The organism is Haloferax sp. Atlit-12N, assembly GCF_003383095.1.
Taxonomy (GTDB): Archaea; Halobacteriota; Halobacteria; order Halobacteriales; family Haloferacaceae; genus Haloferax.
Map to the genome: position 1 here is coordinate 1 of NZ_PSYW01000004.1, position 55,360 is coordinate 55,360.

Here is a 55,360-nt window from a genome sequence, read left to right on the forward strand (position 1 = left end):
GGCTCGTCGCCGCCTTCCGGCGACATGTTCTGCCAGAACAGGTCGTGCAGAATGTGTCCCGAGCCGTTGTGGGTGACGTTGCGGAGCGCGCCGGCGGACGAGCCGAACTCGCCTGCTTCGCGGTTCTCGGCGAGGGTCTCCTCGGCCGCGTTCCAGCCGTTGACGTAGCCCTGATGGTGGGTGTCGTGATGCCACGTCAGCACCTGCTCGGAGATGTGGGGCTCAAGCGCGTCGTACTCGTACGGGAGGGGGTCAAGTTCGTAGTCTGACATTGGTGTTTGCAATTAGACCGAGGGACCAGACACACATGTACTTTCGCTGAACGCGATTTACGTAGTGGATGTGATACTTTACGCTCGCATTGTACACCGCGATTTGCTAGCTCTCGGACGGTGTCCGCGGTTCGACGAGTGGAGCGCCTTCGAACAGGCGACTCTGGTCGTTCACCTGGTCCGAAACCTGGTAAGACGCGACCCCTGAGCCGGGAGAAACACCTGACCTCGCGGCGTTCCCATTCGTGTTTGACAGCCAACAATTTATTATAGTAGACTGCCGTCACGAACTGACGTGCCCGAAGAGTTCAACCATTCGTCATTACAGACTGACGGAGCCGGTCCACCCTCCGAACCCGAGCCTCCCGCCCTCTCGGTGTCAGATCTCCACAAGCAGTACGAGGGGAGCGACGGGCCGGTTACGGCGGTCGAGCGAGTCGACTTTGACGTCGAGCGAGGCACCGCCGTCGGATTACTCGGCCCTAACGGGGCCGGGAAGACGACCACGATTAAATCGTTGCTCGGACTCATCGTCCCCACGAACGGGACTGTTCAGGTTCACGGGACTGACGTGCACGATGAACCGGAGCGCGCGTATCGACATATCGGGGCGATGCTGGAGGGCGCTCGGAACGTCTACTGGCGGTTGACGGTGCAGGAGAACATGCGGTTTTTCGCGGCGCTCGCCGGGGAGCCGACACGGCAAACGGAGCGGCGACAACGGGAACTCCTCGAGAAGTTTGGACTCGAAGAGAAAGCCGACGCGACCGTCAGGGAACTCTCTCGGGGTCAAAAGCAGAAAGTCTCCCTCGCGTGTACGCTCGCCAGGGACGCCGACATCGTCCTGCTCGACGAGCCGACGCTCGGACTCGACGTCGAGAGTTCGCTCGAACTTCGCAAGGAGCTTCGTCGTCTCGTCACCGATCAGGGGACGACACTCCTCCTGTCGAGCCACGACATGGACGTCATCGAGGACATCTGCGACCGGGTCGTGGTGATGAACGACGGCGAAGTCGTCACCGACCAGAGCGTCTCGAACCTCCTCGGCGTGTTCGACATTCAGTCGTATCGAATCGTGGTCGACGGGACGCTCTCACAGGCGGTCCGCCGGCGTCTCTCGGCTCAGTTCGACGCGAGTTCCTTCGAGACGAGAGATGAGTCGACGCAGTTTTCGGTCCGCGTCGGCGGCGACGAGTTCTATCGACTCGTGGACGGACTGCGCGAGGCCGGGTGCGAGGTCGAATCGTTCACTTCGGTGGAACCCGACCTCGAAGAGATATTCATCCAGCTGACGAACGAAGAATCGGAAGGCTCGGTTGACCCCGGCCGACCGCAGGTGAGTGAGTACACATGAGTTCGGAACCAGCCAACCCGAACAGTCCCGGCACGGAGGCCACGGTTACTGGCTTCGGCCGTCTCCTCTGGGAGATACTCAGAAAACAGTTCACCGTGATGCTCCGGTACCGCGTGAACTTCGCCATCAACGTGGCGACGATGTACGTGTTCTTCGCCATCGTCTTCTTCGGCGGGCAAGCGGTCGTCGGTGGCGTCGGCGGGTCGACCCAATCGCTCGATTCGACGCTCAACGGAGTCATCGTCGGCTGGTTCCTCTGGACGATGGCGCAGGGCGCGTACTCCGGGCTCTCCGGGAACATCACACAGGAGTCGCAGTGGGGAACCCTCGAACAGTTGTACATGTCCCCGTTCGGATTCGGGCGCGTCATGCTCCTGAAGGCGACCTCGAACGTGATTCAGAGCATGGCCATCGGTGGGGTCATCCTCGTCCTCATGCTGGTGACTACGGGGCGAACGCTCTCCGTCGACCTGCTCACCATCGTGCCCGTCGTCATCGCTTCGCTCCTTTCGGTCGTCGGAATCGGGTTTGTGTTCGCGGGCCTCGCGCTCATCTACAAGCGAATCGGAGCGGTTTCGAATCTCATGCAGTTCGCGATGGTCGGTCTCGTGGGTGCGCCGACCGCAGACGTGCCGCTTCTTCGACTACTGCCGCTCGTTCAGGGGTCCGCACTCCTCCAGCAATCTATGCGTAGCGGGATTCGGCTGTGGGAGTTCTCGACCGAGGAACTGTCTATTCTCCTCGGCGTCGGCGTCGGGTACCTCGTCTGCGGATACGTCGTCTTCAAGTACTGCTCGCGGGTTGCTCGGCGTCGCGGCGTCATGGGACACTACTGAGCGGTCGTCCACGCATCGGAGAGTCGTCTCACTCTCCCCAGCGACCGCACGGGCTGAATTTATGACAATTGCCAGTAGATTTATAACATGTCGTCCAGACATACTTTTTGATGTCAGTAGCATTGGACATCGATATTGCACGTACTGTTGATAAATCACACTACGACGGCCTCTTCGGGTCGATCATCTCCGACAAGTTCGAGATGTCCCACGACAGTACCGGGACGGCGTCGTGTTACCTCCCGTGCCACACGGCCTCGAAGCTCCCCTGCTGCGACACCACCAACTGAGGTGTCTCCGAGCCTTCTCCGCGTCGCTCGACCGCGGAGAAGCGCATCGGTTTTTTCTGGCAGTTCGCAGGCGCTCTCCGATTCACTCCGTAGCGTACCGATTCACACCTACTATGACGACATCGACAGCTGACGAGATGGTGTTCACACAACAACAACGTCGCGAAATCGCCGGTCGCGCCCGGACGCTCCACGAGCGTCTCGAAGGTCCCCCGAACGACCCCGGCCCCGACCCCGAGATATCTCCGAACACGATTCTGGACGAGTGGGAAGGGCTTTTCGCCGACGAAGAACAGTTCTCCGAGCGGCTTGCGGCCGACGGAATCCGACGGGCAGACGTCGAGGCGCAGTCGGCGGCCACGAAGTGGCCGAGCGACGAGCCGCTCCCTGCGTGGCTCGAGACAATCGAGGAACTAATCGAGTACCTCCGGGCTTCCGACCCGACACGCTACGCGAGCGCGCCTGATGACGTCCCGTTTCGAGAGCTGTTGACCGGGTTCAGCGAGTTCGCTCGGAGTCGGCTCGGCACGCTCTCCGTTCCGGACGACTCGTTGGAACCGTTGGTCGAGGGGCTAACCAGACGATTTCACGCGCTCTGCGTCCGGCCGCTGTACGTCGAGTTCAAGAGCTTCGTAGAGCACTTCGACCCCGAACTGGCCGCCACCGACCCCGACGAGTTCGACGACCCGCCGACGGAGTACTACGAGGAGTTCATCGACGCGATGTTCGCACACGGGATGTCCAACCTCTGCGTCGAGTACCCCGTTCTCGCCCGGCAAATCGCCGTCATCATCGACAACTGGGTCGACGCAATCGCTGAACTCTGCCAGCGGATTCGGGACGACACCCCCGCGCTCGAAGAGCGGTTCGACATCGACGGCCCGGTAACCTCACTCGAACCCCTCTCGACGGACGCGCACGCGAAGGGCCGAATTCCCGTCCGCGTCTCGTTCGGTTCGACGGACGTCATCTACAAACCGAGGGGCGTCGACGGGGGCGTGGCCCTGTACGAAGTGCTCGAACGGGTGAGCGAACGCACGTCGGTCGCGACCTTTCAGTCCCCCGAATACCTTCCCAGAGACGGCTACGGTTGGATGGAGCCGATAGCGTACGACGACTTGGCCGACACCGACGCAGTACGGCGGTACTACGAGCAAGCGGGCGTCCTCACCTGCGTCGCGTACGCGCTCAACATGACCGACTGCCAGTACGAGAATCTCCTTATCGACGGCGAGAGTCCGATGGTCGTCGACGGTGAAACAATCTTCCACCCCTACGTCGACCCGGCGGCCATGCCGACACCGACGGAAGTATCGACGGTCGCCCACAGTACGATTCTCGCTACGCTCTTGGCGCCGTGGTCGGTCGGCGACCCGCGTACCCCGAGCGACGACGACGCCGGCGTTCCGCACGCCGGCTTCGGTAGTTCGAGCGAGCGTGGGTTCAAAGACGTCTCCAAACCCGGCATCGAAGCGGCGAACACGGACGTCATGACGGTGACGGAGGTTCGGCCGGAAGTCAATCTGACCACGAACACCGCGAGCACCGAGGAACGCGACCATCCCCCGGTCTCGTACACCGAGTCGCTCGTCGAGGGGTTCACCGAAGCCTACGACACCATCCGCTCGTTACACGAAGCCGGCGCGTTCTTCGGCGAGGTGTTGCCTTCCAGCCTCGTCGATGGTATCGAAAACCGATTGGTGTACCGAGCGACGGCCCGATACGGTTCGATTCTCCGGTCGGCGGCCGCACGCGACCCGCTCCGAGACGGGGCCCGTCTCTCGGTCGAACACGAGAAACTCGCGGTACCGTTCTTCGACGACCGAATCGACGCCGACGGCTACTGGCCGTTGTACGCCGCCGAACGGCGGGCGCTCCGCCGCCGCGACTTCCCGCGGTTCGCGTCGTCGCCGACGAGCAGTACGGTCGTTCACGACGGGGAGGAGTTACCCGTCGACGTCGATGTACCCGGACTGGACCGGTGCCGTCAGCGCGTCGCCGCGATGAGCGACGACGACCGCGACCGACAGGCGTGGCTGCTACAGTACGCGTTCGGCCCGCAGGTGCCGGGTTCGACACCCGATGCCGCCGTCTCAGCCGACGCGTTCGATTCGACCGCGAGAACCCTGTTCGAGGAGGTGCTGGACGCCGGTATCGAGACGCCGGACGGCGACGCCTGGGTCTCTATCTCACCGACGAAGACGGGCATCGACCTCTATCCGACCGACTTCTCGCTGTACCACGGACGCGGTGGCATCGCGCTGGCGGCCGCGGCGCTCTTCGAGACGACGGGCGAGACGCGCTATCGAACCGTGGCGGAGGAGGTCTTATCGCCCGTGCTCGACGCCATCGACGACGGCGGCCCGCCACCGAATCTGGGCGGGATGCTCGGGGTCGGGTCAGTCGTCTACACCCTCACGGTCGTCTCGGAACTCCTCGACGCCGACGAGTACCGCCGCGCCGCGCGGTCCGCCGCGGGCGTCGTCACGGAGTCCCACGTGGCGAACGACGAGACGTTCGACGTGCTGGAGGGTGCCGCCGGGACTCTGCTCGGCCTCCTCGCGTACCACGACCGGTACGGCGACGAGTCCGTCCTCGACCGGGCAATCGCGTGCGGAGAGCGCCTCCTCGACGGTCGCACGCTCGAAGACGGCTACCGAGTGTGGCGGACTTCCGACGACGAACCGCCGCTCACGGGGTTCTCACACGGTGCGTGCGGAATCGGCTACGCGCTCGCCCGCCTCGCCGATGCGACGGGAGACGAGCGGTTCTCGGACGCGGCACGCGAGGCGCTCGCCTTCGAATCGGCGCTGTACGACCCGGACCGGAACAACTGGGCGAAATCGAACGAGGACCAGAGTTACGACGATAAGTGGTGCCACGGGCGGTCGGGAATGGCGCTCGCCCGACTCGGCATCGCGGACGCGCTCGACGACGGCGACCTCCACGACACCGCGATCGACGCGCTCTCGGAGACCGCTCGCGCCGAACCGTCGAACATGGACCACCTCTGTTGCGGAAACTTCGGGCGGGTCGAGTCGCTCCTCGCCGGCGCGCGTCGCGGGCTGCTCGCGGAGTCACACGCGACCGAACTGGCCCGTCGATGCCTCACTCGGAGGGACGCCCACGGCGAGTTCTCGATGACTGGACACACGGAGACCTTTCCGAACCCGATGTTCTTCCACGGTCTCTCCGGCGTCGTCTACTCGCTGTTACGACTGGAGAACCCAGACCGACTGCCCTCCGTTCTGCTCTTGGAGTGAGCGGCCTTCCGCTCACCCGTCGTCGCCGACCCGGGCGTCCTCGAGTTCGGCCTGCACCGCACCCCACGACACCGGCGGTTCGAACGCGGCCAGCGTCGCCTCGAACGACTCGATTCGGGCCCCGTACTCATCAGTCCACGACGGACGGGCGAGGCCGTCGAGTCGCTCGCGGAGCCGTTGCACACGGGCGGCGAGGTCGTCGAGCTCGGCGGCGGCGTCGCCGAGGCCATCGCTTTCCGCGGCCGAATCGGGGGCTAACTCCCGCAGGTCGTCGAGCTCGGCCCGGACGTCATCGACAAGCAGGTCGGAGACGCGGGCGCGGAGCGCGGCGTTGTACCACTCGGCCGCGCGCTCGTCGTCAGCGTCCTCGGAGCCGTCGGCGCTGTCTTCGGAACCCTCCACGTCGGCGACGGCCTCGACCCGGTCGGCCAGTCCGTCGAGCGACTGTTCGAGCGCCGCCACGTCGCCGTCGAGCCCCCGCACGCGAACGTCGTGGTTCGAGAGCCATCGGTCGAACTCCTCGATATCGAGTTGTATGTTGTCCGCGTGCGCGGTGAGCGCCTGCGACTCGGACGCGACCTCCCGGAGTCCGAGCACGATGTCGTAGACGGACCGGGGGTTGTCGCGCCAGTCTGAGAGTTCCTGGAGCTCTTCGCCGAGCGACTCGACCCGCTCGGTCGCGTTCGCGACCTTCGACTCGAACACGTCGAGACGGGACCGAACGGCACCGATGGCCGCGTCGTCACCAGCGGCCTCGCGGGCGTCGTCGAGGTCGATGGACGCGAGTTCGACGCGCGTCTCCGCGGTCGACAGAATCATCGACGTGTCCGTGACCGCCGAATCGACGCCGTCGGCCGTCACCGTGCCGTCCTCGGTCACGTGGTCGAGCATCGCACGAACGGTGTCCGGGTCCCGGGCGTCGTCCGCGGCGATAACGCGGTCGACCGCCTCGGATTTCGACAGACCGACGATACGTTCGGAGCCTGTGGTTCCGTCTTTCTGGGCCATCGAGCGTACGTATCCCGGGAGCCGTTATATTTTCTGTCGTCTCGATTACGTTCGCGTATATAGTTCTCCGTACTGATGTGTGCGCTAATATCGGACTATTTCGTCTCTTAGTGTTACGTTGAACTCTGATAGAACTAAACCGGTATTATAAACGCATTTTATTTAAAACCGGGTCAGTCCACGTGATGGCGCAAGATTCCAAGAAGTTGGCAGGCAGCGTATCACGTCGGCAGTTCCTCGTCGCTTCGAGCGCGGCGGGCGTCGCGGGGCTCGCCGGTTGTTCGGGGCAGTCGAATCCCGAGACCGACGCGCCGGCGACCGAAGAAGAGGAGACGGACGCTCCGGAGACCACGACCTCGACCCCCGAAGAGACGAGCGAATCGAGCGCGCCGCAGATGCTCACCGCCGAGGGCTCCTCGACGGTGTATCCCATCGCGAACAAGGGAAGTTCCTACTGGAACTCCAACGCGCCGCCGAGCGACGGCGAGTACTGGGGTTCGAACGACGAATCTACCGTCCCCGGCTGGGACGAACTCGGCGCACCGGACATGCGTCTGGCCGACTACTTCGCATCCCTCTACGGCTTCGAGCCGACCGAGACGCAGGCGAACCCCGCGTTCGCGACATCCATCGGCCTGAGCCACTCCGGGACGGGGTGTAAGTCCGTCCGCGACGGTCTCGTCGACATCGGTAACTCGTCGGGTCCGATCACGGCGGAACTCGGCATCAGCGAAGAAGAGCGCGACGCGAACTACGTGGACCACGTCCTCGGCCGCGACGGCCAGCCCGTCGTCGTCTCGAAGGACGTCTACGACGCGGGCGTGACGGAACTCACCGGCGAAGAAGTCCGCAAAATCTACCAGGACGAGATCACCAACTGGAGCGAAGTCGGCGGTCACGACCAGGAAATCTACGTGGTCGGCCGCGCGGAAGGCTCCGGGACGGACACCTCGTTCCGCCTCAACATGCTCGGCAGCGCCGACGCCTCGATGGAGGGCGTCGACACCCGTAAGGGCCAGAACCAGCAGGTTGCGACCGTCGTCCAGCAGAACGACGGTGCCATCGCGTACATGGCACTCGCCTTCACCGGCCCGGAGGTCCAGCCCATCGGTATCGAATTCGAGGGCACGCTCTACGCGCCGGACAAGAGCGCTGAGCACACCATCTTCGACAGCGACTACCCGCTCAACCGCGACCTCCACCAGTACACGACCATCACGGAGGACACCCCGAGCGGGACGGACATGCGCGAAGCCGCGTTCATGAACATGTTCCTGACCACGTTCGGTCAGAAGGTGTTCGTCGAGGACAACAACTACATCCCACTGCCTGACAAGGACCTTCAGTCCGAGAAGGACAAGCTTCCGAGCCAAGCGTAACGCGGCTCGGACGCGGTAGCGGTTCCTGAACCTCGTTCTTTCCATTCATCGACGCTCCAATCATGAACGTACTTCCAAACTCCGACGGTGCCGGCCTCCGAGCGGCGGCTCGGCGAGGGCTCCGGCGCGGTCGCGACTTCGTCGACGAGACGCCGCCCGACGCGCTCGTCACGGTCACGGTCGCGGCGGTATCGCTCCTCGCGGCGTTCGCGGGCTTTCTGGCCGTCTCGTCGCTGACGGCCGTCCCGTTCGCGGTGTTCCTCGTCGCGACGGGCTACGGCTGGCTCAGACACCAAGAATTGACAGCGCGCGTGCTCACGTTGACGACGACGGTCTCGACCATCCTCGTCCTCGGGCTCATCCTCGTCTTCATCTTCGCGGAGGCGTGGCCGACCGTGCAGTACGCGACCGTGAACGTCTTCGGTATTCCGATTCCGGGCCTGCGGCTCTTCATCGAGACGCGCTGGAGTCCGGTGACGCCGCCGATTCAGTACTCGCTCGTCCCGATGATTCACGGGACGGTGCTCGTCACCATCATCGCGACGGCCGTCGCCGCCCCGCTGGGCGTAGCCGCGGCGCTCTTCCTCAGCGAAATCGCGCCGCGGACCGTCCGCGAGGTCGTCAAGCCGGGCGTCGAGATTCTGGCGGGTATCCCCTCTATCGTCTACGGCTTCATCGGCTTCACCATCCTCAGCCCGTGGGCGGCCGACCAGTTCGACATCGTCGGGCAGGGCACGTACCTCTTCGTCGGCATCGTCGTCGGACTGATGGCGCTGCCGACGGTCGTCTCGGTCGCCGAAGACGCACTCAACAGCGTCCCCGAATCGATGAAAAGCGGGTCGCTCGCCCTCGGAACGACCGACTGGCAGACGATGACTTCCATTACCCTGCCGGCGGCCTTTTCGGGTGTCTCGGCCGCGGTCCTCCTCGGCGTGGGTCGCGCCATCGGAGAGACGATGGCCGCGACCGTGATGCTCCGCGGCAGTCCGGGCCTCACGAAGCCGCTTTACAACGTCTTTTACGGTAACGACACGCTCACGTCGCTCATCGCGGCGAACTACGGCGACGCCGACGGCCTCCAGCTCTCCGCGTTGTTCGTCGCGGGCGTCATCCTGTTCATCACGGTGCTGTTCCTCAGCATCGGGTCGCAGTACATCGAGGCGCGCATGCGCCAGAAGCTCGGAGGTGCCGACTGATGGCGGGCGCGACTGAATCCACGCTCGTCAGCGAAGACACCTCCGAGACCGAGGCGGTCGCCGCCGGCGCGGTGGGGCTGGCGGCGGTGCTGTTCGCCCTCTCGCTCGCGGCGATGTTCGAACTCGTGACCATCACCGACCCCATCGCGGGCGTGCCGATGGTTGCGCTCCTCGGCGGGCTGTTGGTCCTCCTCGGCCTCGCCGTCATCGGCTTCGGCGTCGGCTCTCGACTCGGCTACGTCGCCACCGACCCCAGACCGACCGCCGGACTGGTCGCTTCGGCGGCGTTCGCGCTCATCTGGTTCGTCATCGGCGGGTTGGTCGCCTCCCAGACCCTCGGTCTCGGGACGGCCGGGTGGGTCGTCGCGTCGCTCGTCACCGGCGGGGTCGGGTTCGCGGTGAGCGCGCTCCCCCGCGAGGACATCGGCTCGACGCTCCCCGCCGGCGCGCTCGCCGCGTTCGCCGGTATCGTCTTCCTCACCGGCGTCATCGGCCCGTCGTGGGCGTGGGACCTCGGCTGGGAACAGCAGGCGTCGTTCAACGCCGAGTTCACGATTCCGGTCCTGACGGGATTCTGTTCCCTGCTCGTCGGCTGGGCCGCCGCGAAGGCCTACGGCGGGTTCGGCGCGCGCGGCCGCCACATCGGCGCGTACGTCCTCGTCTACCTGAACGCCCTCTCCATCATCGCGGTGCTGTTCCTCCTCGTCGCGTTCACGGTGCTGAAGGGCCTGCCGGGGCTGTTCAACGGATTCGCGTTCGGCGCGGGTGCGGGTCCCGAAGTGACGCTCGTCGGCCTGACGTTCTCGCTTCCCCTCTCGTGGCCGTTCGTGATGAACGGCGTCGCGCTCCTCAACGACGTGAACGGCGTTCTCCCGGCCATCGCAGGCACGATTTGGCTCGTCATCGGGGCGGTGCTGTTCGCCGTCCCGCTGGGCGTCGGTGCGGCCGTCTTCATCACCGAGTACGCGGACCGCGGGCGCTTCACGCAGGTCGTCGAAATCGCAACCAACGGCCTGTGGAGTACGCCTAGCATCGTCTTCGGACTGTTCGGTCTGGCGTTCCTCGTCCCCCGACTCGGCAACCAGAAGTCGCTGCTCGCGGGGATGCTCACGCTCGGCTTCATGCTCCTCCCGCTCGTCGTCATCACGAGTCGGGAGTCGATGCTGGCGGTCCCCGACGAGTACCGCGACGCGAGCGCGGCGCTCGGCGTCACGAAGTGGCAGACGATTCGGAGCATCGTCCTCCCGGCGTCGCTCCCGGGTATCGTCACGGGCATCATCCTCGGCGTCGGACGTATCGCCGGCGAGACCGCCCCGATTCTCCTGACTATGTCGGGGAGCGTCGCCCCGCCGGGCAGCCAGACGGTCGACGTGCTCGGCGGCTTCCAGTTCCAGTCTGCGCCGCCGTTCGTCACCAATCCCGAACTGATGCAGGCGACGTCGGCGCTTCCGTATCAGCTCTACTCGCTTATCACCGCGGGCGTCGGGCAGTCGTCGAACATCGGCGCTATCGACGAGTTCCGGTGGGCGACGGCGCTCATCCTGCTCGTGGTCGTCTTGGGCTTCTACGCGGTCGGCATCGCGACGCGGTACTACTTCCGGAGTAAACTGCAGCACGAGTAACCATGAGTGAAACCAGACAGACGGCGGACGACGCACAGACGACGACGGACAACGAACCCGGCGGCGCGAGCCCCGGCACCGACCAGCCGCTCGAGGTCACGAGCGGTGAGACGCGCGAGCGGACCCGCGAGGAGTGGGTCGAACACGAGTTCGAGGGCGAGGCGAAGCTCTCGGTCTCCGACCTCGACGTGTACTACGGCGACGACCACGCGCTGAAGGGCGTCTCGATGGAGATTCCCGAGAACAGCGTCACGGCGCTCATCGGCCCTTCGGGCTGTGGGAAGTCGACGTTCCTCCGGTGTCTCAACCGGATGAACGACCGCATCAAGGCCGCGAGCATCGACGGCTCGGTTCAGCTCGAAGGCGAAGAAATCTACCAAGACGGCGTCAACCTCGTCGAACTCCGCAAGCGCGTCGGCATGGTGTTCCAGTCGCCAAACCCGTTCCCGAAGAGCATCGCGGACAACATCTCCTACGGGCCGCGGAAGCACGGCGACCTCGACACCGGCCTGCTCGCCAACCTGCTCGGCCGGAGCGACGACGACGCGGTCGACGAACTCGTCGAGCGCTCCCTGCGGCAGGCGGCGCTGTGGGACGAGGTACAGGACCGACTCGACGACAACGCGCTCGGGCTCTCCGGCGGCCAGCAACAGCGGCTCTGCATCGCCCGCGCGCTGGCGACCGACCCCGAAGTGCTTCTCATGGACGAGCCGGCGTCGGCGCTCGACCCCATCGCGACCTCGAAAATCGAGGACCTCGTCCACGACCTCGCGGAGGACTACACGGTCGTCATCGTCACCCACAACATGCAGCAGGCGGCGCGCATCTCGGACCAGACGGCAGTGTTCCTCACCGGCGGCGAACTCGTCGAGTACGGCGACACCGACCAGGTGTTCGAAGACCCCCAGAGCCAGCGCGTCGAGGACTACATCAGCGGCAAGTTCGGGTAGTCGACGCCGGACCTAGACCAGCCGTCTCGGCCCGGACAGGTCGCCGACCCGCCCGCCTGTCCCCGCAGCGGGCGTCCCGACTTCGGCCACACGACGTGACGACGACGTTCGACGACCTGCGGCCGTCGAAGCCGGACCGTCGGTCGGCGGCGCTCGCTTCTCACCAGTCGAGCCACCCACCGAGGCGGGGTCGGCGTCACCGCGGAACTGGCATGCAGACAACACGAACTCAGACAGCCAACACAATGGAGACACGCAAGATACAGCAGGTCAGCAACGGGACGTTCACCGTCTCTCTCCCCCGAGAGTGGGCGGACGGCGAGGGCATCTCCGCCGGAACCGTCGTCAACCTCCACACGCACCTCGACGGGATGTTAGTCGTACAGGCTCCCGAGTGCGAGGACGATTCGTCGATGCAGTTCACGGTGACTGTCGGTGGGAGCGACGCGGACGGCGGAGTCGACTCCGCAGGCGGCGACTTCCTCGAACAGACGCTCCGAGCGGCCTACGCCGCCGGGTCGAAACAGGTCGTCATCGAGGCCGACGGGACGTTCGACGCCGAACAGCGACAGGCCGTCAGGCGGGTCGCACGGAACCTCGTCGGCGTGACCATCACGGAGGAGTCGGACACCGCCGTCACGGTTCGGAACGTCCTCGACGCGAACGAGGTCTCCATCCGCCAGTCGGTTCGACAACTCCAGTTCGTCGCCGTCTCGATGCACCGCGACGCGACCGCCGCGCTCACCGGGGCCGCACCCCTCGACGGCTTCGCGGAGCGCGACAACCGCGCCGACCGCCTGTTCGCTATGGTCGACCGGCACTTCACTCGCGGGCTCGACCGCCTCGACGAGGTGGACGCCCTCGGCGAGACGCGCCCGGAACTGTTCCGCCTCCACACTGCGGCCCGCGAGTTAGAGCGCGTCGCCGACCAGGCCGAGCGAATCGCCGCCGTCGCGTCGGCGGTCTCCGACCCTCTCCCGCCGGCGGTCGCCGACGAGGTATCCGAACTCGCCGAACTGGTTCCAGAGGCGCTCGAAGCCGCGGTACAGGTCGCGCTCGAAGGCGACGACCCCGACGCGGCGCGGGAGGCGCTGGTGGCACGCGACCGAGTGTGCGAGGGCCTCGCGGACGTGGAACAACGGCTGTTCGAGGACGTGGACGCCGACGCCGACTACCGGTTCGCGCACGCGCTCCACGCGCTCGAACGAACTGCCGAACACGCCGGTAACGTCGCCGAAGTTGGGCTCAGGACGGCGGTCCGGACCCGAAACATGGACGAAAAGCCCGCCCGCGAGGGCGGCACCGAGTCCGCGGAACACACCCAGCGCGCGTAGGGCGTCCGTTCGGCGGTCGTACTGACTTTCACCACTCGAGGAGCGTCCGAAGGCGAGGAACCGGTCTGTACGTCCGTCCGCGGTCGTCGAAGTAGGCCCGCGTCCGACGCTTGCCGTCGACGATGAACCGAAGGCGGTCCCGTGCCGTTCGGTTCCGCAGGTGGAACGAACTGGCGGGGTCGAACACCAGTCCGCGCGCGTCCCTCCGACACCGGCCGCGGATGAGTCGCTGTTCGAGGTTCGCGAGGTCCGCGTCGTGCCAGTGGACGAGGACGCACGCAGGTTGGCCGTCAGCCGGCGTCACGTCGTCCGGCGGCGTCAACCGGAGCCGACCGTCGCGGACGGTCGCAGACGAGACCGGCCAGCTACGGGGATACCCCGCGTCGTCGGTGACGGTCGCGACCATCTGGTCGTAGGTCTCCGCCTCTCCGCTGTCGACGCCGGCCGCGCTCCACGTCGGGACCGTCGTCGTACCATCGGTCGGCCGCTCGTCGATTGTAGTCGGCCGAATCTCGACGAGGATTCGGAGCCCGTACCAGTCCAGAAGCAACAGTCCGAGCCGCGTCCCGAGGAAGTCGGCGGCCTCGACCATCGCCCGCCGTTTCGGCGACGGCGGTTCGTCGCGGATGAGCCGCTCGACGACAGCGGTGTTCGCTTCCGGGTCGACGTCTCGAACCGTTGCCCGCCCAGTCAGGTGCAATCGACCCTCGTCTTCGCGGAGTAGGAGCGACACCCGCGGGTTGGCCGCCGCTTGCTCGGCCTTCCCCGCGAACGCCGGCGCGGCCGTTACGACGACGACCTCCCGTTCGCGGTCGAAAAAGGGCGTGACCGGCACCACCGCCGGGCGGTCGTCGCGGGCCGTCGCGAACTCGGCCGTCAGCGAGTGGTACACGGCGTCCCGAATCCGCTCGGTTGCGGTCGACGCCGTCATGGACGCCTCCTACGGCGCGGCAATCGACCGGTCGTTTCGGGAGCTTCGACGGGAGCCAAGCGCCGCGGCCAACAGTCAGTCATCCAGTCCCCAGCCGCTCGTTCGCAGACCTCGGAAGGTCGACCGCAGTCCGCGCTCGGCCTCGCCGGGGTGTGGAAGCCCCAGCCGAAACGCGACTTCGTCCTGCCGCTTCGGCGGGTCGAACAGTTGTGGCTCAGACAGTTCCCAGACAGTCGGCGGCGGTGCTCCGGCTCCCGTGCGCTCGACGATGCCGCCAACGGCTCGGCGGGCTGCCTCGTTGGCGCTCTCCATCGTCGCCAAGTCAGTGTCCGTCCGGACGTAGTCGGCCGCCAACACGAGGTTCGGCGCGTCGGTCACCGCCGGGGGCCGGTCTCGGAGCGAGCCGACCGTGTTAATCAACAGCGGTTCGTGGTTCTCCATGCCGTCGCCGGTCTCGACGATTGCGGGGTCGAGTACCCAATCGTACAGGTACTCGGCCGAGAGCCGCTCCGCATCCCGGTTGAGGTGGGCCGTCAGTTGGTGCCAGACCTCGGTTTTGATCTCCTCGCGGCTACACTCGCGGGCCGGCTTGTCGTACACCGCACCCGGGGTCTCCCAGTCCGAGATAATCGCGGAGAGGACCCCCTGAATCTCGCCGTCGGCGCACGTCTCGATGTCGAACGGGCCGTCGTCCCAGAACTGACGCTGCGAAATCGCCGTCAGCGCCCACGGGGAGTCGGTGTACGCTTGATGGCCGCGCACGAGCGGTAGGTCCTCGGTGAGATAGAACTGAATCCCGTTCATCCAAGCGGTGTCGAGTCGCCCGACGGTCCCGAGCGACGGGGCCGCCAGCTGCAGTTCCGGCGTCACCAACGAGGCCATTACCTCGACCGGAAGCGCCGCCACGTAGTAGTCCGCGGTCACTCGTTCCCCGCCGGCGAGTTCGACGCCAGTGACGCGACGGCCGTCGGAGTCGATTTTCGTGACAGGCGACTCCGTGCGGACGGACACGCCCAGCGATTCCAGATAGGACTCCCACGGCGTAATCCAGACCTCGCTCGTCGGGCCGTTGAGTACCGCCTCGGTCGGCCGGTTGGGGTCAATCTGATCGAGCATCAACTGCGCGTATATCTGTCCGATAGTGCGGGCGCTCCCGCGCTGGGGTTTCAACGCGACGAGCGCCTGCGTGCTCTCGGCGAGGTGCTTGCGGTAGGCCGGCGACTGCGCCTCCGCGTCGACGAACTCCCACCACGACACGCGGTCGAGTTCCCGTTCGCGGCGCGCCCGGCAACTCGTCAGCAGCACCAGCAGACGCCGGAGGAAATAGTTCGTCTCGGCGGGGGTGATTTCGCCGCCGCCGATTGTCGGTTTGAGTGCGGCGACCCACTCCGCAATCGTGTTCGGCGTCCGCGTCTCGGAGCGCATCTCTTCGCCCGTCGTCGTCGCGATGAGCGTCTCGTCCGTCTCGACGAGGTTGTCCGCGACCGTGCCCCTGGACGGCCGCGGGATTCGGCCGAGCGTGTCGCGGAGATTTCGATAAAACCCCGGGAAGAACCGAAATCCGTGTTCTGCCGGCAGCGAGTGGCCGTCGTCACCGGAGGGGACCGAGAAGCTCCGAGCTTTCCCGCCCAGTCGCGATTTGGCCTCGTACACGGTCACGTCGAAGCCGCGTTCTCCGAGTTCGTGCGCCGCGCTCAGCCCACCGACCCCTCCCCCGAGAACGGCGACTCGAAAACTGCCTGCTGACATACGCTACTCGTGGCGCGAGACGGAATAATTATTTGCAATATCGAAGCATCTGCCGTCTCAGCGGCTGAGAACCGCGCGGACCCGTCCCGTCACAGAAAATAGGGCGACCGAGACAGCGAGAGCGTCGCTACAACGTGGTCGTGTCTTCGGGAACCGACGTCCAACACCGATTCCGAGCGTTGTCAGCGGAGACGAGCGGGGTGTCAGAACAGAGGGGTATGTTCGCGAGTCGATAGACGAGATCGTCGTGGCTCACGTAGTATCCCGACGGAATCGACGCATCGTGCTCCATGCGGTCGTAGTACGGGAGGTCCTCCAGCGCGGCCGCGACAGCTGCGTACTCGTCTCTGTCCAGTCGGAAGTCCATCAGACTGTAGGGTTCTCGTCGGGTCACCCGGTCAAGCGCTCGCTGTATCAACTCCGCTCCGTCGAGTCGTTCGTCCGAGGCGGGAACGACCTCCGCGGCTTCCGGTGACGAGATGTTCATCACCGTGAGCACGCCCCCGTTGACCCCTTCGACGTTGAGACAGCCGCTCAGCGCGGCGACCGAACCGAGCCCGAGCGTTGCAAGTAGCGACCGCCGATTCACGACGCTGTAACTCCGACGAAATCACATCACAGTTCCGGTTCCCGACGCGGTCCGACCGGACCGCACGCCCCACGCGGACCGGCCAGTTCACACGTCCTCGGGAACGAGGTTCGTCAGTGTGCGGTCGCCGAACAGGACGACGAGCGCCGCACCGACGAGGTTGAAGACGAGGTCGAGCGCGGTGTCGACCCGTCCGTAGGAGACGAGCACGGGGTCGATGCCGAGCGCGTCGGCCCCGCGGTGGATGGCGTACTCGGCGAGTTCCCAAAGCAGGCCAGCGCAGACGACGACCGCGAGGACGCGGGTCGAGGGGTCGCGGCCGCGGCGGCGCGAGAGCACGTGGACGACCCCGCCGAGAATCGTCGCCGAGTGTGCATGGGTCAGGTGGTCCCACCACCACACGTCGTCGTAGGGACCGAGCATCCCAACCGAGTGGGTCAGCATCGCCGATTCGACGTAGAGGCGCTGCCACGGGTGGAACTCGACGCCGACCAGTCGCTCGACGGCGTCGGGGAGGTACGTGCCCGCGAGCCCGAACACGGCGTTCACCATCGCGGCCGGGTTGCGGCGGCGGAGCCCCGTCAGGAACACGACGACGATCGCGTATCTGATTCCGTCGTCCGGTCCCGGCCACGCCCTCGAATCGCTCGTTTCGGTCACGGTGGTTCTCACCGAGACTGTCGTCGGCTTCGGGTAAAAACGTTGACAGCCAGCAGCGGCCGGTTTGCGTCCTCAGACGACGGTCGCGAGCGCGTCCATCACGCGGTCGACCTTCTCCACGTCGGCGTTGTAGCCCATGTGGCCGACCCGGAGGATGTCGTCGGCGAGGTCGGCGAGCCCGGTCGCGAGGACGATGTCGTGTTCGGCTTCGAGTTCCGCTTGGACGCGTTTCGCCTCGCCGGGGAGGTGGAACGCCGTCACCGTCGGGGCGCTCCGGTCGGCGCCGGGGTAGAGGTCGAGTCCGAGGTCGGCCCCGCGCTCGCGGCAGTGCACGGCGGCCTCCTCGTGGCGCTCGTAGACGGAATCGAGGCCCGCTTCGAGGAGCATCGACAGCGACTCGTCGAGGGCGGCGACGTTCGCGCCGAGGTGGGTGTACGGGAAGCCCTCACTCGTGTCGCGCCACGGCAGGAGATTCGTGTAGAGGGAGTCGAGGTCGCGGTCCTCGATGACCTCCCACGCGCGGTCGCTGACGGCGACTGTCGTCAGTCCCGGCGGCGAGCTAAACGCCTTCTGGGACGCACCGAGGTTGATGTCGATGTGTTCGCTCGGGACGGGCGTCCCGCCGAGCGAGGAGACGGCGTCGACAATAGTCAACACGCCGTGGTCGTGGAGGAGTTCGAGCACCGGCGCGATGTCGTTGAGCGTGCCCGTCGGCGTCTCGCAGTGGACCATCGTGGCGACCTCGAACTCGCTCTCGTCGAGCGCCGCTTCGACGCCAGCGAGGTCGAGCGAGTCGGTGTAGTCGGCACCGACGAGCGTCGGGTCGCCGCCGTAGCTCTCGACGAAGTCGGCGAAGCCGTCGCCGTAGAGGCCGTTCGAGACGCAGAGCACGTCGTCGCCGGGGGCGACCGTGGAGGCGATAGCGGCTTCGAGGCCGAGGATGCCCTCGCCGCCCATGACGACCACGTCGTCGTCGGTGTCGTAGACGCGCCCGAGTTTCTCGCAGACGCCGTCGTAGGTGTCGAAGAAGGACTGCTCGATGTCGGGGTTCGGCATCGGCTCGCTCAGTCGGTCGCGGACCCGCGGCGGAACGGCCGTGGGGCCGGGTGTCATCAGCATGGGTTCCCGTTACGAACAGAGCGTCTTAGCAGTACGGCATCCGCGGCGGCCTCGAACACGACCGCCCGCGTCGGCAGCGGACGGGAAGGCACAAAAGCGCCCTCGCCGTCAGCCACGTGTATGGGCAAACTCTCACCTGCGGACCTCGACCGCTACGTCTTCTCGCGGACGGGGGCCCCCAACGACGACCTGCTCGTCGGGGCGGGCTACGGCGAGGACGCCGCCGCCGTCGGCACCGACGAGGGAACGATGGTCGTCAGCACCGACCCCATCTCGCTCGCCGCCGAACGAATCGGCACCCTCGGCGTCGCCATCGCCAGCAACGACGTGGCCGCCTGCGGGGGCGTCCCCGAATGGCTCGTGAGTACCGTCCTCCTCCCCGAACCGGACGTGGACCTCCTCGACGACATCACCGCCCAACTCGACGCGGAGGCGAGCAGACTCGGCATCAGCATCATCGGCGGCCACACCGAGACAGTCGCCGGCCTCTCGCGCCCGCTCCTCTCGCTTACCTGCATGGGACCGACCGACCGATACGTCCCGACGAGCGGCGCAGAACCCGGCGACTCGGTGGTTCTCACCAAGGGGGCCGGCATCGAGGGCACCGCCGTCCTCGCCACCGACTTCCGCGCCGACCTCGATGCTGCCGGCGTCGATTCCGAGACGGTCGACCGCGCCGCGGGCTTCTTCGACGACATCAGCGTCCTGCCCGAGTCCGCGGTGCTCGCGCCCGCCGCAACCGCGATGCACGACCCGACCGAGGGCGGCGTCCTCAACGGGCTGGTCGAACTCGCCTGCGCCTCGGGCGTCAGCATCGAGGTCGATACCGACGACGTGCCCGTCCGGCCCGAGACGCGGACGCTCTGTGACGCGATGGGCGTCGACCCGATGCGGATTCTCGGCTCCGGCGTGCTCCTCGCGGCGGTCCCCGAAGACGAGGCCGACGACACACTCGCCGCGCTCGACGCCGAGGGAATCGAGGCGACGGTCGTCGGAACCGTCGAAGCGGCGGACGACGGCGCGAACGCGGATACGGACTCGGCCGCTCCGGCCCCGGGCGTCGTCTACGACGGGAGTCACTACGCCGACGGCGTCGAAGACGACATGTACGACCTCTGGGACTGAGCCGAACGCGAGTCGCCGACTACGCCGCCCCTCGGCGACCCGACCCAACACAACTTTGACTACTGAAGATGCACTTGTAGACATGACTGCCGAACGCCCGTCTCGACTCGCGAGCGACCCGCCGGAAGCGCCGTCCGCGACGCGGACCGCGGTGACCAGATGAGAGGCGTCGTCGTCGCCGGCACGGCCTCCGGCGTCGGGAAGACGGTCACGACGCTCGCGGTGTGCCGCGCGCTCGAACGAGAGGGGTACGCGGTCCAACCAGCCAAGGCCGGTCCCGACTTCATCGACCCCTCGCACCACGCGGCAATCGTCGGAAAGCCGTCGCGGACGCTCGACCCGTGGCTCGAAGGGGAAGACGGCATGCGCCGGACCTACGCCCGCGGCGAGGGCGACATCTGCGTCGTCGAGGGCATGATGGGCCTCTACGACGGCGACACCTCGACGGCCCGCGTCGCCGCCCTCCTCGACCTCCCCGTGGTCCTCGTCGCGGACGCGAGAGCCGGGATGCAGAGCGTCGCGGCGACGGCCTACGGCTTCCGGACCTACGCGGACCGGATGGGAATCGACGCCGATGTGGCCGGCGTCATCGCCTCCCGCGCCCACGGCGGCCGCCACGCCGAGGGCATCCGCGACGCGCTTCCCGAGGAACTGCCGTATCTCGGTCGAATCCCGCCGAGCGACGACCTCGAAATCCCGGAGCGCCACCTCGGCCTCCACCTCGGCGACGAGGCCCCGCTGTCCGACGAGGCGCTCGACGCCGCGGCCGAGGGTATTCGCGCCGACGCGCTCGCGGAAGTGGCGCGGGAACCGGAGTGGGACACCGGGGAGTTCGAAGCGGGCATTCGAGCCGAGTCGTCCCAAACACCGGATTCGGACGGTCCGACGGTCGCCGTCGCCCGCGACGAGGCGTTCTGTTTCGTCTACCCGTCCACGTTGGAGCGATTGGAATCACTCGGCACAGTCTCGTACTTCTCGCCGGTCGCCGGCGACGACCTCCCCGACTGCGACGGCGTCTACCTCCCCGGCGGCTACCCCGAGCGGTTCGCCGCGGACCTCGCGTCGTCGCCGACGCTCCCGGCCCTCGCCGACCGGGCCGCCGACGACCTGCCGGTGTTCGGCGAGTGCGGCGGCCTGATGGCGCTCACCGAGTCGCTGACGACGACCGACGGCGACACCCACGAGATGGCCGGCATCCTCCCCGCCGACGTGACGATGCAAGACCGGTATCAGGCGCTCGACCACGTGGAACTCCGCGCGACCGACGGGACGCTGACCGCCGACGCGGGCGAGACGCTCCGCGGCCACGAGTTCCACTACTCGTCGGCGGACCCGGCGACGGACGCCCGGTTCGCCTTCGACGTGGAGCGCGGTTCCGGCATCGACGGCCGCGAGGGACTCACCGAGTACCGAACCCTCGGCACCTACGCGCACGTCCACCCCGAGAGCGGGGCGTTCGACCGCTTCGTCTCGCGGCTGACGGACTGACTGCGACGAGAGCGCGAGGGCGCAAGAGCACGGGCACAAGACCACGAGGACGGCGAACCCCTATATACGAAGCCGAGACAAGCACCGACCGACGACCGACCCCGACTTCGACACCGGCTTCGAACTCACTACGATGACCGACGCACCCGACGGAACCCCCGAGACAGACGACGAGACCAGCCCCGACTCGGTTCGGGCGAACACCCCCGGCCGCGGCGTCCGCCCCGAAGCGGCCGCCATCGAACCCGCCGCGCCCGACGACTTCGGCCTCGTGCAGGTGTGGTGGGGCGACGGCAAGGGCAAGACCACGGCCGCGATGGGCATGGGCTTCCGCGCCGCCGGCCACGGCTACCGCGTCCACATGCTCCAGTTCCTGAAGGGCGGCGCGGACTCCGTCGAGGCCGTCCGCGGGGAGTACAACGCCATCGCGGCGATGCCCGGCTTCTCCTTCGAGAACCTCGGCCACTACGGCTGGGCCGGCATGGCCGACGGGAGCGACGACGCCGACCACGAGGCGCAGGTCGCCGCCGGTCTCGACCGCGCCCGCGAACTCATCGACGCCGCGGCCGACGCCGACCTCTCGAATCCCCTCGACCTCGACGGCCCGCCCGAGAACGGCGTCCACTTCCTCATCATCGACGAACTCCTCTACGCCGTTGCGATGGGGCTGCTCGACGAGGAAGACGTGCTCGACCTCGTGGAGCGAAAGCCCGAGAACCTCGAACTCGTGTTGACCGGGAGCCACGAGGAGCCGACCTACATGTACGACGCCGCGGACCTCGTGACCAACGTCAGAAAGGAGAAACACCCCATCGACGCCGGCCAGCGCGCGAGAAAAGGGACCGAATACTGAACCGCGTTATTCCGGCTCAACGCCGACTGAGCGCTGAGACAGCGCCGATTCAGAGCCGCCGAGCGATGTCCAGCGCCTCGTCGGTCGGCACCGGTTCGTCCAGCGACCGGAGCGTCTCGACGAGCGCCGCGACCCGCGCCTCGCCGGGGTCGTCGTCGCCGACGCGCGCCAAGAGCCGTCGGGCCGCGCCGGTCCCGCTCTGCGGACCGAAGTAGAGCGTCCGCGACCCGCCGAAGACGACCGGGTCGAACGGCTCGAACGTCGCCGGATCGTCCAGCATCGCCGCCGTGTGGAGCCCGGACTCGTGGGAGAACACGTCCGCGCCGAGCACCGATTTCTCCGCCGGCACCGACTCGCCGAGCGCCGTCAACACGTCGTTCGCCCGAGGGATGAGCGTCGAGGGGTCGAGCGCGGGGCGGTTCACGGCGCGGCTCGTCTCGGCCGCGACGACGAACTCCTCGACGGGGACGTTGCCGGCGCGCTCGCCGATACCGCCGACCGACACGTCCACCTTCTGCACGTCGTGGGCGACCGCGGTGAGCGCGTTAGCGGTCGCGACGCCGAGGTCGTCGTGGAAGTGGACGCCGAGGCGGGTCGGGTCGGTGTCGAGGTCGTGGAGGAACGACGACACCTCGAACGGCGTCTTCGAGCCCACGGTGTCCGCGATAGTGAGGTACGTCGCGTCTATCGAGTCGAACAGGTCGTCGAGGAACGCGGGGTCGGTCCGGAAGCCGTCCATCGCGGTGAAGTGGACTTCGAGTCCGGTCTCGGTCGCAGAATCGACCGTCTCACCGACGAGCGAGCGCAGTTCGTCCTCGTCTTTGCCGAGCAGTTCGGTCCGCTGTCGCTCACTGGTCGGCGCGAACACGTCGATGACGTCGACGCCGGCGTCGACCGCGGCCTCGACGTCTTTCGGAACGGCCCGGGCGATGCCCGTCAGCTTCGTCTCCACGTCGACGGCGTCGCAGACCGCTCCGGTCTGTTCGCCCGCGATGGGGAAGCCGACCTGCACGTAGTCGACACCGAGGTCGGAAAGCGCGCGCACGGCTGCGACCTTCTGCTCCGTCGTGTATGACGCGCCGGGTCGCTGTTCGCCCTCGCGGCAGGTCACGTCGAGGAGGACCGGCTCCGAGGCGGCCATTCAGACCCCTCCCGCGCGCCGGAGCGCGTCGATGTCGGCGTCGTCGTAGCCGAGCGACGAGAGGATGGCCTCGGTGTGCTCGCCGAGCTTCGGCGGGTCGGTCGATTCGGGGCGGTCGAAGCCGCTGGCGACGACGGGGAACCGCGGGACGCTGACCGACCGCGACGTTCCCTCGGCGGTCTCGACCTCGGTGAAGAAGTCGGTCGCCCGCAGGTGCGGGTCCGCCGCGACCTCGTCCATCGAGTTCACCTTGGCGACGGGGACGCCGACCTCGCGCAGGCCGGCGACGAGGTCGGCCGCGGGGAGCGTCTCACATTCGGCGCGGAGCAGGTCCATGAGTTCGTCGAGGTTCTCCCGGCGGTCCGGGAGCGTGTCGAACCGGTCGTCCTCGTGGAGGTCGAGACCGAGCGCCTCGCAGAGCGCGGTCCACTGGCGCTCGCCGGAGGGGCCGATGAACACCCACTCGTCGTCGGCCGTCTCGAACACGTCGTAGGGTGCCCAGTTGGGGTGCGACGCGCCCATCGGCCCCGGCACGTCGTCGTAGGCCTCGGTGTACGCGAGCCAGTAGCCCATCATCGAGACGGTGGACTCGAACAGCGGCGCGGTCACCTTCGACCCCTCGCCGGTCCGGTCGCGGCGGTAGAGCGCCCCGAGGACCGCTATCGCGCCGTAGAACGACGCCGCCATGTCGGCGATGCTCGTGCCCGACCGGACCGGGGGCATCCCCTCGTGGCCGGTGACGCTCATCAGCCCCGACAGCGCCTCCGCGATGGGGTCGAGCGCGGGGTACGACTCGTAGGGACCGGGGTTGAACCCCTTGATGGAGCAGTAGACGAGGCCCGGATGCGTCTCTCGCAACTGCTCGTAGCCGATGCCGAGTCGCTCTGCGGTCCCCGGCGCGTAGTTCTCGACGACCACGTCGGTCTCGTCGAGCAGGTCGAAGAACGCGTCGAGCGCCGCGTCGGACTTGAGGTCGAGCGTGAGGCTCCGCTTGTCCCGGTTGACGTAGTTGAACGAGCTGTTTCCGACCGGCGACGACCCGCGGATGAGGTCGCCGCCCTTCGGGTGTTCGACTTTGATGACGTCCGCGCCGAGGTCGGCGAGGAGCATCGAGCAGAACGGCCCGGCGATGATGTGGCCGAGTTCGAGGACGCGCACGCCGTCGAGCGGGAGCCCGGACGACGCCGACGCGGTCGCAGAGCCGGTCGCGTCCGCGGCAGTCTCGGTACTTTCGGCGCTCTTGGCGCGCTCGGCGCTGTCGGCGCTGTCGCCGCTCATGGAGTGACGCCCCCCGCCCCCGCGGGCGACGACGAGCGCTCGCTGGCGCGTTCAGACCCGAAGAGTATCGTCTCGCCGTCCTCGCCGAAGACGAACGCGTCGGCGAGGTCGAACGACACGTCGAGTCGGTCGCCCGCGACCGCGTCGTCGACGGCGTCGCTCACCACGTCGAAGGGAGTGCCGTCTTCGAGGCGGCCGTGGACCACGGACTCGGTCCCGAGCGTCTCGACGACCTCCACGTCGACCGAGAGCCGACACGCCCCGTCGGAGCCCACGTCGAGATACTGCGGCCTGATGCCGAGTCTGACGCGATCGCTGGTCGGGGCCTCGACGCCGGCCGGGAGCGAAAGCTCGAACCCGGGGCCGACGAGCGCGGTCCCGCTATCTCTCGCCTCCACCGCGCAGTCGACGACGTTGGTCGAGGGCATGCCGATGAACTGCGCGACGTACTCCGAGTTCGGGTAGTCGAACAGCTGTTTCGGCGGGTCGACCTGCGCGAGTTCGCCGTCGCGCAGGAGGACCACCTGGTCGCTCATCGTCATCGCCTCGGTCTGGTCGTGGGTGACGTAGACGACGGTCGTGTCGAGTTCTTGGTGGAGTCGCTGAATCTCGACGCGGAGGTCAGACTTGAGCTTCGCGTCGAGGTCGGACATCGGCTCGTCCAGAAGCAGCACGTCGGGGTCCTGCACGAACGCGCCGCCGAGGGCGACGCGCTGTTGTTGCCCGCCGGAGAGCTCGGCGGGCATCTTCTCCAACTGCGCCTCGATTTGGAGGACTTCGGCGGCCTCGTCGATGCGCTCGTCGCGTTCTGCCTTCGGGACGCCGTGAATCTTCAGGCCGTAGCCGATGTTCTCGCGGACGGACATGTGCGGGTAGAGCGCGATGGACTGGAACACCATCGAGACGTTGCGCTCCTGCGGCGGGAGGTCGGTCACGTCCTCGTCACCGAACGAGACGGTGCCCGAGGTGGGCGTCTCCAGCCCGGCCAACATGCGTAGTGTCGTCGTCTTCCCGCAGCCCGAGGGGCCGACGAAGGTCGTAAACGAGCCTTCGGGGATGTCGAGGCTAAGGTCGTCGACGGCGACGTGCGTGTTTCCGAGGGTGCGAAACTCCTTTCTGACGGTGTCGAGGTGGATGCTGGTTGCCATTATTCGAGGCCTCCAACGCTGAAGCCCTGGAGGAGGTATCGTTGCAGGAACAGTGCGATGAGGAACGGCGGAATCGAGATGAGAAGCGAGACGGCCATCGTCTCGCCCCAGCCGATGCTGACGCGGTCCAAGAACAGCGACGCGCCGACGGTGATGGTGTACATCTCGTCGCGGCTCATCACGACGCGTGCCATGGTGAAGTCGTTCCACGCGACGGCGAACGCGAAGATGGCCGCGGAGATGTAGCCGGGTCGGGCGACCGGTAGGACCACGTCTCTGACGGTGCGCCAGCGACTCGCGCCGCGGACCCACGCGGACTCTTCGAGCGCGATGGGGACGGTCTGGAAGTACTGCCACATCAGCCAGATGCAGAACGGCGCGGAGATGGCCGTCAGCGCGAGGGTGAGCGCGAAGTGGCTGTTCAGCAGGCCGAGCGTCGAGAAGACGACGTACAGCGGGATGGCGAGGACGATGGGGCTGAACATGTACGAGAACAGCACCGCCCGCGCCGCCAGCGACTTCCCGGTGAAGTCGAAGCGCGTCAGGCCGTAGCCCGCCGCGACCGCGATAGTCGTCGAGAGGACGGTCGACCCGAGGGTGACGACGAGGCTGTTGACGAAGTACCGGACCGTGTCGGTCGACCCGAGAAGCACGAGGAAGTTCCGGAGCGACGGCTCGGTGGGAAGCAGGTTCACCCGCCCGCCGGCGAACGTCGTCGCCGGTGACTGGATGGCGATGACCACCATCACGTACACCGGGATGATGGTGAACACCGAGATGAGAAGCGCCGTCAGGTAGACGGCGATTCGCTGGAGGCGTTTCTGGGTGTCGTGGGAGACGAGGCCGCGACCGGAAGATGTCGCCATCTCACGCCACCTCCTTTTCGGGGGCGAACGCCCGGAAGTAGACCACCGCGACGCCGGCGAGGAGGAAGAACATGACGCCGGCGAGCGCCGTCGCCATGCCGAAGTTCACCTCGCTGAACGCGAGTTGGTAGACGCGAATCGGGAGCGTCGTCGTCTGCTGGAGCGGGCCGCCGCGAGTCGAGAGGTAGATGATGTCGAACTTGTTGAACATCCAGATGCCCCTGACGAGGAGGATGATGAGAATCGCGCCGCGGAGGTGCGGGAAGGTGATGTCGCGGAACGCTTGCCACGTCGTCGCGCCCTCGACCCGCGCCCGCTCGTAGAGGTCGGGGTCGATGGCCTGCAGGCGGGCGAGCAGGATGAAGAAGGCGAAACTGGCGAACTTCCAGACGCTCGTGACGACGACCGCCGGCATGGCGAACTCCAGGGTCGAAAAGAACGCTATCGGCTTGTCGATGAGCCCGGCGTCGACGAGGAACTGGTTCAGAATCCCGATGTTGGGGTCGAGGATGAACTTCCACATGAAGATGACAACGAGCGTCGGCAGGAGGTACGGGAAGATCATCAGCGTCCGCAGGGCGTCGCCGCCGCGGATGCGCTGGTTGATGACGAGCGCGAGTCCCAGCCCTATAATGAGGCTCAACCCCGTCGTCGCTACCGCGTAGACGACGCTGTTCCAGAGGAAGCCCCAGAACGCGCCATCGCCGAGGAGTGCAGCGTAGTTGCCGAGGCCGACGAACTCGGGGTTCCGCACCGGCGACGCGAACAGGCTCATCCCGAGCGCGTAGACGATTGGGATGACCCAGACCACGACGAAGAACGCGAGCATCGGGACGAAACACGCCGCCAACAGGAGCGTCGTGCCGTCCACGTCGCGCTCTCGGATGGCCGACCCGGCGGCCGCCAACCGCGATTTGAGGGCCGTACTCATTGCAACCCGCGGAGTTGCTCGGCCAGCCAGTCGACCGTCTCGTCGGGCGTGAGCCCGCCAACGAGAAGCTGGTCAGCCGCCTGCCCGAAGAGCTGTTCGCTGTAGGCGTCGGCCGCGACGATGTTCGGCGCGCCGTCGTCGCCGGTGGCGAGGACGCTCGTAAAGGCGTCCCAGTTGTCGCGGACGAGGTTCATCACGTCGGGGTGCTGCTGGATGACCTCGTTTTCGGTCACCTCGGGCGCGTCGAGTTGCTCCCGCGTCGGCGGGAACTGGAACAGCGGCGCGGAGAGCACGAAGTCGAAGAAGCGCGACGAACTCGTGAAGAAGTCCACGAACGCCTGTGCACCCTCGGTGTTCTGGCCGTCGTTGCGGACGAGGTGGCCCTCCATGTACGCCCACCACTTGTCCTGCGCCGCCCCGCTCGGCACGGGGAACGGCATCGGACTGAGGTTCTCGACGAGGTCGGGGCGGTTGGCCTGAATCGTGAGGATGGGGAGGCCGCCGACGCTGGCGATGGCCGCGGCGTTCTCCTGTTGGAGCGCGCCGATGGCGTCGCCCCACGCCCACCCAGAGCCGTTCGGCGAGTGCTCGGCCATCGACTGGACCCACTCGAACGTCTCGACGGCCGCCTGTCGGTTGTCGTCGTTGTCGAGTCTGACCTCGATGCCGTCGGAGGGGCCGCCGTAAACCTCCACGTCGTTCTGCCAGAGGTACTGCGTCATCTGGGTGTCGGCGTTGTTCGTCTGACCCGACTGGATGACGTAGCCCTCCATCGACTCGTTGGCCGACACCTCGCCGGCGGCCTCGACCCACTCGCTCCACGACGCGGGCATCTCGGAGTACACGTCGTTTCGGTACCAGCCCATGAGCGGTTCGACCATCGCGGCCGCGAAGTACGACTCGCCGCCGACGCTGACCGGGTCGGGCAGGTCGTTATCTTGGACGGCCCCCGTGACCGGCGCGAGGACGCCGTCGCGCTGAAGTCGATACGCGTCCGTCGAGGTGTCGAAAAGCAGGTCCGGCGGGTTGCCCGCGGCGACCATCTTCTGCATCTCGGCGTCCGAAGATGTCCCCTTCGCCGTGTAAATCATCTCGACCGTGTGGTCGGTCTCCTCCTCGAACTCGGCGATGATTTCGTCCATCACGTCCTTCGAGTCGCCGCGGTCCGAGAGGTATCGAATCGGCTCGTTGGAGCCGCTGCCACCGCCGCCGCCCAGACAACCAGCCGTCGTCACCGCCGCCGCGCTGCCGACTGCCGCGAGGAACGTCCGCCGCGACGACCCGCGCGTTTTCCGCCCGTCACCACCACGAGAGTGATTCCCATTTATCATGGTAATTGCAAACAATACGTACACTGCTAGAGGCCACGGGAGTAGTGCCTACCCCTGTTGGCTCTTTATATCGGGACCGCCGGATATGATGACGCGTTTCAGGTGTACTAGGCGCTTAAAACCCGACTCGCGGCGCGTGAGGAGCCGAATCAGGGGGAGTCGAGAGGAGTCGGGGGCTATGTGCTGTCGGGGTTCGCGGGCGTCGTCGCGTCGGCGAGCGCGTCGCTGAGGAGTTTCTTTTCGGCCCGGCGGAGGTGTTCCAACACGGTCGGCCTGCTCACCTCGAACGCCGCCGCGATTTCCTCGACCGTGACGCCCCGCGGCCAGTCGTAGTAGCCGCGTTCGAGCGCGTAGCCGACGACCTCGGCCTGCCGCTTCGAGAGCCGCGTCGAGGGGCCGACGAAGGGTTTCAGCCGCCGGAGTTCGACGGTGCCGAGCGACCGGAGCCCCGAGATGATGGCCTTGAGGTCCGCCCGTCGGAACACGACCACGTCGAAGACGCGCGAGCGACCGTAGAACTGGCTCATCCGCTGGAGCATCCCGTGGTTCTCTCGGATGACGGGGAGCGCGCCGGACGACCGCTTGGTGATGAGCAGTTGGTCGTCGCCGACGAGTTCGAGGTCGCGGACGACCTCGCTGGCGGCGAGTCGTTCCGCCATCTCGTCGCGGTGTTCTCCGGCGTCGACGACGAAGCGGATGTCCGTCTCGCCGAGCACCTCGCAGTTCGTCACGACGACCGGCCCGTCGACGAGGTCGCTCACGTGCGACAGCACGTAGTCCTCGTTCAGTTCGAGGAGGATGGTCGCGCGAAGCATCGCTATCGAGACCTCCGGCTGTCGGGGCTGGACGGGCGTCCGAGACGGTCCTGTTCGACCACGGCTACTGCGCCGATACGTCGCCCGTGGGTAATAGCTGTATCCCGAGGCGGGCGGCAGGCGGCGGGCTGCCCGATCACGTTGGGCGGTCCGCGGCCGCCAGTTCGACCCAGTTACTCCTCGCCGGGCGACACCGTGATGACGGGTACCGGGGCGCTCCGGACCGTCTGCTCGGCGACGCTCCCGAGGAGGATTCGGTCGACGCCGCTCCGCCCGGTCGTCCCCATGACGACGGCGTGGATGTCGTTGCCCTCGACGTACTCCCGAATCGCCTCGCTCGGCGAGCCGTGTTCGATGGTCTCGGCGAGTTTCGTGACGCCGTGTTCGTTCGCCTCCTCGACGACCTTCGAAATCGCCTCGTTCGCCCCGCGCTCGCTCTCCTCGCCGGAGAGCATCGACCGAACGTCGAAGCCGAGCGCCGAATCGTCCACGACCGACAGCACGTGGACCGTCGCGTCGAGTTCGGCGGCGAGTTCGAGGCAGTGGCTCGTCGCTCGTTTCGCGGAGCGGCTCCCGTCGGTCGGGATGAGGATGCGCTCGTAGGGGAACGTCAGCTCCTCGTCGGGCTTCATGCGGGCGGTGAGAACCGGCCGGTCCGACAGGCGGACGACCTTCTCCGTGACGCTCCCGCGGAGCTGTCGGGAGATGCCTTTGCGCCCGCGGGTCGGCATCACGACGAGGTCGTAGTCGTACTCCTCGGCGTACTCGACGATGGTGGGCGCGGGGTTGCCCTGCACCACGTCCGTCGAGTAATCGACGCCGAGGTTCTGGAGCGTCTCCGCCGCCTCCTCGACGACGGCCTCGCCCTCGCGTTCGAGCGCGTCGACCACGTCGTTCCCGACCACGGTGACGCTGTCGCGGGTCGTGTCGGCGACGAAGAGCAGTCGTATCTCCGCGTCGTCCCAGTGGGCGAGTTCGCTGGCGTGGTGAAGGACCGCGCTCGACGACGTGCTCTCGTCGACGGGCAGGAGGATGCGCTCGTACATGGCTTGTCATACACCCGGTCGCCGGTAAGTCCTTTCGCCGGACAGCGACCGCGGACAGCCCGCCCCCGGCGTCACGGACCTCGGCGCGCCACACAGTTATCAGACAGCAGTCACAACCGAACGGTCATGGCACCGACAGACGAGTCACCGCCGGGCGGCGAAACGCGGACGCGGCAGCGGCGACAACGACGCCAACGACGTGACGACGACGAGACCGGCGTCGACGCGTGGCTCGACGCGACGGTCTACTTCGGGCTCGGACAGCACCTCCTCCTCGCGCTGCCGATGCTCTGGGTCGCCTTCATGACCGTCTCGACCCCGGTGGCGGTCACGACCGCGGCCGTCGTCTCGCTGGCGGTCGCCTGCCTCGCCATCGGCGCGCTCCGCATGGACGCCGTCTCCGTCGGCGCGCCGTGGCACCGCATCGAGGACAACGAAATCGGTCTCGGCCCCGACGCGGGGTACGGCTTTCTCCTCCGCCGAGCGGCCTATCTGAACGCGACGCTTGGCCTCGGGACGTTCCTCGGTGCCCGTGCCGACCTCGCCGGAGCGGGGCTCTCCGGTTCGGCCGTCGTCGCCGGCGGCGTCGCGCTCTGTGCGATGCTCGTGCTCCCCCGACTGCGCGCCGCGCCAACCCGCGCGTCGGCTGCAGCCGCCGGAGCCTACTACGCCGTCTCGCTCCTCGTCGTCGCCACGTTCCCCGGGATGGTCGACCTGTTCTCCCTGTCGCCGTCGGTCGGGCTCTGCGTGCTCGCGGTCGCAGTCGCCGCCGCGTTCGATGTGTCGACCGGCCGGGACCGGCGCTGACTCGGCCGACTTCGGCCGACTTCGACCGACCGCCCGCCGTCTTCCTCGGTCATCAAGTTTTCAACCCTCGCGCACCGACTCGTCGGGCATGACACCGATTCCGCGAACGGGCCGCCCTCCCGAGGTGCCGCGGCGTGACTGACGCCGCGCTCGCCGACGACCCCGTAGCGGCGCTCCGCACGGCGGCCGACACCCTCAGCGACCGGCGCGAGGCGGTCGACGAAATCGGCCGCGAAGAGCTTCAGACGCTCGCGTCAGCCGTCGGCGACGTGATGGGGATTCTCGACCGGTTCGAAGAGCGGGCGACCGACGACCTCGAAGGCTACGTCGCGTTCCGCGAGGCGCTGTCGAACCGACTCGAGGAAGTCCCCGCGGACGTGCGCCACAGCGACGCCTTCATCGACGCCAACGACTCGCTCACCACCGGCATCACGTCGTCGCTGTCGGCGTCGGACTTCGAGCAGGCCAGACGCGAGTTGGACCCCGCCCGCGAGGAGGCGGCGCTCCTCGACGAACTGGACGAGGCGAGAGAGGACTACCGGAGCGCCCGTCGCCGGGTGCAGGAGCGCGCGGACGAACTCGACGCGCGAATCGAGCGCCTCGAACGCGTAGAGCGACTCGGTGAGGTCGACATCGACGCGCCGGTGGACGAGCTTCGCGACCCCATCGAGCGGTACGACGACGCCGTGACCGAGGCGTTCGACCGGTTCCGCGCCGAGTCGCCCGCCCGCGAGGTGCTCGCGTGGCTGGCGGCCGCGGAGTCCTATCCGCTCGTCGAGACGCCCAGTCCTCCCGAGCGACTCCGCGAGTACCTCGAAACCGCCGCCATCGGCGACGAGCCGATTCCCACGCTCGTCGAGTACGCCGGCTACTCGCGGTCGAAACTCGACCACTACGTGGACGACCCCAAACAGTTCTCCGCGGCCGTCGGGACGAACAAGCGGTTTCTGGAGACGCTCGACGCCGACCCGCTGACCGTGTCGTGGCCGCCGGAGCCCGCCTCGGAGCTCCGCTGGCGGACCAAAGAACTCGTCGCCGTCGTGAGTCGGTTCGCCGGCGACGAGGCGGTCGCGCGGGCCCGCGAGGTCCACGAACTGACGTACGACGAGTCGTACGATCACCTCCGCACCGCTGCGGTCGCGCGTGCGGAACTCACGGAAGACCAGCGTGACCGCCTCCGGCGGGGCGTCGTGGCCGACGAGTTGGCCTCGGCCCGCGAGGAGCGCGAGCGGGTTCGAGACTGCCTCGACGCCCACCCGCGACTGGACGACTGAGCGTCGCCCGGCGACCGCGACGATGAAACCGGGAGGCGAGACAGCGGCAGAAGACACTTACCGCGCTCGGCGGAACAACCGACGATGCGTCTCCGGAAACTCGCCCTCCTCCTCGCGGTGGTCGGTCTCGTCTGTCTCCCCGCGCCGGTGTACCTGCCGGCGCTCGCGGAGGCGACGTCGCCGCCGCCGCAAACCTCGCAGTCGTACCGAGCCGAGACCGTGTCGCTCGCGAACCAATCGGACGTCGAGACTATCGTGAGTCGCCACGGGCGGACGGTTTCGATTTCGGTGCACCAAGTCAGCCACCGGTACTCGGCCGGCGAGTACCGCGCGCCGAACGAGACCCGCGAGACGCTGGAGGCGGCGATGCGGAACGGCACCGCCCGAACCGCGGCGGCGGACGCGAGAGCCGACCTCCGCGCGATAGCGCGGAACAACACGTACGTCCACGACGCCTACGGCGAGCGCGAGCAGTACTACCGGTTCAGCGTGGAAGAAAACGGCTCGCTCGTCACCGCCCGAAACGTCACGCTCCAGCGCGTCGCTAACACCACCGTCGAGCGAGGCGCGTATCGCTATGAGGACCTCTCACCAGAGGAGAGGGAGACGGTCGATAGAATCCTCCGGAACTCCTCGGATGAGGACTTCGGCTACCGCCTGCGGGTGAACGACGCCTTCGTGGAACCCCTCCCGGCGCTCGTGGAGAAGGATGGAACGCTTCACAGTATCACCGTCTACGGGCACGTCGACGACTTCGGCTTCGGGGCCGCGTTCGTCGTCGGCCTCGGCGTGGCTGGGGTCGGCGCAGTTCTGATTCTCGTCGGCGGCGTGATGTACGCCGTCGCTTGGTGGCGCGAATAGCGGGAGAAGAACCGCAACGAACCGCGAGACTACGGCTTAGTTCGCGTCGACGATTTCGACGTCGAAGACGAGCGTCTCGCCGGCGAGCTCGTGGTTGAAGTCGATGCGGACCACGTCGTCGTCGGCGTGGACGATTTCGCCGAGACCGCCCTGCTGGGTCTGGACGTACAGCCCTTCCTCAGGCTCGTCGCCCAGCACTTCGCGGAGCTGTTCGGTCTCGTGCTCGCGGATGAGGTCTTCGTCGTGCTCGCCGTAGGCCTTCTCCGGCGGAATTTCGATGCTTTCCTCGTCGCCGACGGACATGCCGACGAGCGCCTCGTCGAGGCCCTCGATGACGGTCCCCGCGCCGACTTCGACCACGAGCGGTTCGTAGTCGCGGTCGCCCTGCGCCTCGGAGAGCCCTTCGGCGTCGGCCACGTCCTGCCGCGACGTGTCGAAAACCGTGCCGTCAGGGAGCTTTCCAACGTATTCGAGCGAAACGGAGTCGCCGGTTTCTATCGTCATACCGCCTACTCTCTGCCGGAGACGGATAAGTGACCGTACTGGCGGCGAGAATATAAGTAGTCTGATACATCGGGGCGCGTGCTCATGCTCTCAGCGCGCCACTAGGTCGCATGGCGTTCGCCCGAACGAACGGTATCGACACCTACTACGAGCGGCGAGGCGAGGGGCCGCCGGTGGTCTTCGTCCACGGGGCGATTCTCGACCACGGTCAGTGGGACCGACAGATGGTGGCGCTGTGCGACGACTACACCACCGTCTCGTACGACGTTCGGGGACACGGCCGAACCGGCGGGTCCGACTTGGCGACGTACTCGATGGAACTGTTCGCCGACGACCTCGCCGCGCTCGTCTCGGAGTTAGGCCTCGACAGGCCCGTGGTCTGCGGGCTCTCGACCGGCGGCTGTGTGGCGCAGGCGTACGCGATGCGGTATCCCGACGGGCTCTCGGGGCTCGTCCTCGCGGACACGTTCTCCCCGGTCGTCTTCGACCGTCTCGAACGGTTCCAGCGACTCGTCGTCCCGCGGTTGACGATTCCGTTCGTTCGACTCGTCGGCTACGAGCGCGTGGAGAAGGTCATGGTCTGGTTCCAAGAGCGGTTGTCGGGAACGGCCGCGGGCGGCGACTACGGGAACATCGAGGGCCTCCGAGACCGCGGCCCGCCGATGGCGACCGACGAGTTCGCGAAAGTGATTCGGGCGGTCAGCCGGTTCACCGATTCGTCGGTCGTCCTCGGCGACATCGACGTCCCGACGCTGGTCCTGTACGGCGAGCACGAACTCCCGTTCGTGCGCAGGCACGCTGCGGCGTTCGGCGACGGGATTCCGACCGTCGCGGTCCGCGCGGTTCCCGACGCCGGCCACGCGTCGAACCTCGACAACCCCGCGTTCTTCGAGGACGCCCTTCGGGAGTTCCTCGACGGCCTCAGAACAGTCGCCAGATGAGCGACCGGAGTTTGTAGCCCAGCGACCCGCGCTGGTAGCCGTTCCACCCGCTCATGCCGCCCGCGAGTGTCGCCGCGTCGTACCCCTCCTCGCGGAGGAGCCCCGTCGCCCGCTTCGCGACGATGCCCATCTTACAGACGACGACCACGTCGCGGTCCCGCGGAATCTCGTCCAGCCGACCTCGAAGCGAGGCGTCGTCGCCCGACCGGAGGTCGTCGTAGACGGGAACGTTGTGACTCCCGTCGGGTTTGTTCGCTCCACTCACTTCTCCGACGTAGTCACGTTCGCTGACGCTCACGTGACTCCCGTCGATTGCGCCGCGCTGGTAGTTCGACTCTGGGCGGATGTCGAGGACGAAGGGGTCGTCCCCGTCGGCGAGGCGGGCGTCGAGTTCGTCGGGGCGAATCGAAGGCACGGCTCATCACACGTCACTGGCGCGGAAAGCGCTGGTGCTTCCGGCCCCCGGCGCTCCCTCATCGGTTCCGCGTGAGCGTTCGACGCCGTCCCGTCCGCCGGGAACGACGCCGTGGCTTGAACACGGCGGTCCGCGTAGCGCCCGTATGGAGTGGGACGAGCGCTACCGGACCGGAACGTACCCGACCGACCCCGAGCCGTCGCCGGTGCTTCGGGCGTACCTCGACGAACTTCCCGACGGTCGCGCCCTCGACGTGGCCGCCGGAAACGGGCGCAACACGCTCTTTCTCGCTGAAAACGGCTATCGGGTCGACGCGCTCGACCAGTCGGGTGAGGGACTCAGTATTATCGACGAACGCGCCGCCGACCGCGGGTTCGCCGACCGCGTGGAGACGATGCAGGCCGACGCGACGGCCCACGACTTTCCCGAGTCGACGTACGACCTCGTCACCATCAGCTACTTCCGGACGCTGGACCGCCTCGCTGACATCAAGGCGGCGCTGAAACCCGGCGGCGTGCTGTTCTACCAGCACCACCTGCGAGCCGACCCGCCGGCGACGGTCGGGCCGAGCACCGACAGATACCGCTTCGACTCCAACGAACTGCTCCGGGCCTGCCTCGACCTCACCGTGGTCTACTACGACGAATCGACCGAACTGCGCGACGAGCGGCGGTCCGCGACAGCGACGATTATCGCGCGGAACACGAGGGGTGGCGCGCAGTCGTACCCGGAGAGAGGAATAGAGAAATAAGGCTCTGTTGAAACCCTCTTCACGTCTGGCAATTTGCTGAGAGGCTAATTTCTAACCGGACCGACGAAATCAGGTGAAAAGAGTAGCTCCCCTCAATGTCAACGCTGAAGGATTTCAACAGAGCCAGTATTAGCGTATATCGGCTCGGATATGCACGGCAAGTGCGTACATCTACTGAGCGGCTGATTCGTGCTGGACTATACCGGAGATAAGCCACGCATCAGAATCATCCTCCGAGGTTGTGGCTGTCCCAAATTCGGAGGATGGGTTTTGTTGCGTGTCTTATTTTCACACTGTTTAAATTTGAATAGGCTCTTGTCTTGCGGTTTTTCGAATCTATAGTGGTGAGAAAGCTAGGAAAGGTTTTCTGAGTGACATAAAATCAGAATCGACAGGCTGCTCCTATTTCATCAGTATAATGCTTGAACAGAAGACATGCACACTTCCATCCTCCGAAACCGTGGTTGCGAATGCCGGTCAAAACGTTCACGAGATACAGGTACCACAGCGCTTGAGACGCGGACCAACCCGACTTCACCAGGGAGGAATTCGCTATTGAGCCGTAATCAACGGGCGAGAACAAAGAAATGGTTGAACAACTACTGTTCGCCTATTGCCACACCACGGACACTTTTAGTCCCCCACTTTTCGAGAACAGCTCGCTTACTCACTCTGAGTCGATTATCGTAATCCTCGATATCGTTGAGTGGGATACCCAACCTCCAGTTCTAGCGAATCGGACTTCCTTGACGCCAATTTCATAGGTAAATCCGCATCCTGAAGAACTCTCACCACACTCTACTTAAGTTAATCTCCAATTCACGTATAAACTTTTTATAATAGTGAGCCGTATTATGGCATATGAGCCATCAGACGGAATTAGATGACACACACGGTATCTCGATATCTCTCTCAATACCGGCTCAGAACCCAGAATTGTTCAAAAGTAAGGCGACGAACGACATCTTGCTCTTTTTAACCAACCACCGATTCAATCAGTTCTCGCTCCGCAAAGTCGCTGAGCAGATCGACCACTCCCAGCAGACGGTTCGGAGGGCCGTCAACACCCTCGTCGACAATGGGCTGGTAGTCGAGTCACCAAAGAGCAATCAACGGCTCGTCCAAATCAACCGGACGCGGCTCTCCGTTCCAGACGATCCGCTCCTCCGAATCCCTCAACCGGAGTACCAAGGACCTGCAAAAGCCGCCGTCGACGAACTTACCAACCGTCTCGACGGCGTTGTAGGCGTCATCCTCTACGGGAGTGTTGCCCGTGGAGATGCGGACCGACGTAGCGACCTTGACCTCTGGGTACTCACCCAGGGGAATCGTGCCGCAAATCAGCGAGAGGCGAACGCTGTCGCCCGAGACTTAGAAGACGCTGAGTTCAACGGAGACAGATTCGCCTACGATATCGACGTCGAAGCAGTCCAAGCTATCCCCACTTACACGGACGACATTCGGGAGATTGTCATCTCTGGCATTCCAATCTACACGACCAGCAAGTTTGAGACCGTCGAGAATCTCCTCCTTGAGGAAGGTGGAAACGGTGAGTAATGGGTCTGACCCGGCTGACGTCCGTATGCGTTGGATCGCGCTCAAGACGCCTTCGAGATGGTCGGTCGTGGCCGAACAGAGTTCGAGGTCGGGATTAGCGACGGTGACGATTGGAAGACGCAGCTGACGAAAGCATGCCGTCTCATCGAAGTTACTGAAACGCTCCAAGCAGAGGGGAGGTACTACACGGCAGTTATCGAGGTCAGTTTTGGAGCTGTTGAACGGTCTATCGAGGCGTACGCGCTCGCGATGACGAACGATTCGCTGCAGGACTTCCAAGACCATCAGTTCGCGTACGAGCGCGCCCACAAGATCGGTCTGTTCACCAGAGAGACTGCGATGGATATGAAGGACCTGTACCGCGAAAACCGCACAGAAAGCTACTACGGGGGTGGACGTCCCACGAGAGAGCAAGCCGACGCAATGGCTGACCTCGCAACTGCTGTTCACAAGTTTTCCGTGAGCCAAATCCGGCAAGGTGGCGTCTGTCTCTGTGAATCACAGTAGCTCCAGCACGCACATTCTGTCAGGCCCAGGATGGGGAGAGTGTGGCTCTGTTGAAATCCGTAGACTTTGCAGAATCCACGTGACACAGACAGAGGGTGTATGTATCACAGTGACCACTTTAGTTCGACACACATTCTCTGAACCTATCGAGCAGTAGGTCTGCGAATCACCCAATACGTGGGTTATCGCGATTTGAAACAATGGGAGTAAGACGCCGATTCAGTGCTGCAACAACTCCAATAAGAATGAAGAGGCAACCGCTGGCAATCAAGAGATACAGCCCCGGCTCGACTACATACCGCTCTACTGCTAAATAGCTCTGGAACACACTACCGAACACAACGAGTATCAGTCCGCCAGCACCGATGAGAACGACATCCGTCCGCCAGTTCCGGTAGTGTCCCAACACGACAGCCACAACGACGGCCATAACGAGAACGATAACAAGGAAGTCGATGTCTGAAAAACCGGCGTCCAAACCCGCTATGTATTCATCCGTGATGCCGACTGTTTGTTTCCGAACCCATGGAAGCCACGCACCGACGACCGCCAATACTGCAGCCACAATCGTCGCAGTAATATATGCAAATTTCTGCTTGGAGGACATATGTCAGACGAAACGCTGTTCGATTAAATGCTTTCCCTGTACTGAGCGATTCACTTTGGTCACATAGAGTGCCGAAGCGATGACCGACTTGCGCTCTGTATTCAGCACGGCCTCAACAAACTATCAGTGATTAAGGATTTCAACAGAGCCAGAAATAATAAAACCGACACACCAAATCGGGAGTGGCATAGGATTCCTGATGAGCGTTATAACGACCGAAGTAAAATAAATCATAGAGAGTTTTTGAAATACTCGTCTTTTTATTCCGAGTTGAATTGCGCTCACACCCGATATTAGGATTTTTTCAGGGTGCCGGCGGCGGAGTTAAAACATAATATAGATTTGAAAGGTAGTTTATCTAAATCTTCGTTGCGAGACTGCCCGGCGGCGCGCTGTCTTCTTTTGAGAAAGTGTTCGAATGATATTATTTTTTCAACGCTCCCCCGGACCAGTCGGTCGGCGAGAGCAGATAGGGTCCGAACGATGTCCCGGACACGAAGTCGGACTACCGGCCCGCCCGGATTCGGTTCTCTAATCTGAGAAACACATATGTTCTTTCGGGTTCGAACCGATGGTATGTCAACGGACTGGTTCGCTGAATCGGGTTCGACGGGAGAGGTGACCGTCGACGAGGTTTTGTGGGTCAACAAGAACGACACCGGGACGCCGGACATCCTCGGCTACCTCACCGACGAGAGCGCGCCCGAAGGCGTCGCGTTCGTCGTCCCCGATGGCGTGGGTCACCCGTACCTCGGCGAGGGCGCGCGGTTCGAGTTCGCTGGTGCGAAGGACCACCACTACCGCGCGAAAGACCAAGTACAACTGCTGATAACGGACGCGACGCAGTTCACTCAGCTCGCGTCGTCAGGTGAAGGCGTCCACGGGTCAGGACACATCGGCGAGCGAACACGGAGTCGGTCACCAGACGACCGCGAGAAACTCGGAAGTCTTCGAAATATCGCAGAGAGCGCCATCGGCGACGAGACGTTCGTCGAGACGCAATCGGGCGACGACTCGCTCGTCGGGGCGGCGAAGCGTCGGGCTCGAAAACAGCAGCGCGACCCCGCCATCGACCCGCGAACGCGCGCCCTCGCCGAGGACGGAGGAGAGGGTTCGAACCGAGACGACGACTGACCGGCGACCCAAACAGGATTGGCCGGTGACTGATTGGGCTGCGCGTCGAACCGCCTCTGTGGCGGTACGCCAACGCCGCCGCGCCATCATTCAGTCGCCCGTCCGTTCGATTTTTATCGCTCGGCGACAGTCATACACGAATGACCGTGTTGGATTGGCTCGACGAGCCGCGCATCATCGACACGCACGCCCACCAGCCGACCGCGGAGTTCCTCGAAGACGCCGGCGGGGAGATGATGCAAGACGCGGCGAACAGGTTCGGCGCGGAGATGGAGACGTGGAGCTACGAGGAGATGATAGCCGAGTACCGCGAGCACAACATCGGGCGGGCGGTGCTTCTCGGGTGGGACGCCGAGACGAACACCGGGAATCCCCCAGTACCGAACGACTACGTGGCCGAGGTCAGAGACGCGCACGCTGACTTCTTCGTCGGGTTCGGGAGTGTGGACCCGCTGAAAGACGACTGCGTCGAGGAGGCGGTCCGATGCGTTGAGGACCTCGGTCTCTCGGGGTTCAAGTTCCAGCAAATCGCGCAGGGGTTCGACCCGAGTGACGACGAACACAGAGCATTATTCGACACCATCGAGGACCTCGGCGTGCCTGTCGTCTTCCACGGTGGGAACTCCACGCTCGGCGCGTGCTCGCCCGGTGGCAGAGGCCTGAAAATCAAGTACGGCAACCCGATGCTCATCGACGACGTGGCCGCGGAACATCCGGACCTCCAGATTCTCATCGCCCATCCGGCGTACCCGTGGGAGAAAGAGCAACTCGCCATCTGCCAGCAGAAGGGCAACGTCTACATGGACCTCTCGGGGTGGCTCCCGAAGTACATCGACGAGCAGGTGCTCCACTACGCCAAGACCGTCCTGCAGGACAAGGTGATGTTCGGCACCGACTACCCGATGATTCGGCCGGGACGCTGGTTCGAGTCCTTCGAGGAGCACTTCGACGCCTCCGAGGAGGTAAAGCGAAAGCTCCTCTGGGAGAACGCGGAGCGATTCCTCAATTTATAGATATATCTGACGGTCTAGTTCAGTAACATTCAATATGTGTTCTGAATGCGTTCTCGTATGGGGATTGGGATAGTTAACATTCAGATGCGGTATAGTTGGGGAGTGCGATGAAGTACGAGAATAGACAGCTTACTGCGAAGCAACAGGCAATTCTCTATAAAAAGAGAGACAACCCGGACTGGTCTAACACGCGTATAGCAACTGCCGTTGGTTGCTCTGATTCACACGTATCAGAGACGTTGCGTAATTACGACCCAGACAAGCTCAACGACGATGGAACAATTGCGGTACCTGTTGAATCAGAAAAAGAGTCTGCAGGAGGCAGATTGAAATGGGTGATCGCGAGTTTATGTGTCCAGTTTTGGGGCATATTGTACGCGTTTGGCGGTCCAAATAGCGGCGCAATAAGTGGGGACCAAGCACTACTCGTGTTTCTCTTCGCATGGATAGCCACACCTGTCTTAATATTCGCTGATGCCCAGTTACAACATGCTGAGCAGGTGTCCACCCGGCCAAACAGAGTAGTGTGGCCGATAGCGTCATTTTTCATACCCATTGTTGCATCACTGTACTACGTTGTGAAGCGCGTCTAAGCTATTCGAACTCCGGCCGCCGTTTCTCCAAGAACGCGGAAACGCCCTCCTCGTGGGCGTCAGTGTCGTAGGCGAGCGTCTGGGCGTGCGCCTCGTGTTCGAGGCCATCCGCCCACGAACGGCCGAGGTTCGCGTGTATCGCCTCTTTCGCCAGCGCGAGCGTCTCCGTCGGCTGTGCGGCGAGCGTCTCCACCGTCTCGTCCACGGTGGCGTCGAGATTTTCGGGGCCGACCGCCTCGTTCACGAGGTCGAGTTCCGCGGCGCGCTCGGCCGAGATGAGTTTCCCGGTGAAGGCGAGTTCCTTCGCGGCGCGGAGGCCGACCAACCGGGGGAGCGTCACCGTCGCGCCCGCGTCGGGGACGAGACCGACGTTGACGAACGACGCGCCGAATCGAGCGTCGCGGGCGGCGTAGGCGAAGTCGCAGGCGGCGACGACGGAGGTCCCTGCGCCCACGGCGTCGCCGTTGACGCGGGCGACGACCGGCACCGGAGCGGTGAGAATCGCCTCGGCGACGCGGCCGAGGGTGCCGCGAACGCGCTCGTAGGCCTCGCGGGCGGTCTCGTTGCGCTCTGCCATCGCCTGAATGTCGCCGCCGGCGCTGAATGCGTCGCCGTCGCCGGTTATCACCGCGGCGTCGAACGCCTCGGGCGTGAGTGCTTCGAGCGCCGCCGAGAGCTCTCGGGCCACGTCGGCGGTGAACGCGTTTTTCGCCTCGGGTCTGTCGAACGTCACGGTCCGGACGCCGTCGGCGTCGTCGACTCGCATACCCGCGCTACGGGGACGTGGGGTAAATAGCCTCGCCGGCGGACCGCCGGGCGAGCCGAGCGAGTCGGCCGCGGTCCCAGCTCATGCGAGCAGCGCCCCGAACACCGACTGTTGCGCCCGGCGGAGCCGTTCGAGGAACGCCGACTTGCTGATTTCGAGTTCGTCCGCCACGTCCTGAGCCGTGATACTCCGGGGGAGGTCGAAGTACCCCATCTCGACGGCCGTCCGGAGGGCGGCCTCCTGCGCGGGCGTGAGGTCCCACGCTCGACCAATGGGAGATTCCTCGTCCGCCCGAAGCGGGTAGACGCGCTGGAGCTGGATACCGACGGTGTCGCCGGCCGTCTCCATCACGCCGCGGAGCACGTCGTAGCCGACGACCGCCCCGCGCATCGTCGCGCCGCCGTCGTCGTACCGCATCGACTCGACGAGGAAGCCGGCGTCGACGAGTTCGTGAACGACGCAGGGATGTTTCGAGAGACAGCGGAAGGTGTACGTGTCGTCGCCGCTGGTGACGTGGAGGTAGCGGATAGCGTCGTCGTCGTCGAGGGCCTCGGGAAGTCGGTCGTCCGCGGGGGCGGAAAAGTGAAGCAAGACGTTGCCATCAGCGCGGAGTTGCGGCGCGTTCGCGTCGACCGCGACGGGGACCGCGTCGGTCGCCCGCGCCAACGGGCAGTCGTCGCCGTCGATGCGAAACTCGGCCACCAGGCACTCCGCTATCATCGGCGTGTGTGTACGCGACATGGATATAAAAAGGCAGGCCATGGACGGGTCAATTCGTAAGTAGTTATAGATGATAGTTCCTGATAGAAAAATGGACCTCGAAACCGTCAAAGAACGGGCGGGCCCGCGGCAGTTCGCTCCGAAAGACGACATGCCAGAGGAGTACCGCAAGGCCGCGACGCGGATGATTCAGTTCCACGCGAACAGTGAGGTGATGGGCGGGTACCTCGAAAAGCCGTTCATCCGGCAAGCGCCGAGCATCGACCGAAAGCTGGCGTTCTCGGCGAAGGTGCAGGACGAAATCGGCCACGCGCAACTGCTCTACCGCGCGGCCGAGTCCCTCGGCATCAAGACGCGCGACGAGATGCTGGACGAACTCGCCCGCGGCGACGGCAAGTTCCTCAACTGCTTCCACTACCCGATGGAGTCGTGGCACGAGGTGCCGATGATAGCGTTCTTCGTCGACGGCGCGGCCATGCACCGGCAGGCGACGCTCAAGAACACGTCGTGGACGCCGTACGCCCACGCGATGGACAAGGTGTGCTTCGAGGAGGGCTTCCACGTCAAACACGGCGAATCCATCCTCTCCGAGTTGATGAACGGGTCGAAGGCGACCCAAGAGAAGACGCAGGCCGCTTTCGAGACGTGGTGGCCGCGCATCATCCAGTTCTTCGGCCCGACCAACGACAAGTCCGTCCACAACGACTTCGCGCAGGAGGTCGGCCTGAAGACGAAGTCCAACGACGAGCTGCGCGATACCTTCCTCGACACCTACGTTCCGAAGGCCGAAAAGTACGGCCTCGTCGTCCCAGAGTACCCACGCATCGAGTACGACGAGGAGCTCGACACCTACCACGTCAACGAGGACGACCTGAACTGGGACGAGTTCTGGACCATCGCCAAGAACGCCTCGGCGGGGAGCCACGAGCAGATTAACTCCCGCGCACAGGCGCAGGAGGCGGTCGAGTGGGTGCGCGAATCGATGCACAGCTGGGAGGGCGCGTCGGGGGCCGGAACCCCGCAGGCGGCGGACTGAGAACTATGATTTGGGAAGTATTCAGACAGGATAAACCGGGAGCATACCACAAACACTGCGGCAACGTCCACGCGCCGGACCGCGAGTTGGCGCTCCAGTTCGCGGCCGTCCAGCACGGCCGACGGATGAAGACCCACAGCCTGTGGGTCGTCCCGCACGACGAAATCGGCGAAATCGACGCCGACGAGACGAGCTTCGGCGGAACGACCGACAAGACCTACCGCTGGGCGACCTCGTACACGGACATCGAACCGGCCGCGCCGGAAGTCGCCGAAAGCGAGGCCGAGCAGGCCGACGTGGAGAAATCGCTCGAGGCGGACAGCTAACCATGCCCGACGCACTCAATCCCGAAGACCTCGACGCCGAACAGCGCGCCGCGCTCGAAGAGCTGCTGTTCCGCCTCGCGGACGACGAGTACGTCCACGGCGAGCGCCTCATCGAGTGGCAGATTTACGCGCCGACGCTGGAATCCGACCTCGCGTTGGCGAACGTCGCACAGGACGAGTTCGGCCACGCCCGCCTGTGGTACGACCTGCTCGAAGAACTCGGCCACACCGAGGCGGAACTCATCTGGGAGCGCCCCGCCGACGAGTTCAGACACGCCACGCTGGTCGAACTCCCGTTCGCGGAGGGCGACTGGGCCGACGTAGTCCTGCGGTGCTACCTCTACGACGCCGCCGAGCGCCTGCAACTCGACGCGCTCGTCGAAACAAGCTACGCGCCGCTCGCCGACCGCGTCGGCAAGGTGCTGAGCGAGGAGCGCTACCACCTCGAAAACGCCCAGAGCTGGCTCGACCGCCTCGCCGAGGGCGACAGCCGCGACCGCGTGCAAGACGCGCTCGACCGGCTGTTCCCCCACGCGCTCTCGCTTTTCGCCGAGCCCGACCACGAGGCGGAAATCAGGGACCACGGCTTCCGGACGATGTCCACCGCCGACCTCCGCATCGAGTGGCTGGAGACGGTCATCCCGTACCTCGAATCGCTCGGGCTCGACGTGCCCGAACCCGACGAGGTCGAGCGCCCGAGCGCCCGCGGTCGCGACGGCACCCACACCGACCACTGGGACGAACTGGCCGGGGAGTTCCGGCGGACGTACGAGGAGCTCGAAGCGCCCGAGCCGGCGCGAATCGGCAGGGAGCGTGTCTGACGTGAGCGCCGACGACGCGCCCGACGCGACCGCCTGCGGCTACACGGAGTACGTCGACGGCGAGGTGCCCGAGGGATTCCCGAAGACGGGAGTCGGAGCCACGGGCGTCGAAGCCGACATCTGGGACGCCCTCTACGAAATCGAGGACCCCGAGATGCCGGTGAGCATCGTCGACCTCGGCCTCATCTACGACGTTCGCGTCGTCGAGCAGGAGGGCGAAGACGGCGAGACGAAGACGCTCGGTATCGTCGAGATGACGCTGACGTACACCGGCTGTCCGGCGCGCGACTACCTCGAAAACGACGTGCAGTGTGCGATTCTGGCGGCCGGCGTCGACGAGGCGTCCGTGCGGCTCCGGTTCACGCCGGAGTGGACCGTCGACATGGTGACTGAGGCGGGCCGCGAGGCCCTCCGCGAGTTCGGACTGGGGGTGTGAGCGATGCGCCGCTTCGACCCCAGTACCGAGACGACGGGCGAAACGTCGGGCGCGGAGTGCCCGTACTGCGGCGGCACGAACACCGTCCGCGAGCACCCGAAGGGGCCGGGACTGTGCCGGTCGATGCACTTCTGTAACGACTGTCAAGAGCCGTTCCAGCGGTTCGAATAGCGTCGGCGGAGAGACTGGAGACGCACGGTTTTTCGAGAACGATGTCCGCGGAGCGCCGCGGCGGTCGGTCGGGGGCGGCGGGTCGAGGGCCGCCGAAGCTTCAGCGAATTGCGAGCCGAATTCGCGGGCGAATCAGCCGAGGTTGAGGTTCACGTTCTTCGCCTGTGTGAACTCGCGGACGGCCTCCGCACCCTGCTCGCGGCCGTGGCCGCTCTGTTTCGTGCCGCCGAAGGGCGTCTGCGGGAACGTGACCGGGTACTCGTTGACGCTGACCATTCCGTAGTCGAGCGCGTCGGCGACGTCGTGGGCGCGAGAGAGCCCCTCGGTCCAGACGCCGGCGAGAAGCCCGTACGGCGAGTCGTTGGCGAGTTCGACTGCCTCCGCTCGGTCCGAGAACTCGGTAACGACGAGGACCGGACCGAATATCTCCTCGCGGGCCACGGTCATGTCGTTCGTCACGTCGGTGAGAACCGTCGGCTCCACGAAGTAGCCGGTCTCTTTGTCCTCGGGGACGCCCCCGCCGCAGGCGACGGTCGCGCCCTCCTCGACGCCGAGAGAGATGTACTCCAACACGTCCTCGCGGTGGGACTCGCTGACGACCGGCCCCATCCGGCCGTCGTCGTCGATACCGGAGCCGAGCGGGGTCGACTCGGCGCGCGCGACGATTCGCTCGACGAGGTCGTCGGCCACGTCCTCGTGGACGAGCAGGCGCGACCCGGCCCAGCACATCTGGCCGGCGTTCATGAAGATGCCGTAGTGGACGCCCTTGGCGGCGGCGTCGAGGTCGGCGTCGGGGAAGACGACGTTGGGGCCCTTCCCGCCGAGTTCGAGCGTGACCCCGGTCACGTTGGCCGCGGCGTCGGCCATGACGCCTTTACCGACGTCGGTGCTGCCGGTGAAGGTGACGTGCGCCACGTCGGGGTGCGACGCGAGCGCCGACCCCGCCTCGGACCCGCTTCCGGGAACCACGTTCACCACGCCGTCGGGGAGGCCGGCTTCCTCGGCCGCGAGGCCGTAGTAGAGCGCCGAAAGCGGCGTCTGGCTGGAGGGCTTTACCACCGCCGTGTTGCCGCAGGCGAGCGCCGGCGCGAGACTGCGCCCCGCGAGTTGGAAGGGGTAGTTCCATGGGACGATGTGTCCGGTGACGCCGAGCGGTTCGCGGGTCGTGTAGTTGACGCGCCGGCCGGGGACGGGGTTGTACTCGCCGGTCACCTTGTCGGTCCACCCGGCGTAGTAGCGGAAGGTGTCGACGACCATCTGGACCTCCATACCGGCCTCGAACGGCGTCTTGCCGTTATCGTGGGACTCGACGAGCGCGATCTCGTCTTTCCGCGCCTCGATGAAGTCGGCCATCGCGCGCAGTTTCTCGCCGCGCTCGGCCGCGCTCGTGGTCTCCCACTCGCCGCCGCGAGCGCCCGCCGATTTCGCCGCCCGCACCGCAGCGTCGACGTCCGCCTCGCCCGCGCTGGCGACCTCGGCGTAGGGCGCTTCGGTCGCCGGGTCGCGCGTCTCGATAGTCTCGTCCGATGCCGCGGCTACCCAGTCCCCGTCGATGTAGAGACTGGTCGGGCCACTGTATTCCATTACGAAATACCCTTTTCGCGCACAATATTAACTATTGTTGATTACTAACTTCGCGGCGGGCGGGGAACTCAACCGGTCTTGTAGACACCCCTCGCGGTCGCCACGTGATTCCCGTCCGTCGCGTACACGTCCACGTCCACGGTTCCCACGTCGCCGCCGAGTCGGACCACGTCGGCCTCGGCGCGGAGGTCACCGGTTCCCGCGTTGAGGTAGTCGATTCGCATGTCGATAGTCGGGACGGGCTGGTCGACCTCGCTGACGAGCGCCGCGCCGCCGACCGTGTCCGCGAGGGTGAACGTCACGCCGCCGTGGGCCATCACTCGGTCGGCGTTCCACGACAGTTCCTCGCGCATCTCGATTCGACCCTCCGCGTGCCCGTCTGCGGCCTCGGTGACTTCGACGCCCAAGAGCCGCGCGAACGGCATGCTCTCGAAGAACTCCTCGATGTCCATGCCATCAGTTCGCACAGGTGCGTTAAGTTCGTTTCGTCGGTCGGCCCCGGCCGGGCGGCCGACGAGACCCCGGGGGTCGTCAGTCAGCCATCGAGACGCCGAGGTACCGGTCGAGCACCTCGTCGGCGGCCGCGACCTCGTCGGCGGGGCCCTCGTGGACGACCCGGCCCTTGTCGAGTATGTAGACGTAGTCCGCGGCGTCGAGGGCGACCTGTACGTTCTGTTCGACCAGAAGGATGGTCGCGCCGTCGTCGTTCAGTTCCTCGATTTTTCGCTGGACCTGTTTGACGATAGCGGGCGCGAGCCCTTCGGTCGGTTCGTCGAGCAACAGGAGGTCCGGCGCGGAGACGAGCGCGCGGGCGATGGCGAGCATCTGCTGTTCACCGCCCGAGAGGTTCGCCCCCCGGCTGTTCCGGTGGCGCGCGAGGTTCTCGAACTCGTCGACGATGGCGTCGACGCTCGGTTTCTCGACGTCTCGACGACCGCCGATGCGGCCGATTTCGACGTTCTCGGTGACGGTCAGGCCGGGGAAGACGCGGCGCTCCTCGGGAACGAGTGCGATGCCCTCGCGGGCGGTCTTCTCCGGCGACAGCGTCGTGATGTCCGTCCCGTCGAAGGTGATGGTCCCCTCGGACGGCGGGACGTTCCCGAGGATGCTCCGGAGCGTCGTCGTCTTGCCGACGCCGTTGCGCCCGATGAGCGTGACGACCGACCCCCGAGGCACGTCGAGGTCGATGCCCTGCAGGACGCGGGTCGACCCGTAGCCCGAGACGAGTCCGCGGACGGACAAGAGCGGTTCGTCGCTCACGCCTCGACACCCCCGAAGTAGGCCTCGCGGACCTCCGAGTCCTCCGAGACGGCCTCGGGCGTCCCCTCGGCCAGTACCTCGCCGCGGTGGAGGACCGTGATGCGGTCGGACACCCGCATCACGAGGTCGATGTCGTGTTCGATGAGCAGGAGCGTCCGGTCCGACAGCACCTCGTCGATGAGGTCCATCGTGGCCCGCGTCTCCTCGGCGCTCATGCCGGCGGTCGGTTCGTCCAGAAGCACCATGTCGGGGTCGGTGGCGAGCACGATGGCGATTTCGAGCCGGCGCTTGTCACCGTAGGCGAGCACGTCCGCGGGTTCGTCGCCGCGGCCCAAGAGGCCGGAGCGGTCGAGCACGCGGTCGGTGTGCTCGTTCACGTCGTCGAAGGCGTCGCTTCGCCGGAGGTACTCTTCGACCGGCGTGAAACCGCCCTCGCGGGCCGCCTGCGCGGCGAGGCGGACGTTCTCGCGGACCGTGAGCCCCGAGAAGACGTTCGTGATTTGGAACGACCGGCCGAGGCCGCGGCGCACGCGCTCGTGCGGCGGGAGCGCGGTCACGTTCTCGCCGTCGAACGTCACGGTGCCGCGGGTCGGCCGGAGCGCGCCGGTCAAGAGGTTAAACATGGTCGTCTTGCCGGCCCCGTTCGGGCCGATGAGGCTCCGGAACTCGCCGCGTTCCACGTCGAGGGTCACGTCGTCGACGGCGACGAGTTTGCCGAACTCCTTCGTCAGGTTCTCGGTCCGCAGTATCGGGTCACTCATGGCGGTCTACCTCCGGGTCGGTGACGCCGGCCTGTTCGCCGACGCGGTCGCCGAATCGGTCGCCGACGGCCGATTCGAAAAGCGGGTGGTCCGCCACCGTCTGCGGGAGCGACACGAGCCCCCGCGGCACGAAGATGACGAACAGGACGAACAGCACGCCGATGACGAGCTGCCACTGGTCGATGTACGACGAGAGCACGTCCTCCGCGGCGACGAAGACGCCCGCGCCGAGCATCGGCCCGTAGAGCGTCCCCATGCCGCCGAGGACGGTCATCACGATTACCTCGCCCGAGTTTATCCAGTGGAGAAACGACGGCGCGACGTAACCGTTGTTGGCGGCGAACAGCCCGCCGGCGAGCCCCGCGAGGCCGCCGGAGACGACGAAGGCGCGGCGCTTGTAGGCGGTCACGTCGTAGCCGATGAACGAGGCGCGCTCTTCGCTCTCGCGGATGGACTGCAGCACCGAGCCGAACGGTGCGCGGATGAGGCGGCGGGCCAGCAGGTACGACCCGACCACGACGGCGAGGAGGAAGTAGTACTGGACGACGCCGCCGTCGAGGACGAACGGACCCAGCGGGACCGCGAACTCGCCGGGGTCGATGCCGAGGCCGGCGAGACCGTAGAACGCGTCGACGCCGAACAGGCCGTCGGAGCCGCCGGTGAAGTCGAACTTGAACACGGCGTTGTAGAACAGCTCCGCGAACCCGAGGGTTATCATGGCGAAGAACACCCCGGACACGCGTATCGAGAGGTAGCCGACGCCCCACGCGATGGCCGCGCAGACAGCGACGGCGACGACGAGCGCGACGAACACCGACGGTGAGACGTGCATGAGCGTGAGAACCGAGGCGTACGCGCCAACCCCGTAGAACAGCGTGTGACCGAGCGAGACGAGGCCCGCGTAGCCGAGCACGAGGTCGAGGCTGAGCGCGAACAGCGCCCAGATGAGGATGTCTTCGAGAAGCGTCACGGAGTAGGTGACGCCGGTCACCTCCGCGAGAAGCGGGACGATGAGGAGCGCGCCAACGCCGGCGTAACCGAGTTTCGCGCGGGTCTCCGCGGACAGCACGCCGCCGCCGGAGCCGTGGAGGAGCGCGCCGTCGTGGTGGTCGCCCGCGCCGACGCTCGTGCCGAACAGTCCCGTCGGCTTGACGACGAGCACGGCAATCATGAGCAGGAAGACGATGAGTCCCTCCAAGAACGGCGCGTACGTCCGGGCGAACGTCTGGACGAGACCGACGAACAAACCGCCGACCACGGCCCCGCGGAACGACCCGAGGCCACCCAGAACGACGATGACGAACGCCGGGATGATGACCGAGCTCCCCATCGTCGGGCTGACGTTCTGGTACGCGCCGAGGACGATGCCGGCGACGCCGGCGAGCGCCGCGCCGAACCCGAACGTGAGGGTGTAGTAGCGGTCGATGTTGATGCCGAGGGTACGGACCATCTCGCGGTCCTCGGAGCCGGCGCGGATTATCATCCCGAAGCGGGTGCGGTTCAACAGGAGCCACGTGCCGAGCGCCAGCGCCGACCCGAAGACGATGATGCCGTAGTTGTACAGCGAGTAGTTGAACCCGAACAGCGCGACCGGTTGGTCGAGGACCGAGGGAACCGGAAACGGCTGGGCGGACTTGCCCCACACCGACGTGATGAGGTCGTTGATGATGAGGACGAGCCCGAACGTCAGGAGGATGTGGTACAGTGGGTCGCGGCCGTACAGCCGCTTGACGGTGAGCCGCTCGATGCCCATCCCGACGACGCCGACGAGGAGGGGCGCGACGACGAGCGCGACCCAGAAGCCCGCGCCACCGAGAGGGCCGGCGATGGCGAACGCGAAGTACGCGCCGAGGGCGAACAGCTCGCCGTGGGCGAAGTTGATGACGTCCATGACGCCGAAGATGATGGAGAGTCCGGCCGCGAGCAGGACGTACACCATCCCGACGACGAGGCCGTTGAGGACCTGCTCGGCGACGGCACTAGCGACCGACATGCTAGAGCGAGCAGCCGAGTTCGCCGCAGTCGGGGAGCGCGTCCGCCCCGGCGATCATCTCGCCGAGTTCGACGGCCGCGGGACCGCTCCCGCCGTCCGGCGCGACGAGTTCGCCCGGCCACACCGGGTTCATCGCCTGATGGTCGCAGTCGCGGAACTGGTTCGGCCCGAGAATCGTGTCCATTTCGAGGCCCGGAAGCACCTCCTTGACCTCCGCGGGGTCGGTCGACCCGGCCTCCGCGATGCCCCGCGCAGTCATCCGAATGGACATGTACGCGGCCCGCGCGAAGTTGTCCGGGAGAGAGTCGTACTCGCTTCGGTAGGCCTCGACGAACGACTGGTTGTCGCCCGTTTCGAGCGTCGGCAGGTAGCGGACCCCGCCGTAGGTGCCGTAGGCGGCTTCGCCGAGCGCGCCGCGGACGACCGAGAACGTCATCGTCGGCGACATGAGGTTCACGCTCTCTTTGAGCCCCTGGCTCGCCGCCTGCTTGACGAAGTTGATGAGGTCACCGCCGGTCATGCCGAGAACCGCCACCTCGGCATCGGAGTTGGCGATTTGGCTGACGTAGGAGTTGTAGTTAGTCGAGCCGAGTTGCGAGCGACTCCGGCCGACGACTTCGATGTCGTGACCGTCGCGCATGCGGCGCTCGACGCGCTGCATCACCGACTCGCCGTAGGCGTAGTCGGCGATGTGGAACCACACCTTGGTACCGAGGTTCTCGGCGGTGTAGTCGGAGACGGCTTCGGCCATCTGCGCCGTGTTCGTCTCGGCGCGGAACACCCACTCGTTGCAGTTCGACCCCGTGATGGGAACCGCGGCCCCGCCGGGGTTGTAGATAATCTCCTCTTCGGCCGCGAACTCGTTGAGCGCGAGCGCGACGCTGGACGATATCGCGCCCATGAGATACGACGCCCCGTCCTGTTCGACGACGGACTGCGCCTTCCGCCGGCCGGTCGAGGGGTCCGCCTCGGTGTCCTCGTAGACGCCCGTTATCTCCACGTCGATGTCCGCGTTCTCGTTGACGTGCCGTATCGCTAACTCGGCCCCGTTTCGCTGGCCGACCGCGAGACCGCCGTACGGGCCGGTCATCGGGCTAATCACTCCATAGGTGATGGCGTTCGACCCGCCACCCCCACCGCCGCCGAGACAGCCGGCGACGCCCGTCAGCCCGGTCACGCCCGCCAACCCAGCCGCCTGTACGAACCGTCGCCGCGACGGACGCGGCTGTGCGCCGCTGTCCGCTGAACAATCGTCTCTCATGGTGTGTATGTTCACATGTAACATGAAAAACTTCACGTTTAAATGTTTGCGTTTCGTCGGCGACAAGAACGTCGCGTTCGGCCCTGAACCGCCGATTCGGTCCCTCAGACGAGTCGCGGACAGACCTCGTCGCCGAGTCGGCGGACGCACTCGACCATCCGGTCGGTGCCGATGCCGGGGTGGTAGGTACGGAAGATGAAGTGGATGTCGTCGCCGAGCGCGTCGCGGTAGCGGTCGAGTTCCGCGACCACGTCGTCGGGCGTGCCGAAGATGGCCTGTGCTTTGAGTTCCGCCCGGCGCTCGTCGGACAGTTCGGGGACCTCGTCGCCGGAGAATATCTCGGCGTACCGGCGCTGGAGGTAGAGATAGCCGTCTCTCATCGCGTCCCACGCCTCGGCTTTCGAGTCGCCGACGAACCCGTGTTGGAGGACGTATATCGTGAACTCACCGTCGAGTCCTTCGGCCTCCCGGACGCTCCGGATGTCCTCGACGCGCTTGCGCAGGCCGTTGAGAGAGAGCGACGACGGCGCACACCACGCGTCCGCCGTCCGGGCCGCCCGGCGAACCGCGGGCTTGGCCGCGCCGCCGAGCATGAGGGGCACGTCGTGTGCCGGTTTGGGCGTCACGTCGACACCGGTCGAACCCTCGTGAAACGGCGACTCGTGTGCTATCGGACCGTCTGACCACGCGTCGCGGAGGAGGGAGACCGTGTCGGCGAGGCGGTCGACGCGCTCGTCTCGCGGAACGCCGAAGGCGTCGAACTCGCGGGGGTTCGAGCCGATTGCGAGGCCGAGCGTCGTTCGCCCGCCCGAGATGAGGTCGACCGTCGCCGCGTCCTCCGCGAGCCGGAGCGGGTCGTACAGCGGCGCGAGCGCGATACACGTCCCGAGTTCGACCGACTCGGTCGCCGCCGCGAGCGCCCCGAGCGCGGGCATCGTCCCCGAGAGGTAGCCGTCGGGCATGAAGTGGTGTTCGGACACCCACGCGCTGTCGAGGCCGGCGTCGTCTATCGCGCAGCCGAGCGTCAGCATCTCGTCGTACAGGTCGGCCATCGGCCGGTCGTCGTCCGGCCGCCGCTGGCAGGTGAACAGTCCCGTCCCGAGTTTCATGACTCTGAGTTCGTACCTTAGCTATTAATAGTTAGGAACACTGAGTTCGTCGGAGATGAGTCCCGACGATTCGGTACCCTCGGATTCGACGACCGCGGCCGCGACTGAGCCAGCGCCGCCGGCCGCGCGCGTCGACCACGTGGGAATCGCCGTCGAGGACGTCGAGGCCACCGAGCCGACGCTGTTCGCGCTCGGCTGCGAGCGCGTCCACCGCGAGACGGTCGCGGACGGCTCGTTCGAGTGGGCGACCTACGTCCTCGGCGACGCCTCCAGAATCGAACTCGTCGCGCCCGTCGAAGGAGAGTCGTTTCTGACGACCTTCCTCGACGAGCACGGCCCCGGCCTCCACCACGTCACGCTGGAGGTGTCGGACATCGACGCGATGGTCGCCGCCCTCGAAGCCGCGGGCGAGCGTGTCGTGGGGTACGCGGTGGAAGACGGCTGGACCGAGGCGTTCGTCTCGCCGCGAAACCCGACCGGCGCGCTCTTTCAGTTGATGGAGTACCACGACAACTACGGCGAGAAGGGAGCCGACGACGCGTTGTTCGTCCGCGGCGAGCGGTTGGATTCGTGACTCCAGGGGTCGGGAAGCCGCCTTACTCCGCGGCCGACTTCGTCTTGATGAGGAACTTCATGTCGCCTTCGAGGACGACGGTGCCGTCCTGCTTCGTCATCTCGATTTCGAGGACGACCAAGCCGGCGTCGTCGCGGCTCCCGAGGTCCTTCCGCTCCGAGACGACCATCGTCTGCGAGAGCGTGTCGCCGATGAACACCGGGTTCGGTAGGTCCATGTAGTTCATCCCGAGGAAGGCGATGGCGGTGCGCTCGACGATGCCCGACCGGTACACGAAGCCGGTCGACTGGACGAATGTCATCGGCCCGTGGGCGATTCGCTGGCCGAACTGGGTGTCTTCCGCGTACTCGCTGTTCGTGTGGAGTTCGGTCCAGTCGCCCGAGAGCGCGGAGTGCATCATGAAGTCCGCCTCGGTGACGGTGCGACCGACGCTCTGGAACTCTTTGCCCTCCTCGAAGTCCTCGAAGTAGTGCGGTTCGTAGCTGTATGCCATACCTCACCGTCACCGCCATCAGATAAAGTAGTTTACATACCTATCTTTCCTGACAATCGGTGCCTACTTGGGGAGCGCAGGACGACGTGTGGTCGCATGTCGGAGCCAGACGACTACGCGGAGATACGGGAGCGCGCCTCGAACGACCCCTACTGCGGGCGCGTCGGCATCGACCTCGCCGAGGTCGGCGACGGGTACGCGGAGACGACGCTGACCGTGGCCGAAGACCACCTGAACTTCCACGGGACGCCCCACGGGGGCGCGGTGTACAGCCTCGCGGACGCGGCCTTCGCGGCCGCTTCGAACAGCCACGGTGACGCCGCGTTCGCGCTGGAGACGAACATCTCGTACCTCGCGGCCGCCGAGGTGGGCGAGACGCTCCGCGCGGTCGCCCGGGAGACGCACCTCGGGGGACGGACCGCGGAGTACGAGGTCGTCGTCTCCGGCGGGGACGGAGAGCGAATCGCGACCTTTCGAGGGCGCGTCTACAAGCCCGGCGGGCGCTGACGGC

General features: G+C 65.9%; 56 protein-coding genes and 1 pseudogene. 29 read left to right on the forward strand and 28 right to left on the reverse strand.

All coding sequences use genetic code 11. The features are described from left to right. Window positions 1-272 (reverse strand): annotated as a pseudogene (gene sod / locus C5B90_RS16360) (superoxide dismutase [Mn]); the annotation flags it as partial. Between the two features lie 376 nt (window positions 273-648). On the opposite strand from sod, the gene C5B90_RS16365 reads away from it, so the two are divergent. The 4 genes from C5B90_RS16365 to C5B90_RS16380 all read left to right on the forward strand — a co-directional run bounded on the left by C5B90_RS16365 (window position 649) and on the right by C5B90_RS16380 (window position 6,015). Beyond that, a complete protein-coding gene (locus C5B90_RS16365) occupies window positions 649-1,626 on the forward strand; it encodes an ABC transporter ATP-binding protein (RefSeq protein WP_115883280.1) in 978 nt (325 codons plus the stop codon). Next, a complete protein-coding gene (locus C5B90_RS16370) occupies window positions 1,623-2,462 on the forward strand; it encodes an ABC transporter permease (protein ID WP_115883052.1) in 840 nt (279 codons plus the stop codon). The genes C5B90_RS16365 and C5B90_RS16370 overlap by 4 nt, the downstream gene beginning before the upstream one ends. A gap of 110 nt (window positions 2,463-2,572) precedes the next feature. Beyond that, on the forward strand, window positions 2,573-2,752 hold the full coding sequence (locus C5B90_RS16375; protein WP_042665533.1) for a hypothetical protein: 180 nt from the start codon (window positions 2,573-2,575) through the stop codon (window positions 2,750-2,752). A gap of 113 nt (window positions 2,753-2,865) precedes the next feature. Further along, window positions 2,866-6,015 carry a type 2 lanthipeptide synthetase LanM family protein gene (locus C5B90_RS16380; RefSeq protein ID WP_115883053.1) on the forward strand — a complete coding sequence of 1,050 codons (3,150 nt, stop codon included), beginning with the start codon at window positions 2,866-2,868 and terminating at the stop codon, window positions 6,013-6,015. 12 nt (window positions 6,016-6,027) lie between these two features. On the opposite strand, the gene C5B90_RS16385 is transcribed toward C5B90_RS16380, so the two are convergent. Then, window positions 6,028-7,023 carry a halo transducer protein gene (locus C5B90_RS16385; protein WP_115883054.1) on the reverse strand — a complete coding sequence of 332 codons (996 nt, stop codon included), beginning with the start codon at window positions 7,021-7,023 and terminating at the stop codon, window positions 6,028-6,030. A 185-nt stretch (window positions 7,024-7,208) separates the two neighbouring features. Between C5B90_RS16385 and C5B90_RS16390 the strand changes: the two genes are divergently transcribed. The 5 genes from C5B90_RS16390 to C5B90_RS16410 all read left to right on the forward strand — a co-directional run bounded on the left by C5B90_RS16390 (window position 7,209) and on the right by C5B90_RS16410 (window position 13,504). Next, window positions 7,209-8,402: a substrate-binding domain-containing protein gene (locus C5B90_RS16390; protein ID WP_115883055.1), complete on the forward strand. Its 1,194-nt coding sequence runs from the start codon at window positions 7,209-7,211 to the stop codon at window positions 8,400-8,402. A 62-nt stretch (window positions 8,403-8,464) separates the two neighbouring features. Continuing rightward, window positions 8,465-9,598 (forward strand): phosphate ABC transporter permease subunit PstC, encoded by a 1,134-nt coding sequence (gene pstC, locus C5B90_RS16395; RefSeq protein ID WP_115883056.1) that lies wholly within the window; start codon window positions 8,465-8,467, stop codon window positions 9,596-9,598. Continuing rightward, a complete protein-coding gene (pstA, locus tag C5B90_RS16400) occupies window positions 9,598-11,220 on the forward strand; it encodes a phosphate ABC transporter permease PstA (RefSeq protein WP_115883057.1) in 1,623 nt (540 codons plus the stop codon). The genes pstC and pstA overlap by 1 nt, the downstream gene beginning before the upstream one ends. A gap of 2 nt (window positions 11,221-11,222) precedes the next feature. Next, the gene (gene pstB, locus C5B90_RS16405) at window positions 11,223-12,170 is read left to right on the forward strand and encodes a phosphate ABC transporter ATP-binding protein PstB (RefSeq protein ID WP_115883058.1); all 948 of its coding nucleotides are present in this window, start codon (window positions 11,223-11,225) and stop codon (window positions 12,168-12,170) included. Window positions 12,171-12,415: 245 nt separating this feature from the next. Further along, on the forward strand, window positions 12,416-13,504 hold the full coding sequence (locus C5B90_RS16410; RefSeq protein ID WP_115883059.1) for a phosphate uptake regulator PhoU: 1,089 nt from the start codon (window positions 12,416-12,418) through the stop codon (window positions 13,502-13,504). 28 nt (window positions 13,505-13,532) lie between these two features. Here the strand turns inward: C5B90_RS16410 and C5B90_RS16415 are convergent, their stop codons facing one another. The 5 genes from C5B90_RS16415 to C5B90_RS16435 all read right to left on the reverse strand — a co-directional run bounded on the left by C5B90_RS16415 (window position 13,533) and on the right by C5B90_RS16435 (window position 18,552). Then, a complete protein-coding gene (locus tag C5B90_RS16415) occupies window positions 13,533-14,435 on the reverse strand; it encodes a pyridoxamine 5'-phosphate oxidase family protein (protein ID WP_115883060.1) in 903 nt (300 codons plus the stop codon). A gap of 75 nt (window positions 14,436-14,510) precedes the next feature. Continuing rightward, on the reverse strand, window positions 14,511-16,184 hold the full coding sequence (locus C5B90_RS16420) for an FAD-dependent oxidoreductase (RefSeq protein WP_115883061.1): 1,674 nt from the start codon (window positions 16,182-16,184) through the stop codon (window positions 14,511-14,513). Window positions 16,185-16,311: 127 nt separating this feature from the next. Further along, on the reverse strand, window positions 16,312-16,773 hold the full coding sequence (locus tag C5B90_RS16425; protein ID WP_233512087.1) for a hypothetical protein: 462 nt from the start codon (window positions 16,771-16,773) through the stop codon (window positions 16,312-16,314). Window positions 16,774-16,860: 87 nt separating this feature from the next. Further along, window positions 16,861-17,445 carry a hypothetical protein gene (locus tag C5B90_RS16430; protein WP_115883062.1) on the reverse strand — a complete coding sequence of 195 codons (585 nt, stop codon included), beginning with the start codon at window positions 17,443-17,445 and terminating at the stop codon, window positions 16,861-16,863. Between the two features lie 60 nt (window positions 17,446-17,505). Further along, window positions 17,506-18,552, reverse strand: a complete 1,047-nt coding sequence (locus tag C5B90_RS16435) for an alanine--glyoxylate aminotransferase family protein (protein WP_115883063.1) — start codon at window positions 18,550-18,552, stop codon at window positions 17,506-17,508. 120 nt (window positions 18,553-18,672) lie between these two features. On the opposite strand from C5B90_RS16435, the gene C5B90_RS16440 reads away from it, so the two are divergent. The 3 genes from C5B90_RS16440 (at window position 18,673) to C5B90_RS16450 (ending at window position 22,018) form a co-directional block, all read left to right on the forward strand. Continuing rightward, complete coding sequence (locus C5B90_RS16440; RefSeq protein ID WP_115883064.1) at window positions 18,673-19,677, forward strand: AIR synthase family protein; 1,005 nt, start codon at window positions 18,673-18,675, stop codon at window positions 19,675-19,677. A gap of 159 nt (window positions 19,678-19,836) precedes the next feature. Beyond that, the gene (locus C5B90_RS16445) at window positions 19,837-21,165 is read left to right on the forward strand and encodes a cobyrinic acid a,c-diamide synthase (RefSeq protein WP_115883065.1); all 1,329 of its coding nucleotides are present in this window, start codon (window positions 19,837-19,839) and stop codon (window positions 21,163-21,165) included. 133 nt (window positions 21,166-21,298) lie between these two features. Then, on the forward strand, window positions 21,299-22,018 hold the full coding sequence (locus C5B90_RS16450) for a cob(I)yrinic acid a,c-diamide adenosyltransferase (RefSeq protein WP_115883066.1): 720 nt from the start codon (window positions 21,299-21,301) through the stop codon (window positions 22,016-22,018). Between the two features lie 49 nt (window positions 22,019-22,067). Here C5B90_RS16450 and C5B90_RS16455 read toward each other — a convergent pair whose 3' ends face one another. The 8 genes from C5B90_RS16455 to C5B90_RS16490 all read right to left on the reverse strand — a co-directional run bounded on the left by C5B90_RS16455 (window position 22,068) and on the right by C5B90_RS16490 (window position 30,574). After that, entirely contained in the window at window positions 22,068-23,159 is a 1,092-nt protein-coding gene (locus tag C5B90_RS16455) for a LeuA family protein (RefSeq protein ID WP_115883067.1), read from the reverse strand. Then, window positions 23,160-24,437 carry a CaiB/BaiF CoA-transferase family protein gene (locus C5B90_RS16460; RefSeq protein WP_115883068.1) on the reverse strand — a complete coding sequence of 426 codons (1,278 nt, stop codon included), beginning with the start codon at window positions 24,435-24,437 and terminating at the stop codon, window positions 23,160-23,162. It abuts the gene before it with no gap. Then, window positions 24,434-25,585: an ABC transporter ATP-binding protein gene (locus C5B90_RS16465; RefSeq protein WP_115883069.1), complete on the reverse strand. Its 1,152-nt coding sequence runs from the start codon at window positions 25,583-25,585 to the stop codon at window positions 24,434-24,436. Before C5B90_RS16465 ends, C5B90_RS16460 begins: the two co-directional genes overlap by 4 nt. Next, window positions 25,585-26,451 carry a carbohydrate ABC transporter permease gene (locus C5B90_RS16470; RefSeq protein WP_004040845.1) on the reverse strand — a complete coding sequence of 289 codons (867 nt, stop codon included), beginning with the start codon at window positions 26,449-26,451 and terminating at the stop codon, window positions 25,585-25,587. The genes C5B90_RS16465 and C5B90_RS16470 overlap by 1 nt, the downstream gene beginning before the upstream one ends. Before the next feature lies 1 nt (window position 26,452). Then, window positions 26,453-27,382: a carbohydrate ABC transporter permease gene (locus C5B90_RS16475; RefSeq protein ID WP_115883070.1), complete on the reverse strand. Its 930-nt coding sequence runs from the start codon at window positions 27,380-27,382 to the stop codon at window positions 26,453-26,455. Then, entirely contained in the window at window positions 27,379-28,617 is a 1,239-nt protein-coding gene (locus C5B90_RS16480) for an ABC transporter substrate-binding protein (protein WP_115883282.1), read from the reverse strand. Before C5B90_RS16480 ends, C5B90_RS16475 begins: the two co-directional genes overlap by 4 nt. Window positions 28,618-28,889: 272 nt before the next feature. Next, a complete protein-coding gene (locus C5B90_RS16485; RefSeq protein WP_004978354.1) occupies window positions 28,890-29,528 on the reverse strand; it encodes a helix-turn-helix domain-containing protein in 639 nt (212 codons plus the stop codon). A 173-nt stretch (window positions 29,529-29,701) separates the two neighbouring features. Next, entirely contained in the window at window positions 29,702-30,574 is an 873-nt protein-coding gene (locus C5B90_RS16490) for a universal stress protein (protein ID WP_115883071.1), read from the reverse strand. 126 nt (window positions 30,575-30,700) lie between these two features. On the opposite strand from C5B90_RS16490, the gene C5B90_RS16495 reads away from it, so the two are divergent. From C5B90_RS16495 to C5B90_RS16505, 3 genes are all read left to right on the forward strand, one after another. Beyond that, window positions 30,701-31,381, forward strand: a complete 681-nt coding sequence (locus C5B90_RS16495; protein WP_115883072.1) for a hypothetical protein — start codon at window positions 30,701-30,703, stop codon at window positions 31,379-31,381. Between the two features lie 134 nt (window positions 31,382-31,515). Continuing rightward, on the forward strand, window positions 31,516-32,655 hold the full coding sequence (locus C5B90_RS16500; RefSeq protein WP_115883073.1) for a hypothetical protein: 1,140 nt from the start codon (window positions 31,516-31,518) through the stop codon (window positions 32,653-32,655). A gap of 84 nt (window positions 32,656-32,739) precedes the next feature. Continuing rightward, a complete protein-coding gene (locus C5B90_RS16505) occupies window positions 32,740-33,516 on the forward strand; it encodes a hypothetical protein (RefSeq protein WP_115883074.1) in 777 nt (258 codons plus the stop codon). Window positions 33,517-33,552: 36 nt separating this feature from the next. On the opposite strand, the gene C5B90_RS16510 is transcribed toward C5B90_RS16505, so the two are convergent. Then, window positions 33,553-34,020, reverse strand: a complete 468-nt coding sequence (locus C5B90_RS16510; RefSeq protein ID WP_008093880.1) for a peptidylprolyl isomerase — start codon at window positions 34,018-34,020, stop codon at window positions 33,553-33,555. Window positions 34,021-34,130: 110 nt separating this feature from the next. On the opposite strand from C5B90_RS16510, the gene C5B90_RS16515 reads away from it, so the two are divergent. Continuing rightward, on the forward strand, window positions 34,131-34,961 hold the full coding sequence (locus C5B90_RS16515; protein WP_115883075.1) for an alpha/beta fold hydrolase: 831 nt from the start codon (window positions 34,131-34,133) through the stop codon (window positions 34,959-34,961). Here C5B90_RS16515 and C5B90_RS16520 read toward each other — a convergent pair. After that, the gene (locus tag C5B90_RS16520) at window positions 34,942-35,376 is read right to left on the reverse strand and encodes a rhodanese-like domain-containing protein (protein ID WP_115883076.1); all 435 of its coding nucleotides are present in this window, start codon (window positions 35,374-35,376) and stop codon (window positions 34,942-34,944) included. The two genes, C5B90_RS16515 and C5B90_RS16520, sit on opposite strands and share 20 nt — an antisense overlap. 145 nt (window positions 35,377-35,521) lie before the next feature. Here C5B90_RS16520 and C5B90_RS16525 point away from each other — a divergent pair, with 145 nt between their 5' ends. The 3 genes from C5B90_RS16525 to C5B90_RS16535 all read left to right on the forward strand — a co-directional run bounded on the left by C5B90_RS16525 (window position 35,522) and on the right by C5B90_RS16535 (window position 38,191). After that, window positions 35,522-36,127 (forward strand): class I SAM-dependent methyltransferase, encoded by a 606-nt coding sequence (locus tag C5B90_RS16525; RefSeq protein WP_115883077.1) that lies wholly within the window; start codon window positions 35,522-35,524, stop codon window positions 36,125-36,127. Window positions 36,128-36,988: 861 nt separating this feature from the next. Further along, entirely contained in the window at window positions 36,989-37,684 is a 696-nt protein-coding gene (locus tag C5B90_RS16530; RefSeq protein WP_115883078.1) for a nucleotidyltransferase domain-containing protein, read from the forward strand. A gap of 57 nt (window positions 37,685-37,741) precedes the next feature. Beyond that, window positions 37,742-38,191 carry a DNA-binding protein gene (locus C5B90_RS16535; RefSeq protein ID WP_115883283.1) on the forward strand — a complete coding sequence of 150 codons (450 nt, stop codon included), beginning with the start codon at window positions 37,742-37,744 and terminating at the stop codon, window positions 38,189-38,191. Between the two features lie 166 nt (window positions 38,192-38,357). Here the strand turns inward: C5B90_RS16535 and C5B90_RS20930 are convergent, their stop codons facing one another. Next, window positions 38,358-38,798 (reverse strand): hypothetical protein, encoded by a 441-nt coding sequence (locus C5B90_RS20930; protein ID WP_199517532.1) that lies wholly within the window; start codon window positions 38,796-38,798, stop codon window positions 38,358-38,360. Window positions 38,799-39,374: 576 nt separating this feature from the next. On the opposite strand from C5B90_RS20930, the gene C5B90_RS16545 reads away from it, so the two are divergent. From C5B90_RS16545 to C5B90_RS20410, 3 genes are all read left to right on the forward strand, one after another. Continuing rightward, entirely contained in the window at window positions 39,375-39,932 is a 558-nt protein-coding gene (locus tag C5B90_RS16545) for a hypothetical protein (RefSeq protein ID WP_233512089.1), read from the forward strand. A 140-nt stretch (window positions 39,933-40,072) separates the two neighbouring features. Beyond that, entirely contained in the window at window positions 40,073-40,945 is an 873-nt protein-coding gene (locus C5B90_RS16550) for an amidohydrolase family protein (RefSeq protein ID WP_115883079.1), read from the forward strand. Window positions 40,946-41,052: 107 nt separating this feature from the next. Beyond that, window positions 41,053-41,538, forward strand: a complete 486-nt coding sequence (locus C5B90_RS20410; protein ID WP_148708236.1) for a hypothetical protein — start codon at window positions 41,053-41,055, stop codon at window positions 41,536-41,538. A 1-nt stretch (window position 41,539) separates the two neighbouring features. Here the strand turns inward: C5B90_RS20410 and C5B90_RS16555 are convergent, their stop codons facing one another. Then, on the reverse strand, window positions 41,540-42,304 hold the full coding sequence (locus C5B90_RS16555) for an enoyl-CoA hydratase/isomerase family protein (protein ID WP_115883080.1): 765 nt from the start codon (window positions 42,302-42,304) through the stop codon (window positions 41,540-41,542). An 81-nt stretch (window positions 42,305-42,385) separates the two neighbouring features. Continuing rightward, window positions 42,386-43,024, reverse strand: a complete 639-nt coding sequence (locus C5B90_RS16560) for a helix-turn-helix domain-containing protein (protein ID WP_115883081.1) — start codon at window positions 43,022-43,024, stop codon at window positions 42,386-42,388. Window positions 43,025-43,115: 91 nt separating this feature from the next. Between C5B90_RS16560 and paaA the strand changes: the two genes are divergently transcribed. Genes paaA through paaE form a run of 5 tightly spaced genes read left to right on the forward strand, consistent with a single transcriptional unit; the run spans window position 43,116 to window position 45,814 of the window. Next, the gene (paaA, locus tag C5B90_RS16565) at window positions 43,116-44,060 is read left to right on the forward strand and encodes a 1,2-phenylacetyl-CoA epoxidase subunit PaaA (protein WP_115883082.1); all 945 of its coding nucleotides are present in this window, start codon (window positions 43,116-43,118) and stop codon (window positions 44,058-44,060) included. A 5-nt stretch (window positions 44,061-44,065) separates the two neighbouring features. Continuing rightward, window positions 44,066-44,386, forward strand: coding sequence for a 1,2-phenylacetyl-CoA epoxidase subunit PaaB (gene paaB / locus C5B90_RS16570; RefSeq protein ID WP_004040859.1), 321 nt, complete (start codon window positions 44,066-44,068; stop codon window positions 44,384-44,386). Window positions 44,387-44,388: 2 nt separating this feature from the next. Continuing rightward, window positions 44,389-45,207, forward strand: coding sequence for a 1,2-phenylacetyl-CoA epoxidase subunit PaaC (gene paaC, locus C5B90_RS16575; protein WP_115883083.1), 819 nt, complete (start codon window positions 44,389-44,391; stop codon window positions 45,205-45,207). Beyond that, window positions 45,200-45,643, forward strand: coding sequence for a 1,2-phenylacetyl-CoA epoxidase subunit PaaD (gene paaD, locus C5B90_RS16580; protein ID WP_115883084.1), 444 nt, complete (start codon window positions 45,200-45,202; stop codon window positions 45,641-45,643). Before paaC ends, paaD begins: the two co-directional genes overlap by 8 nt. 3 nt (window positions 45,644-45,646) lie before the next feature. Further along, on the forward strand, window positions 45,647-45,814 hold the full coding sequence (gene paaE / locus C5B90_RS20935) for a 1,2-phenylacetyl-CoA epoxidase subunit PaaE (RefSeq protein ID WP_004040862.1): 168 nt from the start codon (window positions 45,647-45,649) through the stop codon (window positions 45,812-45,814). A gap of 132 nt (window positions 45,815-45,946) precedes the next feature. Here paaE and C5B90_RS16585 read toward each other — a convergent pair whose 3' ends face one another. From C5B90_RS16585 to C5B90_RS16615, 7 genes are all read right to left on the reverse strand, one after another. Next, window positions 45,947-47,398, reverse strand: coding sequence for an aldehyde dehydrogenase (locus C5B90_RS16585; RefSeq protein WP_115883085.1), 1,452 nt, complete (start codon window positions 47,396-47,398; stop codon window positions 45,947-45,949). A gap of 68 nt (window positions 47,399-47,466) precedes the next feature. Then, window positions 47,467-47,850: a PaaI family thioesterase gene (locus tag C5B90_RS16590; RefSeq protein WP_004978316.1), complete on the reverse strand. Its 384-nt coding sequence runs from the start codon at window positions 47,848-47,850 to the stop codon at window positions 47,467-47,469. A 79-nt stretch (window positions 47,851-47,929) separates the two neighbouring features. Beyond that, a complete protein-coding gene (locus C5B90_RS16595; RefSeq protein WP_115883086.1) occupies window positions 47,930-48,658 on the reverse strand; it encodes an ABC transporter ATP-binding protein in 729 nt (242 codons plus the stop codon). Further along, window positions 48,655-49,419 carry an ABC transporter ATP-binding protein gene (locus C5B90_RS16600; RefSeq protein ID WP_115883087.1) on the reverse strand — a complete coding sequence of 255 codons (765 nt, stop codon included), beginning with the start codon at window positions 49,417-49,419 and terminating at the stop codon, window positions 48,655-48,657. The genes C5B90_RS16595 and C5B90_RS16600 overlap by 4 nt, the downstream gene beginning before the upstream one ends. Next, window positions 49,412-51,412 (reverse strand): ABC transporter permease, encoded by a 2,001-nt coding sequence (locus C5B90_RS16605; RefSeq protein WP_115883088.1) that lies wholly within the window; start codon window positions 51,410-51,412, stop codon window positions 49,412-49,414. Before C5B90_RS16605 ends, C5B90_RS16600 begins: the two co-directional genes overlap by 8 nt. 1 nt (window position 51,413) lies before the next feature. Then, window positions 51,414-52,598, reverse strand: a complete 1,185-nt coding sequence (locus C5B90_RS16610) for an ABC transporter substrate-binding protein (protein WP_115883089.1) — start codon at window positions 52,596-52,598, stop codon at window positions 51,414-51,416. A 179-nt stretch (window positions 52,599-52,777) separates the two neighbouring features. Further along, window positions 52,778-53,782, reverse strand: a complete 1,005-nt coding sequence (locus C5B90_RS16615) for an LLM class flavin-dependent oxidoreductase (RefSeq protein WP_115883090.1) — start codon at window positions 53,780-53,782, stop codon at window positions 52,778-52,780. Window positions 53,783-53,837: 55 nt separating this feature from the next. Here C5B90_RS16615 and C5B90_RS16620 point away from each other — a divergent pair, with 55 nt between their 5' ends. Further along, window positions 53,838-54,356: a VOC family protein gene (locus C5B90_RS16620; RefSeq protein ID WP_115883091.1), complete on the forward strand. Its 519-nt coding sequence runs from the start codon at window positions 53,838-53,840 to the stop codon at window positions 54,354-54,356. A 22-nt stretch (window positions 54,357-54,378) separates the two neighbouring features. Here the strand turns inward: C5B90_RS16620 and C5B90_RS16625 are convergent, their stop codons facing one another. Further along, a complete protein-coding gene (locus tag C5B90_RS16625; protein ID WP_004040870.1) occupies window positions 54,379-54,849 on the reverse strand; it encodes a MaoC/PaaZ C-terminal domain-containing protein in 471 nt (156 codons plus the stop codon). A 96-nt stretch (window positions 54,850-54,945) separates the two neighbouring features. On the opposite strand from C5B90_RS16625, the gene C5B90_RS16630 reads away from it, so the two are divergent. Continuing rightward, window positions 54,946-55,356, forward strand: coding sequence for a PaaI family thioesterase (locus tag C5B90_RS16630; RefSeq protein ID WP_115883092.1), 411 nt, complete (start codon window positions 54,946-54,948; stop codon window positions 55,354-55,356). The last annotated feature ends 4 nt before the right edge of the window (window positions 55,357-55,360 follow it).

Excerpts from the sequence above, each read along its gene's own strand:
- C5B90_RS16600 (WP_115883087.1), bottom strand. The coding sequence starts at position 49,419 with ATGAGTGACCCGATACTGCGGACCGAGAACCTGACGAAGGAGTTCGGC.
- C5B90_RS16450 (WP_115883066.1), top strand. The coding sequence starts at position 21,299 with ATGACCGACGCACCCGACGGAACCCCCGAGACAGACGACGAGACCAGC.
- C5B90_RS16410 (WP_115883059.1), top strand. The coding sequence starts at position 12,416 with ATGGAGACACGCAAGATACAGCAGGTCAGCAACGGGACGTTCACCGTC.
- C5B90_RS16380 (WP_115883053.1), top strand. The coding sequence starts at position 2,866 with ATGACGACATCGACAGCTGACGAGATGGTGTTCACACAACAACAACGT.
- C5B90_RS16390 (WP_115883055.1), top strand. The coding sequence starts at position 7,209 with ATGGCGCAAGATTCCAAGAAGTTGGCAGGCAGCGTATCACGTCGGCAG.
- C5B90_RS16615 (WP_115883090.1), bottom strand. The coding sequence starts at position 53,782 with ATGAAACTCGGGACGGGACTGTTCACCTGCCAGCGGCGGCCGGACGAC.
- C5B90_RS20410 (WP_148708236.1), top strand. The coding sequence starts at position 41,053 with ATGAAGTACGAGAATAGACAGCTTACTGCGAAGCAACAGGCAATTCTC.
- C5B90_RS16620 (WP_115883091.1), top strand. The coding sequence starts at position 53,838 with ATGAGTCCCGACGATTCGGTACCCTCGGATTCGACGACCGCGGCCGCG.
- C5B90_RS16455 (WP_115883067.1), bottom strand. The coding sequence starts at position 23,159 with ATGGCCGCCTCGGAGCCGGTCCTCCTCGACGTGACCTGCCGCGAGGGC.
- C5B90_RS16585 (WP_115883085.1), bottom strand. The coding sequence starts at position 47,398 with ATGGAATACAGTGGCCCGACCAGTCTCTACATCGACGGGGACTGGGTA.
- paaC (WP_115883083.1), top strand. The coding sequence starts at position 44,389 with ATGCCCGACGCACTCAATCCCGAAGACCTCGACGCCGAACAGCGCGCC.
- pstC (WP_115883056.1), top strand. The coding sequence starts at position 8,465 with ATGAACGTACTTCCAAACTCCGACGGTGCCGGCCTCCGAGCGGCGGCT.
- paaE (WP_004040862.1), top strand. The coding sequence starts at position 45,647 with ATGCGCCGCTTCGACCCCAGTACCGAGACGACGGGCGAAACGTCGGGC.
- C5B90_RS16460 (WP_115883068.1), bottom strand. The coding sequence starts at position 24,437 with ATGAGCGGCGACAGCGCCGACAGCGCCGAGCGCGCCAAGAGCGCCGAA.
- C5B90_RS16440 (WP_115883064.1), top strand. The coding sequence starts at position 18,673 with ATGGGCAAACTCTCACCTGCGGACCTCGACCGCTACGTCTTCTCGCGG.
- C5B90_RS16495 (WP_115883072.1), top strand. The coding sequence starts at position 30,701 with ATGGCACCGACAGACGAGTCACCGCCGGGCGGCGAAACGCGGACGCGG.
- C5B90_RS16605 (WP_115883088.1), bottom strand. The coding sequence starts at position 51,412 with ATGTCGGTCGCTAGTGCCGTCGCCGAGCAGGTCCTCAACGGCCTCGTC.
- C5B90_RS16555 (WP_115883080.1), bottom strand. The coding sequence starts at position 42,304 with ATGCGAGTCGACGACGCCGACGGCGTCCGGACCGTGACGTTCGACAGA.
- C5B90_RS16545 (WP_233512089.1), top strand. The coding sequence starts at position 39,375 with ATGTCAACGGACTGGTTCGCTGAATCGGGTTCGACGGGAGAGGTGACC.
- C5B90_RS16370 (WP_115883052.1), top strand. The coding sequence starts at position 1,623 with ATGAGTTCGGAACCAGCCAACCCGAACAGTCCCGGCACGGAGGCCACG.
- paaA (WP_115883082.1), top strand. The coding sequence starts at position 43,116 with ATGGACCTCGAAACCGTCAAAGAACGGGCGGGCCCGCGGCAGTTCGCT.
- C5B90_RS16375 (WP_042665533.1), top strand. The coding sequence starts at position 2,573 with ATGTCAGTAGCATTGGACATCGATATTGCACGTACTGTTGATAAATCA.
- C5B90_RS16435 (WP_115883063.1), bottom strand. The coding sequence starts at position 18,552 with ATGCTGATGACACCCGGCCCCACGGCCGTTCCGCCGCGGGTCCGCGAC.
- pstB (WP_115883058.1), top strand. The coding sequence starts at position 11,223 with ATGAGTGAAACCAGACAGACGGCGGACGACGCACAGACGACGACGGAC.
- C5B90_RS16510 (WP_008093880.1), bottom strand. The coding sequence starts at position 34,020 with ATGACGATAGAAACCGGCGACTCCGTTTCGCTCGAATACGTTGGAAAG.
- C5B90_RS16420 (WP_115883061.1), bottom strand. The coding sequence starts at position 16,184 with ATGTCAGCAGGCAGTTTTCGAGTCGCCGTTCTCGGGGGAGGGGTCGGT.
- paaB (WP_004040859.1), top strand. The coding sequence starts at position 44,066 with ATGATTTGGGAAGTATTCAGACAGGATAAACCGGGAGCATACCACAAA.
- C5B90_RS16560 (WP_115883081.1), bottom strand. The coding sequence starts at position 43,024 with ATGATAGCGGAGTGCCTGGTGGCCGAGTTTCGCATCGACGGCGACGAC.
- pstA (WP_115883057.1), top strand. The coding sequence starts at position 9,598 with ATGGCGGGCGCGACTGAATCCACGCTCGTCAGCGAAGACACCTCCGAG.
- C5B90_RS16525 (WP_115883077.1), top strand. The coding sequence starts at position 35,522 with ATGGAGTGGGACGAGCGCTACCGGACCGGAACGTACCCGACCGACCCC.
- C5B90_RS16550 (WP_115883079.1), top strand. The coding sequence starts at position 40,073 with ATGACCGTGTTGGATTGGCTCGACGAGCCGCGCATCATCGACACGCAC.
- C5B90_RS16630 (WP_115883092.1), top strand. The coding sequence starts at position 54,946 with ATGTCGGAGCCAGACGACTACGCGGAGATACGGGAGCGCGCCTCGAAC.
- C5B90_RS16385 (WP_115883054.1), bottom strand. The coding sequence starts at position 7,023 with ATGGCCCAGAAAGACGGAACCACAGGCTCCGAACGTATCGTCGGTCTG.
- C5B90_RS16530 (WP_115883078.1), top strand. The coding sequence starts at position 36,989 with ATGAGCCATCAGACGGAATTAGATGACACACACGGTATCTCGATATCT.
- C5B90_RS16445 (WP_115883065.1), top strand. The coding sequence starts at position 19,837 with ATGAGAGGCGTCGTCGTCGCCGGCACGGCCTCCGGCGTCGGGAAGACG.
- C5B90_RS16415 (WP_115883060.1), bottom strand. The coding sequence starts at position 14,435 with ATGACGGCGTCGACCGCAACCGAGCGGATTCGGGACGCCGTGTACCAC.
- C5B90_RS16515 (WP_115883075.1), top strand. The coding sequence starts at position 34,131 with ATGGCGTTCGCCCGAACGAACGGTATCGACACCTACTACGAGCGGCGA.
- C5B90_RS16505 (WP_115883074.1), top strand. The coding sequence starts at position 32,740 with ATGCGTCTCCGGAAACTCGCCCTCCTCCTCGCGGTGGTCGGTCTCGTC.
- C5B90_RS16485 (WP_004978354.1), bottom strand. The coding sequence starts at position 29,528 with ATGCTTCGCGCGACCATCCTCCTCGAACTGAACGAGGACTACGTGCTG.
- C5B90_RS20930 (WP_199517532.1), bottom strand. The coding sequence starts at position 38,798 with ATGTCCTCCAAGCAGAAATTTGCATATATTACTGCGACGATTGTGGCT.
- C5B90_RS16465 (WP_115883069.1), bottom strand. The coding sequence starts at position 25,585 with ATGGCAACCAGCATCCACCTCGACACCGTCAGAAAGGAGTTTCGCACC.
- C5B90_RS16625 (WP_004040870.1), bottom strand. The coding sequence starts at position 54,849 with ATGGCATACAGCTACGAACCGCACTACTTCGAGGACTTCGAGGAGGGC.
- C5B90_RS16475 (WP_115883070.1), bottom strand. The coding sequence starts at position 27,382 with ATGAGTACGGCCCTCAAATCGCGGTTGGCGGCCGCCGGGTCGGCCATC.
- C5B90_RS16590 (WP_004978316.1), bottom strand. The coding sequence starts at position 47,850 with ATGGACATCGAGGAGTTCTTCGAGAGCATGCCGTTCGCGCGGCTCTTG.
- C5B90_RS16470 (WP_004040845.1), bottom strand. The coding sequence starts at position 26,451 with ATGGCGACATCTTCCGGTCGCGGCCTCGTCTCCCACGACACCCAGAAA.
- C5B90_RS16490 (WP_115883071.1), bottom strand. The coding sequence starts at position 30,574 with ATGTACGAGCGCATCCTCCTGCCCGTCGACGAGAGCACGTCGTCGAGC.
- C5B90_RS16535 (WP_115883283.1), top strand. The coding sequence starts at position 37,742 with ATGGTCGGTCGTGGCCGAACAGAGTTCGAGGTCGGGATTAGCGACGGT.